Source organism: Hymenobacter monticola (genome assembly GCF_022811645.1).
Taxonomy (GTDB): domain Bacteria; phylum Bacteroidota; class Bacteroidia; order Cytophagales; family Hymenobacteraceae; genus Hymenobacter; species Hymenobacter monticola.
Genome location: NZ_CP094534.1, coordinates 1658825 through 1716495 on the forward strand (window position 1 = coordinate 1658825; position 57671 = coordinate 1716495).

Here is a 57671-nt window from a genome sequence, read left to right on the forward strand (position 1 = left end):
GAACACTGCTTACAACTACGAAGACAACTTCCAGAACGCGGGCTACGCGGGCTTCGTGAAAAACCTGTCCATTGCCCCCAGCCTGCAGTTCAGCCCTTCGGAGCGGCTGACCATCAACCTCGACGCGGAAGTGTACCGGGGCAGCAACGTGGGCAAGCAGCTCATCTACTTCGACTACCGCGAAAATACCAAGTACCTGGGTTTTTCGCGGGCCGACGAGGCGCCGCTCGATTACCGGCAGTCGTACCAGGGCCCGGGTCTGACGCAGGATTCGCGCAGCACCAACCTGTTTGCGCAGGTGCGCTACCGCATTTCGCCCAGCTTCACTTCCACCACCTACCTCACCTCCAGCCGCAGCTACTCGCAGGGCAAAGGGCCGTACTTCTACCTGGTGTCGAACACGGTGGTAGCGTTGGACTCCCTTGGTCTTTTCGCAGCTCCTGCGGGCTTTGCGCGCCGCGCAGGTGTGGGGGCATTGTATCGGGCCGACCAGTCGACGCAGAACAGCCACAGCCAGACCTACGAGGCGCAGCAGCTCTTCAACGGCGACTTTCAGCTGGGCCGCCTGCGCAACCGCGTGGTGTTCGGGCTTGATTTCCTGCGTATTGACTCCGGGCTGGACTTCCTGGGTGGCCGCATTGATGCCATCCCCGTGAACGTGCCGGGCTACGACTACCGCACGTTCAATGGGCGGGCTGTGGACGCTGCTTACGCCGCCACGCCGCCGCCTCACTACCTGGTGACGACCAAGGTGAACACCTACAGCGCTTTCGCTTCGGACGTGCTCAGCCTCACCGACCAGCTCAGCGTGCTGGCCGCCGTGCGGGTAGACCGCTACCACAACTCCGGCGGCATTTATTACAGCGCGACGGAGGGCTACAATCAAACCGCGGTTTCGCCGAAGTTCGGCTTGGTGTACCAGCCAGTGAAGGACCGGGTGGCGCTGTTTGCCAACTACCAGAACAGCTTCCGGAACCAGAATGCCAGCTACCGCGATGCGGACAACCAACCCCGCACCACCAAGCTCGAGCACGCCAACCAGCTGGAAGGCGGGGTGAAGCTGGACGCGGCCGGGGGCCGGGTGAGCCTCACGGCCAGCTACTACGACATTCGGGTGCAAAACCTGCTGCGTACCCTCACCGCCACCACCCAAGCCCAGGATGGCAACCAGGTGAGCCGGGGCGCGGAGCTGAATGTGGTGGCCAACCCGGTGCGCGGCCTGAACGTGGTGGGCGGCTTCGCCTACAACCATTCGGAGTTCATTGACACCAACCCCGATTTGAACGGCCGCCGGCCCAACACGGCCTCCTCGCCCTACCTGGCCAACGCCTGGGTGAGCTACCGCCAGCCCGAAGGCACGCTAAAAGGCCTGGGCGCGGGTTTCGGTGGCAACTACGCCAGCGACAACAAAATTGTGAACAGCGTGTCGCAGGGCGTGTTCTCGCTGCCGGCCTACACGGTGCTCAACGCCAGCGTGTTCTATGACCAGCCGAAATTCCGCCTCTCGGCGAAGGTCGATAACCTGACCAATCAGAAGTACTGGACCGGCTACACCACCATGAATGCGCAGAAGCTGCGCAGCATCGTGGGCTCGGTGGCGTATAAGTTCTAGCTGGTTGTCAGTGCCAAAAGAAAGGTTGGGCTGAGCGCAGCCGAAGCATCTCGCTTGCAATAGTGAACCCATTCGCTGCAACGAATGACTGTTGTATGGCTTCGTTATCAGGCTAGGTGAGAGCTTGGTAATGAAGCGTCGGAAATGCTTAGACTGTGCTCGGCTCGACGTTCTTCCTTTATCATCACGTTTCCTCGCAACTCCATGACTCTCAAGCAAGCCATCGGCAAGGTGCACCTCTGGCTAGGGCTGGCCTCGGGGCTGGTGGTGTTCATTGTGAGCCTGACGGGCGCCATTTTCACGTTTCAGGACGAAATCCGGGACTTGACGGAGCCCTGGCGCAAAGTGGAAGCCTCGGCCATTGCCCCACTACTGCCGTCGCAACTCCAGGCGGCCGCGCTGGCCAAGCACCCGGGCGTGAAGAGGGAGACGACGTGGGTAACCTACTTCGGCCCCGAACGCTCGGCCACGGTGTTTTTCACCAATCCAGCCGGGGTGCCCACGCAGGTGTACCTAAACCCTCACACGGGCCAGGTACTAAAGGAGCAGGACTTGCGCTGGCATTTTTTCAGCATCGTGCAGGCTATTCACATGACTCTGCTGCTGCCGGAAGCCATAGCCAAGTGGGTGGTGGGCGGCAGCGTCGTCATTTTCCTGCTGATGCTGGGCACGGGGCTGGTGCTGTGGTGGCCCAAGCGCAAGCAGGAACGCAAGCAGCGCTTCACCATCAAGTGGGGCGCCCGCTGGCGGCGCGTCAACTACGACCTGCACAACGTGCTGGGCTTCTACGCGGCCAGCGTGGCCGGGCTGCTGGCCCTCACAGGCTTGTTCATGGTTTTCCCAGTGCTGCTCGATTCGGCCATGCTGGTGGCAAACGGTGGGCAGACGTATCCGGCAGAAAAAGCGGAGGCCAAAGTCGACACTTTGCAGGCGGTGACGGCTGCCGCCCAGCAGCTGCCGGATGTGGTGTATGAAGCCGTGCGTCGCCATTCGCCGGGTGCGGAGATGATGATAATCGGGCCGATTGGCGATGGCAAAGCGCCCGCGCAGTGCTGGGCTTACCAGAAGGCTCTGCACTACTACCACCGCGACGAGTACGCGTTTCATCCGAAGTCGGGACAGCTGCTGCAGGCCCGAATGCACGCCGGCCTGAGCAACGGCGGCAAGCTCTCCGAGATGAACTACGACCTGCACACCGGCCAGATTCTGGGCATAGGCGGCAAAATCGTCGCCTTTCTGGCCAGCCTGATTGCGGCCAGCCTGCCCGTAACGGGCACCGTGCTGTGGTGGGGCCGCCGGCATAAGAACAAGAAGCCGAAACCGCAGAGCCGCGTAACGGTGGGCGCTCGGTAACTTTTGGTGCGGCTGAACAACGTAGGGGCAGGCCATGCCTCGCCCGGCCAGGTCTGGCCTTGTGCCGAGTGTCCGTTTAAAGACAAGGTGTTCAGAAATGGACACCTTTTTTGATGCGCCTGCCTGTGTGTTTGCTAATAATTGCCTGAAAAACAGTGCGTAATAAAAATGGCACGCGGCTTGAATTTCTGTGCAGGAACCCTCCTGATTTCTGCACAAAAATGGACAGAGCTATTGCCGCCTCTACGCAAACCCAACGCAAACGCCGCCGCTGGCTGCTGGTAGCCGGCGTGCTGGTGCTGGGCTTGGGGGCAATACTAGCCTTCCGCACCGTGCTGAAGCCCAGCCTGCGCCGCGGCGACGTGCTGACGGCTACCGTAGAAACCGGCAATGTGGAAGCCGCGATCACGGCCGCCGGCACCATCATCCCGGGCCGGGAAGCGGTGATTACCAGTCCCATTCAGAGCACCATCCGGCGGGTGGCGGTGGCGGTGGGCGCGCCGGTGAAGCCCGGCGAAACCATTCTGGAGCTGGACAAGGAATTGGCCAATTCGGCCCTGGCCAAGCTCGACGATGAGCAGCTGCGCAACCAGAACAAGAACTCCCAGCTCCAGCTCAACCTAGAGCGCAGCCTCAACGACCTGCGCGTGCAGGCCCAGGTGCAGGCCGTGAAGGTGCGCAGCCTGCAGTCGGCCCTGCGCGACGAGCAGCAGCTCTTGAAAATAGGTGGCGGCACCGCCGAAAACGTGCGCCAGGCCGAGCTGAACCTCACCGTGGCCCAGCTGGAAGCCCAGCGCCTGGCCCGCCAGATTCAGACGCAGCAGCGCTCCAACGCGGCCGACGTGCGCGAGCTGGGCTACACGGTGTCGATGCAGCAGCGCAGCATTTCGGAGCTGGCCACCAAGCTGCGGCAGGCCAACATCAGCAGCCAGCAGCCGGGCGTGCTGACCTGGGTGAACGACAACCTGGGCACCACCGTGCAGGCCGGCGACGCCCTGGCCCGCGTGGCCGACCTGAGCAGCTTCCGCGTCCGGGCCACCATTTCGGACTCGTATGCCGACCAGCTGCACCCCGGCGACTCGGTGGTGGTGCGCATCAACGACACCGACCTGCGCGGTACGGTGGGCAGCATCAGCCCGGCCGTGGAAAAAGGCGTAGTGACCTTTTATGCGCAGTTGAACAACCCGCACCACCCGGCGCTACGGCCCAACCTGCGGGCCGACGTGTTTGTGGTGACGCGCGCCCACCACGGCGTGCTGCGCGTGAAAAACGGCCCCTACTACGCGGGCGGCAAGGAGCAGCCGGTGTTTGTGCTCGTCGATGGAAAGGCGGTGCGCCGCACGGTGCGCTTCGGCGACAGCAACTTCGACTACGTGCAGATTGTGGGCGGGCTGCGGGCAGGGGAGGAGATTGTGGTGTCGGACATGAAGGACCACCTCGACACGCCGGAGCTAACCCTTCACGACTAACGCAGCCCGACGATGAAACTCCGCTACTTCTCGTTGTTGCCGTTGTTGCTGTGGGGGCAGCGCGTAGCCGCTCAGGCGCCGGCTCTCACCCTGGACGAGGTGATTGCGCAGGCCATCAACCACTCCGCCACCGGCCAGCAGGCCGTGACCACCCGCGAAACCAGCTACTGGGCCTGGCGCGGCTACCAGGCCAACTACCGCCCGCAGCTGGGCCTGACCGGCACGGTGCCCAACTTCAACCGCGTGATTACGCCCGTGGTGCAGCCCGACGGCACCACCAGCTTCGAGTCGGTGCGCATCAACAACTCGGATTTGGGATTGACCCTGAGCCAGAACATCGGCCTGACCGGTGGGCAGGTGTACGTGGGCTCGGTGGTGCAGCGCTTCGATGACTTCAACGGCGGGCTGCGGCGCTACAACAACCAGCCGTTTACCATTGGCATAACGCAGCCGCTGGGCCAGTTCAACGGCCTGCGGTGGGCGCGAGCCATCGAGCCGCTACGCTACCAGGAAAGCCAGCGCCAATACGTGGAGGAGCGCGAAACCATTGCCCAGCGCGTCACGGAGCTGTATTTCGACGTGCTGCTGCAACAGGTGAACGCCGCCGTGGCCCGCCAAAACGCCCAGGCCACGGCCGAGCTGCTGCGCATCGGCCAGGAGCGGTTCCGGCTGGGCCGGCTGTCGCAAAGCGACCTGCTGCAGCTGGAGCTGAACGTGCTCGACGCTCGCCAGGCCCAGACCCAGGCCCAACTCGACGCCCAGAACGCCGCCGTGGATTTGCAGGCCTACACCGGCCTGCCCGGCACCGAGGCGCCCGCCCTGGCCGTGCCCGCACCGGCCCCGCAGCCGGCCGTGCAGCCCGCGCTGGCCCTGGAGCAGGCCCGCCAAAACCGCAGCACCACGCTGGCCTTCCGCCGCCGGCTGCTGGAGGCCGAGCGCACCGTGGCGCAAGCCCACGGCACCACCGGCTTCCAGGCGGCGCTCACGGCCAACCTGGGCTACGTGAACCAGGGGGCGACGCTGGGCAACACCTACCTCAACCTGCAAAACCAGCAGCAGGTGCGCCTGGCCTTCAGCCTGCCGCTGGTGGACTGGGGCCGCCGCCAATCCATCATCAAAACCGCGGAGCTGACCCGCGACCAGACCCAGCACAACGTGGCGCAGGAAGAGCGCAGTTTCGAGCAAACCGTGCTGACGCAGGCCAGCCAGGCGGTGGCCCTGCGCGAGCAGCTACGCCTGGCCGGCCGGGCCGATTCGCTGGCCCAGCGCCGCTACGACATTGCCCGCGCCACCTACCTGCTGGGACGCATCAGCCTCACGGATTTGACCCTGGCCTCGGCGGCGAAGGACGGCGCCCGGCGCGGCTACATTTTCGCGCTGCGCGCCGGCTGGGTGGCTTTCTACCGCCTGCGGGCGCTGACGCTGTATGACTTTGAAAAACAGGCGCCCATTTTCGTCGCCAACCGCTAACTGTTGCTTCACTACACGCTTTTCTCACCTTTTTTCTCATGGAAAACCTGCTCGCCAACTCCCCCGAAACCCGCACGCCGCCCGTGGCGCCGCCGAGCAGCGCCGTGCCGGTGCTGAAGCTCACCAACATTGAGAAGGTGTACCAAACCAAAACCATCGAAACGGTGGCGCTGAACCAGGTGAACCTGACCATCAACCGCGGGGAGTTTGTGTCCATCATGGGGCCGAGCGGCTGCGGCAAATCGACCTTGCTCAGCTTAATGGGCTTGCTCGATGAGCCCAGCAGCGGCACCATTGAGGTGGATGGCCGGCCCGTGACGGCATACACCGACAAGGAGCTGGCCAGCCTACGCAACCTGAAAATCGGCTTCGTTTTCCAGAGCTACCACCTAATAAACGACCTCTCGGTGGTGGACAACGTGGAGGTGCCGCTGCTCTACCGCAAGGGCATGAGCGGCAAGGAGCGCCGCCAGCGCGCGCTAGAAGCGCTGGATAAAGTAGGGCTGAGCGCCCGCACGGCACACTTTCCCGGCCAGCTCTCGGGCGGGCAGCGGCAGCGGGTGGCCATTGCGCGGGCCCTGGCCGGTGGCCCGGAAATCATCTTGGCCGACGAACCCACCGGCAACCTCGACTCGGTGATGGGGGAGGAGATTATGGAGCTGCTGATGGACCTGAACCGCCGCGATGGTGTGACCGTGGTGATGGTGACCCACGACGAACAGCAGGCCCTGAAAACCGAGCGTGTTATCCGCTTTTTCGACGGCAGTCAGGTGAGCTAACCCCTTGAATTTGATGAATACACAACGCTGGACCTGGGGCCTGGTGCTGGCCGCTTTGGGCGCGGTGCTGGCCCACCGGCCGGCGGCGCCGCTTAGGCCGCGGGCCGTGCCTGGCCGGCCTACCTACTTTTTTCTGCAATTCCACCCTTCGCCTGCTTCACCATGCTCCGTTCTTACCTGAAAATTGCCTGGAAGGTGCTCATGCGCCGCAAGTTCTTCACCTTCATCAGCCTGTTTGGCGTGAGCTTCACGCTGATGATTTTGCTGGTAGTGATGGCCATTTTCGACCACGCGGTGGGGGCCGCCGCGCCGTTGAAGCGCGTGGACCGGATGCTGTTTGTGAACACCATGCGCCACCAGATGGCCGACGGGCATGGCTGGATGAGTAATCCCGTGAGCGCGCACTTCGTGGACGACTACGTGCGCAAGATGAAAACGCCCGAGAAGGTGGGCGTCACCACGGTGTCGTCCAATGCCACGGCTTTCACCAAGAGCAAGCTGCTGCCGCTCGACCTGGCTTACACCGACGGTGACTTCTGGCAAATCATGGACTATGAATTTCTGGGCGGGCGGGCATTCACCGGGGCCGAAGTGACGCAGGCCCAGCACGTGTGCGTCATCAACGAGGCCACGGCCCGCGCCTACTTCGGCACCACCGACGTGGTGGGCCGCGCCATCGAAATCGACCTGAAGCGTTATCGCGTGGCCGGCGTGGTGCGCAACGTGTCGGCCGCCCAGATATACGCCTACGCCGACGTGTGGGTGCCCTACACGCTGAACCCGCAGTACACCAAAGACAGCCGCCTGAATGGCGAATTTCTGGTGGTGCTGCTGGCGCCCTCCGTGGCGGCCGTGCCGGCCGTGAGTGCCGAATACCAGCAGATGATGAAGCGGGTACCGATTCCGCAGCCCAAAGAGGTGAAGGCCATTTATTCCTACGCCGACCCGATTGTGCCGGGTGTCACGCGAGCCGTGTTCAGCACTAACGACCCCAGCCTGCACAACGACAACCTTACCAAATTTTACGCGCTGGTGGGTGGCCTGGCCCTGCTGTTTATGCTGCTGCCGGTGCTGAATCTGGTGAACCTGAACGTGACGCGCATCCTGGAGCGCTCGGGCGAGATTGGGGTGCGCAAGGCCTTCGGTGCGGCCGGCTCCGACCTGGTGGGGCAGTTTCTGGTCGAGAACCTGGTGCTGGCTTTGGTGGGCGGGCTGCTGGGCCTGGGCCTGGCCGCCGGCGCCCTGGCCCTTGTGAACGAGGCACACCCCGTGGCTTACGCTCACTTTTCGCTGAGCTGGAGCGTGTTTGGCTGGGGCATGGTGCTCACGTTGGTTTTCGGCCTGATGAGCGGCGTGTACCCGGCCTGGAAAATGTCGCGCCTCAACCCTGTGGCTGCCCTGCGCGGCAGCGGAGAGCAGAAGTAATTAACGGTTAGTGTTTAGTGGTAAGTGGTTAGTTTTTCAACCGATTGCCAGCAGAACATCACTAACCACTAACCGCTAATCATTAATCACTAAAAATCATGCTTCGCCATCTCTTTACCCTCATCTGGAACCGCAAGCGGGCCAATCTGCTGCTGATTTCCGAAGTCTTTTTTTCGTTTGTGGTGCTGTTTGGGGTGGGGGCGGTGCTCATCACCGTGGGCAAAAACTACCTGGCCCCGCGCGGCTTCGAGTCGACGCAGGTGTGGCGGCTGCTGGTGCGCGCCGGCCAGAACCAAAAGATGCCCCGCGCCGAGCTCGACGACGTGTTGCGCCAGGTGAAAGCCCTGCCCGGCGTGCAAACCGTGGCCCTTACGAGCGGCAACCTGCCCTTCACCTTCAATACTAACAACTCGGATTTCGTCTATAAGGGCCGGAAAACGCCGTTCTACGCCAACACCTACGACGCCGACGACCGCTACGGTGAGGCCATGCGCCTGCACCTGCGCGAGGGGCGCTGGTTTCAGCCCGTCGATGATGGCACCCATCACCGTCCCGTGGTCATCAGCCAGGACCTGCGCGAGTTCCTGTTCGGCGACGAGCCAGCGCTGGGCAAAATCTTTACTTACGCCGGGGCCGGCAAAGAAACCAAACCCGAAGACGAGTTCCAAGTGGTGGGCGTGGCCGACAACGTGCGGATGGAAAGCGACTTCTCGGCCGCCATTCCCTCGGTGTGGAAGCGCCTAGTTCCCTACGACACCACCCACTGGGAAACGGCTGCCGTGCTAGTGCGCGTGGCTCCCGGCCAGGGCGGCGCGCTGCAGGAGAAAATAGCCCGCACCGTGGCCGGCGTCACGCGGCAGTGGACCACCGAGGTGCGCGTGATGGAAGACGACCGCCTGCACCGCCGCCTGTTTACGCTGGTGCCGGTGGTGGGGCTGTGCCTCATGGGCTTGTTCCTGATTATCAACGTGGCGCTGGGCTTGTTTGGGGTGCTGTGGTACAACATCAGCCAGCGCCGGGCCGAGATAGGGCTGCGGCGGGCCATGGGGGCCACGGGCGCGGGCATCGGTGCGCAGTTTTTGGGCGAAATGATGGTGGTGACGACGTTTGGCGTGGTGCTGGGCGGGCTGCTGGCGGCGCAGTTTCCGCTGCTCCACGCCTTCGACCTGCCCGCCCAGCCCTACCTGCTGGCCATTGCGGCAGCGGCCGGCGCGGTGTACTTCATCACGGCGCTGTGCGCGTGGCAGCCCAGCCGGCTGGCGGCGGCCATTCAGCCGGCGGTGGCGCTGCGGGAGGAGTAGCAGAACGAGTGCCCCGAAGCTCCTGCTTCGGCCCGTTGAACAATTCAAACGCAGGCCGAAGCGGAGCTTCGGGGCACTGGTGCTACCTTCCGGGCAACCCCGGCCGTCCCTGGCGCATCTACCCACCGAACCCAGTTGCTTTTCTCACCTTTTTCTGTACTTGTTATGAAAAACTTTCTTTTCTCTGCCCTTCTCTGGGTGCTGGCCTTCGCGCCCGCCCTGGCTCAAACCGCGCCGGAAGTGCGCATGGTGGGTGCCTTTCGCGCCCTCAAAGTGTCCGATGGCATACAGGTAACGCTCGTTTCGGGCAGCACGCAGCGCGTGGAAGCCAGCGCCGATAACGCGGAATTTCTCAACCGCCTCAAGACTGACGTGACCGACGGCGTGCTCCGCGTGAGCTTCGACCACAAGCTGAGCGAAACCTGGGGCAAGGACAACCGCCCGAAAAACCTGCGCGTGAGCATCGTAGCGGCGCCGCTCACGGGCATTGAGGCCAGCAGCGGCTCGCGCGTGGACGTGAAAAACGCCTACGCCGCCGGCGAATTCAACCTGCAAGCCTCGTCGGGCGCCGTCGTCTCCGCTCCTGCTTTTACCGCCAACAGCGTGCAGGCCACGATGAGCAGTGGTGCCGTGGTCACCCTCGGCGGCAAGGTGCAAAACCTGAACGTGCACGCCTCCAGCGGCGCCGTGTTCAAGGGCCAGGACGTGCAAGCCGCCACTTGCGACGCCTCGGCTAGCAGCGGCGGCACCGTGGCCGTGGCCGTGCAAGACAAGCTGGTGGCCCACGCCAGCAGCGGTGGCGACGTGCGCTACAGCGGCTCGCCGCAGGTGACCAAGCGCACCAGCAGCGGCGGCAGCGTGAAGAACCGCTAGGCTTCATATCGTATTGGCTGCCGCTAAAGCACCTTGCTTGTTTCGGTGTTCGGTGTTCGGTGTTGGGTGTTGGGTATTTGGTGTCAGGTATTATTCATTCTCAACACCGAACACCGAACACCGAACACCGAACACCGAACACCCAACACCCAACACCCAACACCGAACACCGAACACCGAACACCGAACACCGAACACCCAACACCCAACACCGAAATCCTTTGGGTTAATTATCTCCTTTCTGCAAAACATGATACTTATTATCGACGACGACCTGGCCATCCGCACGTCGCTCAAGCTGCTGCTGAAGCAGGCTGGCTACCCCGCGCAGGCCGTGGCGGGCCCGGCCGAGGCGTTGGCCGCGGTGCGCGAAACGCCGCCCCGGCTCATGCTGATGGACATGAACTACTCGCTCGATACCACCGGGGCCGACGGCCTGGCCCTGCTGCGCCAGATGAAGGCGCTGGCTCCGCAGGTGCCCGTCATCCTCATCACCGGCTGGGGCAGCATTGCGTTAGCGGTGGAGGGCATGAAGGCGGGCGCGGCCGAGTTTATCACCAAGCCCTGGCATAACGAGGCCCTGCTCCAAACCATCCGGACGGTGCTGGCCGTGCAGGAAAGCGCCGCCGAAAGCGACTTCGCCGAAGCCCCAGCCCGCCAGCGCCGCCAGCTCGACCAGCAGTTCGCCTTCCGCGACATCATCGGCCAGGATGCGCAGCTGCTGCACGTGCTGCGCCAGGTGGGCCAGGTGGCCGCCACCGACGCCGCCGTGCTCATCGAAGGCGAAAGCGGCACCGGCAAAGAACTCATCGCCGAAGCTATTCACCGCAACAGCCAGCGCCGCAACCAGCCGTTCGTAAAGGTGAACCTGGGTGGCATCTCGTCGTCGTTGTTTGAAAGCGAGATGTTCGGCCACCGCCGCGGCGCCTTCACCGACGCCAAAACCGACCGCGTGGGCCGCTTCGAGCTGGCCAACGGCGGCACCATTTTTCTGGATGAAATAGGGGAGCTGGAGCTGGCCAGCCAGGTGAAGCTGCTACGCGTGCTGCAAGACCGCACCTACGAAGTGCTGGGCGACTCCAAGCCGCGCCGCCTCGACATCCGCGTCATTGCCGCCACCAACCGTAACCTGGCCGAGATGGTGCAGCAGGGGCGCTTCCGCGAAGACCTGTTCTACCGCATCAACCTGATTTCGGTGCGTCTGCCCGCCCTGCGCGAGCGCGCGGCCGACATTCCGCTCCTCACCCAGCACTTCGTGGATAAGCTGCGCGCCACCTACCAGCGCCCGGCCCTGAACGTGAGCACCCGCGCCCTGCACTGGCTGCGCGAGCAAGCCCTGCCCGGCAACATCCGCGAGCTGAAAAACCTGGTGGAACGGGCCGTGCTCGTGAGCGGCAAGGAAGAGCTGGGGCCCGATGATTTCCAGGCCAACGCCCAGCGCCTGCCCGCCCACCAGCCCCAGCCCGGCGAGCTGCCCACCCCCGGCACCATGACCCTGGATGAGCTGGAGGCCCAGATGATTCGACAGTCGCTGACGCATTACGAGGGCAACATTAGCCGCGTGGCCAAGGCCCTGGGGCTGAGTCGGGGCGCCCTGTACCGACGGTTTGAGAAGCACGGCATTCCCTACGACGAATAGGGGCAGGGCCCCCGGTAAGAACAAATCCAGGCACGTCATGCTGAGCGAAGTCGACGCATCTCAACCGCGCAAGTAACCTATTCGATTAGGTTTGCTACTGCGGTAGAGATGCGTCGACTTCGCTCAGCATGACGTTCTTTTATCATCGTCGACTTCTCCACTCCATGTCCCTCCGCGTTCAATTCCTCCTGTTCGCCACCCTCACTCACGCCGTGCTTATCGCGCTGGCTTGGCGGCTGCGTGTTACTACTCCCCCGTTTTTCCTTGCAGCCGAGATGGCGCTGCTGCTCAGCCTCGTGCTTGCGGCGCGGCTGTACCAGAACTTTGTGCGGCCGTTTGAGTTGATTGCGGCGGGCACGGCCGCCATTCAGGCCAAGGATTTCAGCATGAAGTTCGTGCCCGTGGGCCAGCGCGAGATGGACCAGCTCATCGGCGTGTACAACGACATGATTGACGCCCTGCGCCGCGAGCGCGTGAGCCAGCACGAAAAAAGCTTTCTGCTCGAACGCCTCATCCAGGCCTCGCCCGCTGGCATCCTCATTCTCGACTTCGACGGCCGCATCGAGGGCGTCAACCCGGCGGCCGAGCGCATCTTGGCCCAACCAAGCGCCGAGTTGCTGGGCCGCGAGCCGGCGGCGCTGCCCGGCGCCTGGGGCCCGGCCCTGGCCGACCTGGCCGAAGACCAGCCGCAGGCCCTGCGTCTTTCGGGCCTGGCCACCTACCGCGCTCAGGTCACGCACTTCCTCGACCGGGGATTCCAGCGCCGCTTCATTCTGCTAGAAGAATTGACCCAGGAGCTGATGCAGCAGGAAAAGCAGGCTTATGGCAAGCTGATTCGGATGATGTCGCACGAAATCAACAATTCCATCGGCGCCATCAACTCCATCTTGCACAGCTTTGCGCACTACGCCCCCCAGCTGGCTGCCGACGACCAGCCCGACTTCACCCAGGCGCTCGACGTGAGCATTGCCCGCAATACTCAGTTGGCCAACTTCATTGCCAACTTCGCTCACCTCGTGCGCCTGCCACCGCCCACGCCCCAGCCCACCGACCTGCACGCGCTGCTGCGCGGCATCTGCCGCCTGCTTCAGCCCCAGAGCGAGGAGCGCCGCGTGAGATGGCACCTGGAGCTAGACCCCACCCCGCTGGTGCTGCAGCTTGACGCCCAGCAACTGGAGCAAGCCCTGCTGAACGTGGCCAAGAATGCCCTCGAAGCCATTGGGCACGACGGCAACATTTGGGTGCGCACCACCAGCCAGCCGCCCACGCTCAGCATCGAGAACGACGGTGCCCCCCTCACGCCCGAAGTCAGTCAGAAGTTATTCACCCCCTTTTTCAGCACTAAGCGCGACGGGCAGGGCATTGGCCTCACGCTGGTGCGCGACGTGCTACTGGCCCATGGCTTCCAATTTCAGTTGGCTTCCACTACGGAAAGGCATACGGTTTTTAAAGTAGATTTTACAAAATAATGGGGTTGAAAAAATAGGGTGGTTTCCTTTCGAGTAATGCACTTTTGTCTGATATACCCCAACTGTGAATAGGGTATTTAGAAAAAAGTAGATTAATTTAGCGGGGGTGCCCTAATTTTACAGCCATCATGACCCGTAAACAATACTTAGCTACCGCTTGCCTGGGCCTTATCCTGTTATCGGCTGGCCTTGCGGCTTTTCTGCCCCAGAACCATCCCGAAGCCAGGCCCGACGCGTTCAATCCTGCCGACCTGGCATGGATGCTTTCTGCTTCCGGCCTTGTGCTGCTGATGACGCCCGGCCTGGCCTTTTTCTACGGCGGCATGGTGAGCAAGCGCAACGTCATTTCGACCATGTTGCAGAGCTTCATCGCGCTGGGTGTGATATCGATGCTGTGGTACGTGGTGGGCTTCTCGCTGGCGTTTGGCGACAGCATTGGCGGCGTCATTGGCAATCCGCTCACGTTTTTCATGTTCAACAACGTGGGCACCGCGCCCCACGCCCGGCTGGCCACCAACCTGCCGCTGGTGCTCTTCGCGGCGTTCCAGCTGAAGTTTGCCATCATCACGCCGGCCCTCATCAGCGGCGCTTTTGCTGAGCGGATTCGCTTCTGGGGCTACCTGCTGTTCATGTGCCTGTTCAGTCTGCTCATCTACTGCCCGCTGGCGCACTGGACCTGGCATCCCGACGGCTTCCTGTTCAAATGGGGTGTGCTCGATTTTGCGGGCGGCACGGTGGTGCACATCTCGGCCGGCTTCGCGGCGCTGGCGGGCGCGCTGGCCCTGGGCCGCCGCCACACCCACCTCGAAGGCCACACCCACGTGCCGCCCAACGTGCCGTTCATCCTCATCGGCACGGGTTTGCTGTGGTTTGGCTGGTTCGGCTTTAATGCGGGTTCGGCTTTAGCGGCCAATGCCACCGCGGTGCAGGCCTTCATGACTACGCACCTGGCCTCGGCCGCCGCCATGCTCACCTGGATGATGATTGAAGCCGTGCGCGGGCAGCGGCCCTCGGCGGCCGGCGCGGCCATCGGCGCGGTGGTGGGGCTGGTGGCCATCACCCCGGCGGCGGGCTACATCAGCTACGGACCGGCCCTGTTTATTGGGGTGGTAGCGGCGGCCATCAGCGCGGGTGCGGTCGATTTGAAGAACAAAACCACGCTCGACGATACCCTCGATGTATTCCCCTGCCACGGCGTGGGCGGCATTGTGGGCATGATTCTGACGGCCGTTTTCGCCAAAGACGGCGGCTTGGCTACTACCGGCGACTGGACGCTGTTGCTGAAGCACGTCGGTGCCCTGGCCTTCATCTCCGTCTTCACCTTCGGCGGCTCCTACCTGCTCTACAAGCTTACCAACCTGCTCATTCCCATCCGGGTGAATGCACTGCACGAAGCCGACGGCCTCGACCTGAGCCAGCACGGCGAAACGGTGCTGCCCGCCCCCGATGAGCACCTGCCGGTGAGTGAGCCCCGGTTTGTGGTTCGGGCCTCGTAGCACGAGTACCCCGAAGCTCCCGCTTCGGCTCGCGTCAGAACCAATCGTTCAAGGCGGGCCGAAGCGGGAGCTTCGGGGTACTCGTGCTATACGCCCAGCACAAACACCGTCGGAATCCTGTGCAGCTCCGGCGCCGGCCGCTTGCGCCAGTCGGCCACCGTCAGGGTTTTGATGAACTCGCCCGCACCCGTCACATCAGCCGCCACGCACAGACGGGTGCCGGGCTGCAGGTGCGCCAACAAATCAGCGAACAAGGCGCCGTTGCGGTAAGGCGTTTCGATAAACAGCTGCGACTGTTGCCGCTGTTGGGCCTCTTTTTCTAAAGCCTTGATGGCCGCGGCGCGCGGCGCTTTCTCGATGGGCAGATACCCGTGGAAGGCAAACTGCTGCCCGTTCAGCCCCGAGGCCATGAGCGCCAGCAGCAACGACGACGGCCCCACCAACGGCACTACACGCACGCCCTGCCGGTGAGCTTCGCGCGCCAGCGCCGCACCTGGGTCGGCAATGCCTGGGCAGCCGGCTTCGCTGAGAATGCCCGCATCGATACCTTCTTTTTGCAAGGGCGCAAGGGCGGCGCGCACTTCAGCTTCCGAGCTGTCTTTGTCGATGACGACGAAGCGGATTTCCTCAATCACGCGGTGCGGGGCCACGCTTTTTACGAAGCGGCGGGCCGTGCGAAGGTTTTCGACCAGGAAATAGGGGAGGGCCGTCACGGCACTTACCACTTGCGGCGGCAGCACCTGCGGGGCCGTGTCGTCGGCCAACGGCGTGGGAATGAGGAAGAGGGTATTCATCAACTCAGCGCAAACGCCTTCACCAATTCGAAAACCTCCTCTGGCTTCTCAGCATGTACCCAATGGCCGGCGTCGACCACAGTGGCCACCTGCGAGTTCGGAAACAGCGCCGGAATACCGGTCAGTTTGTCCTCCGCCGTAATGTAGTCCGACTTGCCGCCCCGAATAAAGAGCGCCGGCTTTAGAAACGGCGCTTTGCTGATGGTTTCCTCCCCAATGGCCGCCAACTGGGCCGCCAGCACGGGCAGGTTGATGCGCCAAGCGAAAGTGTTGTCTTCCCGACGGTAAAGATTTTTCAATAAAAACTGCCGCACGCCCACGCTGCGGATGTGCTTGGCCAGGGCGGCGTCGGCCTCCTGCCGGTTGGTGCAGGTGCTGAAATCGACGGCCTGCAGGCCAGCCACGATGTCGTCCTGGTGCTCCATGTTGGAGAAGCGCGGCGCGATGTCGACCACAATCAGCTTGGCCAGCCGCTCGGGATTATCCAGCGCCAGGCGCATGGCCACTTTGCCGCCCATGCTGTGGCCCATCAGTACGGTGTCGGGGCCGAGCTGCAGGTAGTCGAACAACTCCAGCACGTCCTGCGCCATGAGGTCGTAGGTGTGCTCATTGGAGTGAAAAGAGCGGCCGTGGTTGCGCAAATCGACGCTGACCACGCGCATCCCGGCCTCGGTGGCCCAGCGGCGAGCCAGGCTCTGCCAATTGTCGAGGGTGCCGAATAGGCCGTGGAGGATGACCAGCGGGCGCCCCTGGCCCTGGTCGAGGTGGTGAAGCAAAGGCATGGCGCAAAAGTAGGGCGCGGGGTGGGGAAAGCGGGGCGACCCCACAAAACGCACGTCCTGCCGGGCATAGCCGAGGCAGGACGTGCGTTTTGAAAATCAATACTCCTTACGCCGTCGCAGCCTTAAATGCCGGCGCAAACACCGTTTGGGCAAATTCTTCGAGCGTGGTGGGCGTGGTGCTGGCGGCGTCGCGCGGGCCATTGGCCATCGACTGGCCTTCGTTGATGTTGCGCGTCATCTCGTCGTAGAGGTCGGCCTGGTTCTCGCTGAGGCCGGCGCCCACCATGCCTTTCTTGGCGTCTTCGTAGGAGAAGGGCACGTAGGGCAGCTCCGGCCGACCAATGGCTTGGGCAATGGCAGCCGTGGCTTCGGGTAGGGTGTAGTTGCGGGGGCCCAACAGGTACTGCACGGCGCGGTGGGGCAGCGCCGGGCCGGCCAGCAGCTCGGCAGCCTTGGCGGCAATGTCGCGGGTGGCTACCATCGGGAAGGCCGCGTCGGGCCGCGTGGCCGAGCCCGTGATGCCCATGTGCTGAATCATACCAATGTTAGCCAGCAGGTTTTCCATGAAGTAAGCCGGGCGCAGGTGCACTACGCTCAGGTTTTCAACTGCGTTCAGGCGGGCTTCCTGGCGATGCAGGCCCACTACGGGGCCGGTGCCGGCGGCTTCGTCGGCCCCGATGCTGCTCAGGTGCACGGCTTGCTTCAGGCCCGCGGCCTGCACGGCCTGGGCGGTGGCTTCGCCGATTTGGTCCATAAAGCCCAGCACGTCGGGCGAGGTCACGTTCGGCGGAATCATCAGGAAGGCGGCGTCGGCCCCGCGCAGGGCCTCGGTGAGGAAGGCCGCGTCGTGAGCGTCGCCGGCTTTGGTGGTGGCGCCGGCCTGGGCCAGGGCGTCGAGGCGGGCGCTGGCACGCGACACAGCCGTGACCTGGTGGCCTTGTTGCAGCAGCGTGTGCACGAGGGCGGTACCAATGTTGCCGGTGGCGCCGAGGACGGTGATTTTCTTAGACATAGAGGCAAAAGCGTAAGCCGGGGGCATCGTTGCGCGGCGGCAATGCAAAGGTGAAGGCGTAACTTCGCTTTTCGCAAGTACCTACGAAAAAGTAAGGTACTTACTGAAAAGTAAAAATCGTTGACAATCAAATTAATAATTTTATGTCGAAACTCACCAAGCAGCAAACGGCCGAAGCCTACTGGTCGTCGGCCGATGCCGAGCGCAACCTGACGTGCCCCGTGCGCACCACCCTCAACGTACTGGGCGGCAAGTGGAAGCTGCTCATCCTGTCTTACCTGCTCGACGAGCCCCGGCGCTACGGCGAGCTGCGCCGGCTAATGCCCGAAATCACGGAGAAGATGCTGATTCAGGAGCTGCGCGAGCTGGAACTCGATGGCATCGTGGCCCGCACCGTGCACCAAACCGTGCCGCCGCGCGTCGACTACGCCCTGACCGAGCAGGGGCAGCGCGTGCAGCCGCTGTTCGGTGAGCTGGTGGGCTGGGGCAAACAGTACCTTGACCGCACGGGCGGCTGCGGGCTGCCGGCCCGGCCCGCCTCAACGGTGAAAATGGGGTAAGCTTCACGGTTTCAACATCTGCGCGGCGGCAGTTTTCGGGCTGATTTTATTCGCTTCTAAGCTTTTCAGTTCTGAAACCCTATTCCTCTCTGCTGGCCGGGGCGCTGCTGCTCGGCGCCGGTCCCGCGCTGGCCCAGATTACTCCGGCGGGCTCCACCACGCCGCCCACGCCACCCAATGCCGCTTCCGCTCAAGAGCCATTGCGCCGGCCGGCCGAAGAGGCGCACAACTGGAGCCTGCACTTCCAGCAAACCTTCATCGACCAGTGGCATAATGATTTGACGACGCCCTACACCGGCGACTTCAGCTTGGCCGACCGCGAATCGGCCAAGCTGTCGATGACCAGCACCTTCTTCATTGGGCGGCGGCTGTGGAAGAACGCAGCGGTGTATTTCAACCCCGAGGTGGCCGGCGGCAGCGGCCTGAGCAGCGCCCGCGGCATTGCGGGCTTTCCCAATGGCGAAACCTTTCGCATTGGCGTGGCCGACCCGGTGCTGTACCTGGCCCGCCTCTACGTGCGCCAGGTGTTTGCCCTGAGCCCGGAAACCGACGAGGACGTGGACGACCTCAACCAGGTGGCCGGCCCCACACCCCGCCATTACATTTCGGTGAATGTGGGCAAGCTGTGCCTGGCCGATTTCTTCGACCAAAATAGCTATTCGCACGACCCGCGCACCCAGTTCATGAACTGGAGTCTGATGAGCGCCGGCGCCTGGGACTATGCCGCCAACACCCGCGGCTACACCGTGGGCGGCGTGCTCGAATACGTGACGCCCACCTTCAGCGCCCGCTTCGCCTCGGCGCAGCTGCCCACCTATGCCAACGGCCCCACCCTGGACGGCCGCTACGGCCAGGTGCACGCCGAAACCCTGGAACTGACGCATACCTACCACTTGGCGCACCACCAGGGCACGGTGCGCCTGCTGGGCTTCCGCAACGTGGCGCCCATGGCCACCTACCGCACGGCCACGGCGCTGGGCCAGGCCACCGGCCAGCAACCCGACCTGGAGCTGGTGCGCCGCGACGGCCACACCAAAGTGGGCTTCGGCCTGAACGCAGAGCAGGAAATCAGCAAGAATGTAGGCCTGTTTGCCCGCGTGAGCTACAACGACGGCCGCAACGAAACCTGGGCTTTCACCGAAATCGACCACAGTGCCAGCCTGGGCGTGGTGAGCACCGGCGCCCGCTGGCGCCGGCCCGACGACCGCCTCGGCGTGGCCGTGGTGGCCAACGGCATCAGCGCCGAGCACCAGGCCTACCTAGCGGCCGGCGGCTACGGCTTCATCGTGGGCGATGGGGCACTGAACTACGGGCTGGAAAAGATTGGCGAGGCGTACTACAGCATCGACCTGCACCGCTACCACGCCGCCATCAGCCCCGATTACCAGTTCATTCTGAACCCGGCTTACAACCGCGACCGCAGCGGCCCGGTGCACGTGGTGGCCGTGCGCTTGCATGTGGAGTTTTAGCGGGGTGTAGGTAAAAAAGCAGAAAGAAATACCTTCGGGCAACCGCAGTAACCTCGGCCGCATCATGGCAGTTACCGGCGTTAGTCACTCACCCTTTTCCTTTTTTCGCATGAAAGATTTCCGGATTACCTCGATAGCTGCCAGCCTGATGCTGTTGGCCGTGGGCGCGCTGTCGTCCTTCACCGCTAGCCATGCGCTGCCCGACCGCGAAACCCGTTCGGTGGGCGCATTTACCGAAGTCAGCCTCGGCGGCTCGTCGCGGGTGGTGGTGAAGCAGGGCAGCCCCCAGAGCGTGGCGGTGGAAGGCAGCAAGGATGACCTGGCTGATTTTGAAACCGAAGTGCAGGGCGGGCAGCTGCGCCTGAAGTTCCGCAACCAGGAGGGGCGGGAGTTCAACAATAAAAAACACGGCCCCGTGACGGTGTACGTGACCGCGCCTACCCTGAAGGCCCTGCGCGTGGGCGGCTCGGGCAAGCTCGAAGTGAGCGGCCCCCTGCAAGCCGATGGCATGACGCTGAGCCTGAGCGGCTCGGGCGACTTGCTGGTGCCCCAGCTGCAGGCCAGTAAGCTGGAAACCGCCGTGTCGGGTTCGGGCTCGATAATGGTAGGCGGCACCGCCACCAGCAACGACATCCGCATCAGCGGCTCGGGCCAGGTGAAGGCCCATGACCTGAAAACCGAAACCAGCCGCGCCCGCATCAGCGGCTCGGGCGATGCCCACGTGTACGCCAGCCGCACGGCCGAAGGCTCCACCTCGGGCTCGGGCAGCATGTACGTGGCCGGGGGAGCCCAGCTCAGCAGCAACACCCACGGCAGCGGCCGGGTGGTGAAGGAATAATCATTTCATAATCCTCAAAAAGCCCTGGCCGCCAAGCGCCGCCGGGGCTTTTTTGTGGGCCGTCATGGGCTGTTGGGTGTAAAATTCGGGCATCTGCCTGGTGCGGGCCGACCGTCGCGGGGGCGGGGCCGTACCTTTGCCGCGCCGCACCGCGGCTTTGCGTTCCACCCAATACGACCTCGTGTACCTTCACCATGTGGCGTCCTACCTCCCGGAGGCCGTCGTTACCAATGCTCACTTCACGCGCCTCAATGGCCTGGCCAACGAGTGGATAATTGAGCGAACCGGCATTCAGGAGCGCCGCAAAGCGGGCCCCGGCGAAAATGCGAATACCATGGCCATTGCCGCCACCCGTGCGGCGTTTGAGGCCGCCCCGGCTTTTGCGTCGGAAAGTGTTGATTTGATTGTGGTGGGCACCTACACCCCGCACGACACCATTTTCACAGCGGCCCACGCCGTGCAGCGCGACCTGGGCGTGAACGAAATTCCGACGGTGAGCATCTCGTCGGCCTGCTCGTCGCTGCTCAACGCGGTGGAGATTGTGGAGGGCTACTTCGCCATGGGCAAAGCCCGTCGCGCCGTGGTCGTTGTCACGGAGCATAACACCGCTTACAACAACGAAGAAGACACCATGGCCGGCCACCTGTGGGGCGACGGCGCGGCGGCCCTGCTCATCAGCAAAGAGCGCCTCAGCGACGATGACCTGCACATCCGCGAAGTCGTCACGGGTGGGGCCGCGCCTGTGAGCAAGGCCGACGAGTCGGTGACGCTGAAACCGGTAGAAAAAGGCATTGTGATGCCCTTCGGCCGCGACGTGTTTCAGCAAGCCTGCATCTACATGGCCAAGGTGACGCAGCAACTGCTCACGAAGCACCACATTCCCACCGAGGAGCTGACCTACCTCATTCCGCATCAGGCCAACCTGCGCATCTCTAACAACGTGGTGAAGCAGCTTGGCCTCGACCCGGCCCGCGCCGTGAACAACATCCAGCGCCTGGGCAACACCGGCTGCGCCGGCGCCGCCATCGGCCTGGCCGAGGTGTGGGACACGCTGAAGGCCGGCGACAAGGTCATCATCACGGTGTTCGGTGGTGGGTACTCCTATGGGGCGATGCTCTTAAATAAGTAGCGTAGCGTGGACTCTGCGAGTCCGCGCCTGCCCGACGGAGCCAACCTGATAATACGCGGACTCGCAGAGTCCACGCTACTTTCGCCCCATGCTGCCTCCCGCCACCGCCTTCCTGCCCGAAATCACCTTCCAAACCAGCCGGGCCAGCGGGCCGGGCGGACAGAACGTGAACAAGGTGGAATCGCGCGTGGAGCTGCGCTTTCCGTTGCGGGAATCGCAGGTGCTGACCGAGGAACAGAAGACGCTGATACTGGAGAAGTTGGGCAACCAACTCACGGCTGAGGGCCTGCTGCTCATTGCCGTGCAGGACGACCGCAGCCAGCTGCGTAACAAGGAAATTGCCCTGGCCCGCTTCCACGCCCTGCTGCTGAAAAGCCTGCGCCGCCCCAAGCCCCGCAAGGCCACCAAGCCCAGCAAAGCCGCCGTGCGCAAACGCTTGGATAGCAAAAAGATTCAGGGTGAGAAGAAGGCCAGCCGGCGCAAGCTGGAATAGGATGCCAAGCAAGCCGGGCTGCTGAGTCAGATTGCTGAGCGAGTGGGGTATTAACTGGCCGCTTCTGTGCGTTTCTTTGCTAAGCGCCACGTTTCGCAACCCGCCTTCATGCCTTGGTCGACCAACTTCCGCCGTTATTGGTGGCTACTGCCGGTGTGCGCCGGGCTGATAGGAATTCTGCTTTTGCTGACCAAAGGACCTGACCCGCAGCCGACTTCGGCTCCGGCCCGGAGGACAGTGCGCGCCAAACCCACTCCGCGCGTGCCCGGCGTCGTGAGCTCGCCCCTCGGCTCGGAAGAGCACATGGTGGCCATGGCCGACTTCAACGGCGACGGCCACCTGGACCTGGCCCATGCCAACGAGAACTACGGCGAGTTCAATTTCGACCCGCAAGGCACCGTGACCGTCTGGTACGGCGACGGCCGCGGGGGCCTGCGCCACGGGCCGGTGCTGCGCGACGCGGACGTGGTGGTGCTGGCGGGCCTCGACGCCGACGCGGACGGCGACGCCGACCTGCTGACGGGCGGCAGCATCTACCAGCAAGCGGGCGGCCCCTTGCTGCTGTGGCGCAACGAGGGCCGGGGCCGGCTGGTGCCGCAGCCTGTTCCTGTACTCCCCGATTGGGGCGATGTGGACGACCTGAACGTGGGCGATGTGGACGGCGACGGCGACCCCGACGTGGTGCTGGCCGCCGGCGCCCAGCTGGCGGTGGGGCTGAACGACGGGCATGGCCGCTGGCAATTCCGGAAAGTGGCCCAAAAGCACGGTTTCTACAACGAGCCTTACAAGCGCGTGGCCCTGGCCGACGTGGACGGCGACCACGACCTGGATATCCTCTCGCCCGGCGAGCGGGGCAACATGCTCCTCAACGACGGCCAAGGCCACTTTGGCCACGAGCAAATTCTGCCGAAATGCAGCGGCTACAGCGTGGCTATTGGCGACCTCAACGGCGACGCGCGGCCCGACCTGGTGATGGAACTGGGCGACATTGGCGAAGGCCAGTTGGGCGTGTTTCTGAACGACGGCCGCGGGCATTTCGGCCGGCCGGACCTAACGGATACGCTGGCGCACGACGGCCAAAGCCTGGTGGCGCTGGGCGACGTAGACCACGACGGCGACCTCGACTTGGTTATCGGTAATGGGACGGTAGGGGTGCGCCTCAACCAGGGCCGGGGCACGTTTGAACCCCTCTACCGAGTGCCTGCGCCGTCGTCGCACATCCAAGAGCTTCACCTGGCTGACATCAACCACGACGGGCAACTCGACATGCTGGTGCCGAGCGATGTGACGCGGGCCCACCCCCGGCAGCCGCGGCGCGCTACCCTGGCCACTTTGGCCCCGCCCACGGGCCAGGAGTGTTACGAAGAAGTTGACCAACTGCCCATGGCTGTGGGGGGCGGGCCGGTGCATCTCGTGGTAGAGGCCGCCATGCTGGCCCGCCTCGTGCTGCCCGCCGGGTATAGCATCGGCCTGGCCTCCTTGCCGTACCGGATGGAGCTGGTGGTGGGCCAAAGCGGGGCGGTGGAGCACGTCCGGCTGGGTGGGCAGATTGCGCCCGCCGTCGACTCGGCCATGCTGGACACGCTGCGGCAACTGCGCCTGGCGCCCGGCCGGCTGCACGGCCGGGCGGTGCGCATGCTGCTGCCCCTGCAGCCCCGGCTGGCGGCGCAGGGCCCCCCGCGCACCTTGCTTACCGCCGAGCCCGGCGAGGCCCCGGTATACGCCCACGCCGACCGCCTGCCGACCGGGCCGGGCGGCGGGCCGCTGGTGCCGTATCTGCGAGAGCAGGTGTTGAACCATTTCCTGCTGCCCGATACCGTGCGCGTGCCCCCGCACGGCCGTGTGGTGCTGGGCGGGGTGGTGGAGAAAGACGGGACCGTGACCAGCCGCCGGGGGCTAGACGAACTGCGGTCGGATATTGCCGAAACCTTGATTCCGGGCCTGGGCAGCGAGCAGCGGGTGGTGCCCGGCCGCCAGCACGGCCGGCGCGTGCGGGTGGCCGTGCGGGTGCCCATCGAGCTCACCGGGCCGCATGCGCCCCTGCGTTACTCCGAAGCCCAGCGCCTCGAAGACCAGACCCGGCAGCGGGGCTGGGCCCGCCGGCGCCCCGATGAAACCGACGACCAGTTTGTGCGCCGGGTGCTGCCCATCTCGCTGGCGGAGGGTGGCTACGGCCGCGTGGTAGCCCACGCGTGGCGGCCCGGCGCGTTTGGCCGGCAACTGTTCCTCAGTGTCAGCCCCGGGCAGGGTGACAACCCGCACGGCACCGACCTGCTGGTGCTCGACCCCTATCGCCCTAACCGGTATGCCCTGAGCATATTGCCGGTGCGGGAGCTGGATGATGGTATTTCCCTGGAAGACTTCTTCTTTGCCGACGTGAACCGCGACGGACGCGAGGAATTGCTGGCCCTGAAGCGGTGCGACCTGCGCGGCACCCTGCTCACGCGCCACGGCCGCTACACCTATTCCGGCTCCGAGCCGCGCTACGCCACCGACGTTTTCTTCTTGGCTGGCACCAGCCGCGCCGGTCGCCCGCGCTACCGCCCCGACACGGCCGAACGTTTCTACCTCGACGACCTGCCCACCGTGGCGGCCGTGCGCCGCGCCCTGGCCCGGCACTGGGCCGGGGCTGGCCGGCGCAAGCGGGAGTAGCAGCGACATACTTCCCGCAACCACCGGCACCCGTGCCCACAAGGGAAAGCACAGTAGGTAGGTGGCCCGGCACTAGTGCCGGTGGCTATGGGAAGTATGCTGATGCCTGCTGGCACCGGTGCCAGTACCCTTCGGCACACCTTCCACATGGCCCGGCACCAGTGCCAATAGGCATTGGCACACTGGCTACATAGCCCGCCACATGTGGCGGCAGGCATCAACACACCTCCCGCATGGCCCGCCACGCGTGGCGGTGGGCTTCGGCACACTGCCCACATGGACCGCCACGTGTGGCGGTGGTTGTGGGCAATGAAACCAGCCCGTGCTAATTCAAATCGAGGCCGAACAGGACGCCGAACCAGGGCTTGTGCTGGTACACCCAATGCTCCGCGTCGGGGCCCAGCAACTGGTCGAGGCCGGCGGCGAGGCCGATGTTGAAAGCCCGGGCATCGTAGATGGCGGCCAGGCCGCCGTGCAACACCACGCCCTCGTAGTCGGCGGCGGTGGGGCGGGCGGCGGCCGTCACGTCGTCGGTGATGAAGGTGGAGCCTGCCCCAATGAAGGCCCCGTAGCCCAGCCCTGTGGCCCGGATGTGCGGCGTGGGCCCAAACGGGGTGGTGCGTTTGGTGCGCAAGGAGTAGAAATCGAGCCGCCGGCCCACGTAAAGGGCGGCGTTGAAATTGGTGTTGAGCTGCACCGGCACCCCGCCCTGCGGCGGCCGCACCTTGAAGGGAATGGTGAACACGTCGAGGTCGAGCCGGCGGCGCAGCAGCCACAGCCGCTGGGTGGGCAGCAGGGCGTAGCGGTAGGTGCGGGGCCGGCCGGCGGGCGCGTCGGGCGTCAGCAGCAGGGTATCGGCCCGCTGCTGCACATAAAGCGGCTGGTTGGAGGCCAGCGCCGCCAGCGTGTCGCCCGCCGGGCGGTGCACCACGCGGTAGTAGCCGTCGTCGAGCTGCGTCACGTTGCCCAGCACCGCGCAGCCGCCCAGTGCCAGCGCGGCCGCGGGCAGCAGCAAGGAGGAGCGGTAGCGGGGCATGGAGGGCGGATTTGAGGTTTCTTAAAACGTCATGCAGAGCGACAGCAAAGCATCTTTACCGCGCAGCGCAATCAATTACTGCTGCAGTAAAGAGGTTTTGCTGACGTTCTGCATGACATTCAACTTACTGAAAATCCTGTTACAGCAGCGTGCCGCGCAAAAGCAGCAGGGCCACGGTGAAATAGATAATCAGCCCCGTTACGTCTACCAGCGTGGCTACAAAGGGCGCCGACGAAGTGGCCGGGTCCAGCCCCAGCTTCTTGAGCAGCAGCGGCAGCATGGAGCCCGCCAACGAGCCCCACAGCACAATGCCCACCAGCGCCACGCCCACCGTGAGGGCCACCAGCACCCAATGCTCGCCGTAGATGGGCGTGATGCTTTGCCAGATGGCAATGCGCCCGAAGCCCACCAGCCCCAGAATCAAACCCAGGGCCAGGCCCGTGATGATTTCGCGCCGCAGCACCCGCCACCACTCGCCCAGCGTGAACTCGCCCAGCGCCATGGCCCGGATGATGAGCGAGGTGGCCTGCGAGCCCGAGTTGCCCCCGGAGCTGATGATGAGCGGCACGAACTGCATGAGCACGATGGCCTTTTGCAGCTCGCCCTCGAAGAACTGCATGGCCGAAGCCGTGAGCAGTTCGCCCAGAAACAGCACCACCAGCCAGCCGGCCCGCTTCTGCACCAGCCGCATGAGCGGCATGGTGAGGTAAGGCTCGTCCAGTGCCTCGGAGCCGCCCAGCTTCTGAATGTCCTCGGTGTCTTCTTCCTCGCGAATGCTGAGGATGTCGTCCTGCGTCACGATGCCAAGCAGAATGCCCGAATCTGACACCACGGGCAGGGCAATGCGGTCGTTGCGCCGGAAAATATCAATGGCTTCCTCCTGGTCCTGGGCGGCGTTCAGGCTCACGTAGCGGCGGTCCATGAGGTCGCGCACCCGGGCGGCGGGCGCCGAGAGCAGAAACTCCCGAATGCGGATGTCGTCGATGAGCACGCCGTGGGCATCGGTCACGTAGAGCATGCTCAGCGTTTCGGACTGCCCGCCGTGCTGGCGGATGTAGTCGAGCACCTGCTGCACCGTCCAGTTCTCGCGGATGGCGATGTAGTCGGGCGTCATCAGCCGGCCCACCGAGTATTCGGGGTAGCCCAGCAGTTGCAGCGTCACCTTGCGTTCTTCCTCGCTCAGGCTTTGCACCAGCTCGGCCACGAAGTTGGCGGGCAGAAACTCCAGCAGGGCCGTGCGGTCGTCGGGCGACATCTCGTTGAGGATGTCGGCCATCTTGTCCTGGGCCAGGTTGGCCAGGAAGTGCCGTTGCACCTCCAAATCGAGGTATTCGAACACCTCGGTGGCCAGCTTGAGCGGCAGCAGCCGAAAGATGATGAGCTGTTCCCGGTCCTCTTCGGCCTCAATGAGCGCCACCAGCTCCGAGGGCTGGAAATCGCGAAGCAGCTGCTTTAACTTAAAAAATTCGCCCTCCTGAATCAGGGACGTGATGGTTTCCACGGTCTGCGGCTGCATGAAAAAGAGAGGAGGGGAGATGCTTCGCTAGGCAAGCGGGGTTGATGGAGAAAATAAGCCCCACAAAAGTAGGGCGAACTGGGCGGTAAATGGGTGTTGGGTGAGGAGAAAAGAAGTGGCTGGGCTGTCATCCTAGGCTCCGCGAAGGACCTTCTCCCGTCTTCGCCGTAAGAGAGGCACTGCAAATGCGTGCAGCCGCGAGAAGGTCCTCCGTGGCGCGGACGGCTGATAAAGCGTGGCACCACCTTTCCATCCCCGTCCGCTGAGTGTCATTCAAGCCCCAACTTGCCGTCCCAACCGCTTCCCAAGCTATGCCCACTGAAACTTCTGCCGCCGCGCCCCTCGGCACTCTCGTCATGCTGGGCGGCGGCGACGACGACCCCATGCTGGCCCTGCTGGCCCGCCTGCTGCCCGACCGCCACGCCCCCATCGAAATCCTCACCACCGCCAGCCGCCGCCAGCCCGCCCGCACCGCCGCTGCCTACGCCCACGCCCTGCACCAGCAAGGCTGCCCCCACGTGCGCCACCTGCAAGTGTGCGAAGACTATCCCGCCGACGCCCCCGAAACGCTCCAGCGCCTGCGCGACGCCGCCTTGGTGTTCATGAGCGGCGGCGACCAGGAGCGCATCACCGAATTTCTGCTGGGCACCGAGTTCCTGAACATCCTCCGCCATAAGTATGCAACCGAGCGTCAGTTCTTTGTGGCCGGCACCAGCGCCGGTGCCAGCGCCATGGCCGAGGTGATGCTGGTGCACGGCCACGGCTGGCGCAGCCTGCTCGGCGGCCAGATTGAGGTGAAGCCCGGCCTGGGCTTGCTGCCGGGCGTGCTGCTCGACCAGCACTTTGCCGAGCGCGGCCGTTACCCGCGCCTCATGCACGCCGTGCTGGCCCGGCCCGCGCTGCTCGGCATCGGCCTGAGCGAAGAAACCGGCCTCATCGTGCGCGCCGGCCAGCCCGCCGAGGTATTTGGCGAGGAAGCCGTGGTGGTGGTGGATGCCGCCGACGCGACCCACAACAACCTGCCCACCCTGGCCGCGGACGAGGTCATCAGCGGCCACAACCTGCGGCTGCACCTGCTGGTGGCCGGCCAACACTTGGATTTGGCCACGCGGGCGGTGAAGTAGGGCAGGAGGGTATGGGGGTAAGAGGGTAGGAGGTATTTGCGCACCTCTTACCCTCTTACCCCCATACCCTCCTGCCCTGGAATAAGAACCCGGGCACCAAAGCGCGCTACATTTGCGTTAGGGCCGCGGTATTATTGTTGGCTATTTTCAATTCATGGGTATCTCTCGTTTGGGGCCACGGCCGCTGCGTTTTTTGGGGGGAATGATGCTGGCGCTATTCACGGTGCTGCCGTGGGCGTGCACCCGCAAAACGGTGTCGTTCAAAAGCACGCCCGACGAACCCTTGGCAATGGTGTCGGACACGCTGACCACGACCGGTGACACGCTCAACGGCAAGCCCTCGCTGAGCACGGCCCGCAAGGCGGTGCTCACCAAGGAGCAAGAAAAGGCCGCCAAGGACGCGGAGAAGGACGCCCAGCGAAAGTCGAAAAAGAAGAAGAAAAACGTCTTCCTGGGCGAGAAGATGAAGAAGGCCTTCGTGAAGACCGGCCCGAAAGGCCGCAATCAGAAAATCACCATCTTCTACTACCTGAAGTACCCCAAACCGCTTAATGCCTACGCGCCGGCCTATTACTACTACGACACCAAGAAGCGGAAGATTCTGAAGCTGGCGGCGGTGGAGGAAGACGCCGCGCAACTCAAAATCATGCACGGCCCCTACAAGGTAATGCAGAACAACAAGGTGCTAGAAACCGGTTACTACGCCCTCGGCACCCGGCACCTGCGCTGGGAAACCTTCAACCAAAACGGCGTGCTGCTCACCAAGACGCACTACGAAATGGGCTTCCCGCGCGACGCCAACGTGAGCTACTACGGCGAAGACCGGAGCAAAATCAACGAAATTGTGCCCTATGTGAACGGCAAGCTTGAGGGCGACTACGCCAAGTTCTTCCAGAACGGCCAGCCCGAATGGCGCGGCCAGTTCGAGAACGGCAAGCGCGTGGGCATCTGGACCAAGTACTGGGGCTTCCGCAGCCGCCGCCGCTACGAGTACCAGTACGGCGAGTCGGGCTACGACCCCGAGGTGGCCGAACCCGAGCTCATCCGCGAGTACAGCCGCGAGGCCAAGCTCGTCTTCGACAAAGAAAAGAGCCTCGACACGCGCAACGAGCCCCAGGCCGACCCCAACCCGGCCCGCCGCCCCGGCTACACCCCCCGCACCGTTCCCAAAGCCGCACCTAAGGTGGCGCCGAAGCGGCGGTAGAGGGAATACAGGGGAGTAGGGAAGGTGGGGAAATAGGCAGGAGGCAAATATGCCTGTCTCTCATCTTCCCTTCTCCCTCTTCTCCACTAATAAAACGCGTCTTCAAAGTGCTCGATGCGGAAGCCCTGGCTGAGCTGTGTCAGAGCCACGATGTCGAAGCGAATGTCGCCGCGCCAGTCCAGCTCTTCCTGCAGATGCGTGGCCGCGAGGCGAAACAGTTCTTTTTTGCGGGCCGAGACAAAGGTTTCCGGCGTGCCGTACTGGCCCGAGGAGCGGGTTTTCACTTCCGCAAAAACCAGCAGGGCCTGGCCCTGGCGCAGCACTAGGTCCACTTCGGCACGGCCATGACGGTAGCCGAGTGCCAGCACTTCGTAGCCGCGGGTTTCAAAATACGCGGCGGCGGCGGCTTCGCCGGCTTGTCCTAATTCGTGGGGCGCGTGGGCCATGAGCAACAGTAGGGGAGGGAAAGCACGGGACAAGGCCTGCGCCAGCCGCAAAACCGTGCAAGCTAACCGCCGAAGCGCGCAAGCCAAAGCCTACGGCGGTTTGTACCTTTGCACTCCGTTTCATCAACTCTCGCCCATGGCTTCTTCCGTCGAACCGCTTTCAGCGCTGCCGTCCGCTGCCGTCCTGCCCGCCGGTGCTGGCCCTGGTCCCAACCGGACGCTGCAAGTCCAGCGCCTCGGCCTGGTGGAGTACGTGCCCACTTGGGAGCTGCAGGAAGAGCTGATGGCGGCCACGCTGGCCATTAAAACCCACAACCGCCAGGCCGAAGCCACCGGCGATGCCCCGTTGCCCACGCCCAACCACCTGGTGCTCTGCGAGCACCCGCACACCTACACGCTGGGCAAAAGCGGCAAGCCCGAGCATTTGCTGCTTGACGAGGAAGCCCTGACGGCGCACCACGCCAGCTTCCACCGCATCAACCGCGGCGGCGACATCACCTATCACGGCCCCGGCCAGCTGGTGGGCTACCCCATCCTCGACCTCGACAACTTCCGCAACGACATCCACTGGTACCTGCGCACGCTGGAGGAGGCCGTCATCCGCACCCTGGCCGAATACGGCCTGCGTGCCGGCCGCATTGCTGGCCTCACCGGCGTGTGGCTCGACTGGGAAGAGGGCGCGCCCAACCCGCGCAAAATCTGCGCTCTGGGCGTGAAGTGCAGCCGCTGGGTCACGCTGCACGGCTTGGCCCTGAACGTGAACCCCGATTTGTCGTATTTCGGCCACATCGTGCCCTGCGGCATCACCGACAAAGCCGTCACGTCTCTTGCCCAGGAGTTAGGAACCTCACCCGCCCCTACGGTGGCCGAGGTGCAGGAGCGCCTGCTGCGCCACCTGACGGAACTATTGGCGGCGGCCGAACCGTCTGCCTCACCAAATTCACCTACATCCAGCGCCAACGCCCCCTCGTGAAACAAGATATCAAGTTCGACCCCGTGGAAGGCGTCTCGGTAGCCGTCATTCCCAGCGAGCAAAGCCTGACGCCCGAAGGCCAACCATTCTGGCAAGTCTACTTGCTCAATCACAATGACTTTTCGCTCGAGAACGTCATCATAAACGCCAACGGCTACGGCCAGCAGCCCGACGGCGAAAAGGTGCGCACCACCACCTTGCGCTACCTTTTTGAGGAGGTGCCGCCCCACGCCGCCGTGCCCGTCGAGTCCATCGACCCGGCCGTGTTTCACCTCAACAACCAGTATTGGGTGAGCTACTACCGCGGCGCGCAAATCTTCGACAAGAAGTTCGTCTTCGTGCCCGATTCCATCGTGCCCGACAACCTCATCCACATTGCCCTGCTCGACCGTCAGGGCGTATTGCACAGCTAGCCATTCGCACCGCGGCGTTGCATTCGCCGCCTTTGCTTCGGCCCTAATTCGTTGTCTATGAATCAAATTAATATTCCTCTGGGCTTGTCCTGGATGTGGGCGCTGCTGGTGTCACTGTTCGCGGTGCCTTCCATCATCTACATCGCCCACCTCAAAAACATGCTCGACACGCCCAACGGGCGCACCGTGCACCAGTCGCTCACCCCGCGGCTCGGGGGCGTGGCCGTGTTTGCCGGGTTTATGTCGGCCCTCACCATTTTCGCGCCGCTCCGCAACGGGGTGCAGGAAATGCTGGCCGGCTGCATCATCCTGTTTTTTGTGGGACTGAAAGATGACCTGGTGGGCATGTCGGTGTCCAAGAAGTTCGTGGGCCAGCTCCTGGCTACCGGCATCGTGATGATAATGGCCGATGTGCGCCTGACCAGCTTCCAGGGCATTCTGGGCATCGGCACCCTGCCGGTGGGCATCAGCTACGCCTTCACCTTCTTCGTAATCGTGGGCATCACCAACGCCATCAACCTCATCGACGGGCTCGATGGCCTGGCCGGTACCATCGTGTCCATCATCTGCTGCACGTTTGGCTACTACTTCTACGCGTACGGCGGCTCCGGCTACGGCAACTATGTGTACGTGGCCGTGTGCCTGGTGGGCGGCCTGTTTGGCTTTTTGCGCTACAACTTTCACCGCGCCCCCATCTTCATGGGCGACACCGGTTCCTTGGTTTGCGGCTTCATTGTGTCGGTGCTGGCCATTCAGTTTATTGAGATGGGCCTGCACGTGGGCCAACCTTTCGGCTCGGCCGCACCTTCGGTAGCCGTAGGTATCTTGTTCGTGCCCTTATTCGATACGCTGCGGGTGTTCTCGTTGCGCATGCTAGCCGGCAAGTCGCCCTTCTCGCCCGACAAAAACCACATCCACCACCGCATCCTGGCCATGGGCTTCCAGCAAATCAGCACCGTGCTGCTGCTGGGCCTGCTCAACATCTTGGTGATTCTGTTTGTCATCCGCTTCGCCTACCTCGGCAACACCGTTCTCATTGTGGCATTGGCCGTGTTCTCGGCCTTGCTCAGCATATTCTTTGGGGTTTATCAAAGCCGAATTTCCCGCCGGCAGCTTTTAGCCGCCGAAAACGGCAACTAACACTGCATGGCCACGCGCGGTGCTCTTCAATGGGGTTGGCTGCTACTGTGCAGCCTCTGGCTGGCGCTGCCCGGCAGCTGGCACCCGGCCCGGGCCAGCGAATACAAGCAATTGCCCCCCGCCTCGCCCACGTCGCTATCAACCGATTGGCTGATTCACGACGCCGCGCGCAACCGCCTCATCTTCTACCTGCCGGGCTATCACCAGCCCGCTCACGCCTACTACCAGTGGGTGCGCCTCAGCCGCGGCCAGTCGTTCCCGCTGTCCTTTGCCGCGCAGCCCGGCCTGAGCTTGTTCATCGATAACCAGCTTGTTTTCACGGCACGCACCGCCACCACCTACTCGCTCGACCTCGCGCACCTCCTGCCTGCGCAGCTACCGGCCGGCTCGCACCTGCTCGCGGTGTGGCAGCCCGACGGCTACCCGGCCTTGTCGTCCTTTTCCGGCGTCAGCACCCCTAACTCCGCCGCTGGCCCGGCCGCTTCGAAGCTTGTGCAGGCGGCGCAGCCCCGCTTGCCCGGCCCCCAGGGCCAGAACGTGTACCTGAGCTTTCTGCTAGTGCTGGGGTTGTGCTACGGCGCTGTGCGCACCACCTACCAGCCGGGCCTGGCCCGCATTTTTCAGGTAGAGGAGCTGTTCGGCAACGGCAGCGACCAGCAGGCTTTCCTGGCCAAGCCGGCCTTTTCGCTGCTCAACCTGCTGCTGGTGCTGCTGTTCGCGCTGTCGTTTGCACTGCTGCTCACCGCCATTCACACCGACCTGCAAAACCTGCCCCTGCTACGGCAGTTCTTCAACGTGCCCGAAACCGCCATCGTCGCGCGGGTGCTGCTTTACACCGCCATCATCACGGCCTTCGTATTCGGCAAGTACGTTTACGTCGGCATTCTGGGCTACACGTTTGGCTTACAGCCCTTGGTCGATGTGCAGTACCGCGAGTTTCTGCGCACCACGCTGCTCGCAGGCTTGGTGCTGCCGCTCGTGCTGCTGCTGTACCTTGGCCTCAACACGGGGCATCCGCGCACCGTGGCCTGGGCGGCCAGCGCCGCCATCGCCTTGGTTCTGGTGGGCTCGGTCATCCGGGTGGGGCACACCCTGCACCAGCACGCTTCGTTGATGAATCTACATTTGTTTGCCTACCTTTGTGCCACTGAAGTACTGCCCTTACTAGTTTTACTTAAACTTATCGTTTTTACGTACTGATTGGCGCCGCCTTGCGGTCTGCCCTTTTTACATTTCTCTCCTCTTATTGTCCTAGTACTACTCTTTTTCTTCCTGTATGGCCGAGAGTGCAGAACAGCCGGGTACCGGCCGGCATGCTAAGCGCATCAGCAGCATCCTGGTTACCCAGCCCAAACCCACCAACGACGTTTCTCCCTATTTCGCCATTGCGGAGAAGTACGGCATCAAAGTGGATTTCCGCGAGTTTATCGAGGTGCAGCCGGTGTCTTATAAAGACTTCCGGCGCGAAAAAATCAATATTCTGGAATTCACGGCCGTCATCTTCACGAGCCGCAACGCCGTCGACCATTTCTTCCGCATCTGCCAGGAGGCCAAGCTGGAAATGCCCGCAGAAATGAAATATTTCTGTATTTCCGAGCAGACAGCCAACTACTTGCAGAAATACATCGTGTTGCGCAAACGCAAGCTGTTTGTGGGCGAGCGCACGGCGGCCGATTTGTTCGACGTCATCAAAAAGCACAAAGGCGAGAAGTTTTTATACCCCTGCTCCGACATTCGCAAGGAAGACCTGCCGGTGTTCATGCGGGCCAACAACATCAAGTTCACGGAGGCCGTTATCTACCGCACGGTGGCCAGCGACCTATCCGACCTGGCCGAGGTGAAGTACGACTGCATTGCGTTTTTCAGCCCCTCCGGCATCAGTTCGCTCTTCATCAACTTCCCCGATTTCGTGCAGGATGGCACCCGCATTGCCGCTTTTGGCCCCACCACGGCCAAAGCCGTGCTCGATGCCGGCCTCATCCTCGACATCGAGGCACCACACCCCAATGCCCCGTCCATGACAGGGGCCATCGAGGCCTACATTCGCCGCCATGCCCAGCCCGACGTGGGCAAGGCCAGCGCTAAAAATACCAAACCCGACGCCTGATTCAGGTAAGGGGTTGAAAACCGGAGCAAGGCCCTTGCCCCGGTTTTTTTTGGTTGAATTTTTTGGAGACGGTTTTTGCCTTACATTTGGAAGCTATTCTTCCAATCGCAGCCACCCACCACCCCCACCTCTCTTCTTCACCCGTTACCACCACACCTGTCCTATGAAAGGAACGTTACTCGCGACCCTGCTTTTCGCGGCCGCGGCCGGTTCGGCGTATGCCCAACAGCAGCCCCAGTTCACCCACTACGGTTTTAATGGCATGGCTTTGAACCCGGCTTACGCTGGCATCAAAGGACAAGGTGAGGTGAACCTCATCGGCCGTTACCAGTATTTCAACTATGGTAACTACGGCGATGCCAACGGTTCGCCCCGCACCGGCCTCATTTCGGCCTCGCTGCCCATCTTGGCCACCGGCGGTGGTGTGGGCGCCGTGGTTTACTACGACCAGGTAGGCCAGTCGAAGATGACCAATGCGTCGCTTTCGTACTCGCAGCACATCAAGATGGGTTCGGGCAAACTGGGCATCGGCATCCAAGGCATTTACACCTACCTGAGCAAAGGCACCTACATCGCCCTCGACCCATACGACGTGAACGTGCCCAGCGGCGCTTCCGATAGCAAGTTCGACGCAGGTGTAGGCTTGTGGTACGAGTCGCCCAAATTCTACGCGGGTCTAAGCATGAACAACCTGCTCCGCTCGAAATACACGTTTCAGAGCGCCGGTATCGCAAACCCGCAAACCGGTAAGATAGAGGGCACTCCCCAGCAGTACATCGCCGAAAACCATGCTTATTTCACGGCCGGCTACAATATCGATGCCTCGTCGTCCGTTGTAGTGACGCCAACGGTGTTGGTGAAATCCGTTCTGCCGGGTGACTTCTCCAGCAGCAACAAATTCAGTAATTCTAAGAACTACTCCTTTGAGGGCGGTGTTCGCGCTACTATCGACGACAAATACTGGATTGGTGCCAACTACCGGACCGAGGAATCCGTTTCGGGCCTGTTAGGCATCAGCTTCGCCAAAGACAATGCCGTGCGCTTGGGCTATGCCTTCGACTTCATTGCCTTCAACCAAGACGCCCGTGCGTTCAGCTCGCACGAAATTATGCTCTCCTACCGCTTGCCCAAGCCGTCGCCCAATATCCGCCCGGCTATCCGCACGCCCCGTTACAGCTTCTAATTTTCCTATTCCTCGTTCGATACCCTGAATGAGCATTATCCTAATCCAGTTAGGATAAATTTTAGGCGGCTCCGCAAAATATAATAAGGATTAACCGAGTTATTTGCGCTATCCAGCGTGTTTACCCCGAATTTGGTCGTGTGCAGCGAATACTAGGTATTGCACCGCATCCTAATTTAGTGTAGATTTGCCAGCCCATCTAAATGGACTTTAGCGGTATCAGCAATTACTAACAGAATTCTAACCCCTCATGAACAAGTTTCTAGCATTATCCCTTTTTGCTATCTCCGGTACATTATTGGGTGGGTGTTTTGGCAAAGGGCCGACCGGTGACCTGGTTGGTTCCGAAGACCGGCCCTTCTTTATCCCCCAGGAAGTGCCTTACGGCATGGTACCTTGCCCCGGCGGTACATTCCACATGGGCCAGACCGACCAAGACATCTCCGCCTCGATGGTGAACATGAACAAGCAGGTGACCATCGCCGGCTTCTACATGGACGAAACGGAGATTACCAACAACGAGTACCGCCAGTTTATGGACAACATCAAGCAGGACTCGCTTGATGTATTGGGCGAAGAATATGTGATGACGGAGCTGTATCCCGACACCACGGTGTGGGTACGCGACTTCACCTACCACATGGGCGACCCCCTGCTCGAATACTACTACACTCACCCCGCCTTCGACGATTATCCGGTAGTGGGCGTGGATTGGTTTGCCGCCAAGTATTTCTGCAACTGGCGCACCAAGTTCCGCAACGCTGCCCGCGAGGAATCGGGCTACGCCAACGACCCCAACTTCCGCCTGCCTTCCGAGGCTGAGTGGGAATACGCCGCCCGCGGCGGCCGCGACCTCGCCACGTATCCTTGGGGTGGCCCGTACCTGCGCAACACCAAGGGCTGCATGCTGGCCAACTTCAAGCCCGGCCGTGGCGACTACGCTTCGGATGGCTTTGCTTACACTTCGGAAGTAGGCTCGTTCTTCCCCAACGACTTCGGCCTGTACGACATGGCCGGCAACGTGTCGGAGTGGTGCGATGATGCTTACATGGAAGCCTCGGTACCGGTAGTGTGGGACTTGAACCCCACCAACCCGGATGATAACGAACCCCGCAAAGTGGTGCGCGGTGGCTCTTGGAAAGATATTGCTTACTTCCTCGAAACCGGCACGCGCAACTTCGAATACCAGGATTCGGCCCGCTCTTACATCGGCTTCCGTTGCTCGATGATTCAGATTGGCATGGGCACCAACAGCTCGCTCAACTAATATTCAATACAACCCAAACCAGCGGGAAGACATTATTTTAACCACCCTCCCCTTCTTACACCTTCTTCAACCCCCTTTCAAGTTAAATCCTCATGGCAGCTAAAGAAAGTTTCCTCTATGACAAGCTGATGCCCAAAATCTACGGCATCGGTGCAGCAGTTGTAATTGTTGGTGCTCTTTTCAAAATTGAACACTGGGCAGGTGCCGACTTGATGCTCATCGTAGGCCTGGGTACCGAAGCCGTTATCTTCTTCCTGAGCGCCTTTCAACCCGTTGATAAAGGCCATGACTGGTCGCTGGTGTATCCCGAACTGAGCGAAGGCTACGACCCCTCAACCGGCGACAACCGTCTCAACGCACCCGATAGCTCGTCGAAAGGCTTGACGATGAAGCTGGACGACATGCTGAAAAATGCCAACGTGACCCCCGAAGCTATTTCGAACCTGGGCCAAGGCCTGAACCGCCTCAGCACCACCACCTCGCAGCTGTCGCAGCTGGGCGAAGCTACCAACGTAACCGACGAGTACACCAAGAAAGTACGCACGGCTGCTGACTCGCTCGAAAAAATCAACGTGGCTTACTCCAACACCGTGGACGCTATTTCGGCCATGTCGAACGCTACTTCGGACGCCAAAGAGTACCACATGCAGGTGCAGAACGTGACCAAGAACCTGGGCGCACTGAACGCCGTGTACGAGATGGAACTGCAGGATGCCAACACGCACCTCAAGTCCATGAACCAATTCTACGGCACGCTCAGCAAGGCTATGGACAACATGACCCAGGCTGGCAAAGACACTGAGCAATTCCAGAAGCAAGTAGCCGACCTCACCGGCAACCTGACCTCGCTCAACCGCGTGTACGGCAACATGCTGAACGCCATGCGTGCCGGCGCTCAAGCCTAAGCGCTTCTTCCCATTCCTTCCACCAAATTTTTAGCGGAACCAGATAATGGCAGGCGGTAATGAAACCCCGCGGCAGAAGATGATTGGCATGATGTATCTCGTGCTAACCGCTCTTCTGGCGCTCCAAGTGAACTCAGCAATTCTGCTGAAGTTCAAGTTCATCGATGACAGCCTTTTAGGTGTCAACGATAAGACTTCGCTCGGGGCAGACGGTACTGTAAAAGGTATCCAAGCTGCCGTTCAGAAGAACAACAACCAGCCTCAGGACTTGGCCGTGCTCAAGCAAAGCGAAGAAATTCGTGCCAAGACGAAAGAACTGGTGTCTTACCTGCGCGACGTGCGTCAGAAGCTGATGGTTGCCACCGAGAACAAAAACGGTGAAATGACCAATCTCAGCGGTGAAGACAAAGTGGCCATAACGATGTTGGGTGGCAAGCGCAACGGTTTGGCTTACACTGGCCTAAAGCCTAAGCTGAACGAGTATTCGACTTATATTCAGCGGTTTGTTCCGAGCGCGCAGCCGTTGGCTATCGACGCCAAGAACGACCCGCGCGTGACGGAAAAGGCCCAGAAGACCAAAAACTTCGAAGAGCTCAACTTCGAGAACACGCCGGTAGTAGCTGCTCTGGCTACCATCTCGCAGAAGGAAACCGAAGTGCTGAAGTACGAAGCTGATGCCCTGTCGGCTCTGGCTCAGAAAGTAGGTGCCAAAACGATTGTGTTTGACAAGATTGGTGCTTTCGCCAGCGCCGAGTCCAATACGGTAGCTGCTGGTACCAAGTACAAAGCCGACTGTTCCTGACCGCTTCGGCGTCGACCATCAGCCCGAAAATGACCTTGAACGGCTCGCCAATCTCGGTAGGTCCGGATGGCCACGGCAAAGTTGAGTTCACGGCTCGCCCGGGCGCTTTCAACTCGGAAGGTGTAGCTAAGGCTTCTTGGACGGGCACGATTCGCTTCAACCAGAACGGCCGCGACACCACTTTCGTGAAGAAAGTAGAGTACAACATCACCAAGCCGGTGATGCAGATTCAGTCGGCTTCGGTGCAGGCGCTATACTTCAAGTGCGGCAACAAGCTGAACGTATCGGTGCCGGCCCTCGGCGCTCAGTACAAGCCCAGCTTCTCGGCTTCGGGTGCTTCGGCCATCCAAGGTGCCAAAGTGGGTGACGTGACCCTGATTCCGAACTCGAGAGAGGTGACTCTGAACGTGAGCAGCGGTGGCAACGCCATCGGCTCGCAGACTTTCCAGGTTCGTCCGATTCCCAAGCCCACCATTCAGTGCTTCGTAGGCGGCCGTGAGGCCAACGAGAAGCAAGGTACGCCTGGCACGGCTGTGCGTTCGATGACTCTGAAAGCTGTGCCGGATGCTGGCTTCGCCACCTTCCTGCCGGATGACGCCAAGTTCCGTGTGACGCGTTACGAGGTGACGCTGGTGCGTGGCCGTCGCCCCGCTTTGGCTCCCAAAACCATTAGCGGCCCGCAGGCTGACCTGAGCGATGTGGTGAATGCCTACCGCGACGGCGACCGCCTGTACGTGGAAGTGAAGGAAGTGCAGCGCATGAACTTCCAAGGCAACACCGAGCCGGTAAGCATTCAGAAACAATTTAATATTCCCCTGCTGTAATATCCGGTGGCTTGGCCACGTTAGCGAACTATCCTACCATTAATTAGCTTTTGCCCGATATGAAATCCATTCACACCTTGGCCGCTGTGGCGGCGGGCTTGTCGCTGTCGCTGACGGCTTCGGCCCAGGAGCAAGCCACTACGGCGAGCAGCACCGGTTCGCACCGGCCCATTCCCCCGTCTGACCAAATGTTCCGCAAGAGCATCTGGCGGCAGGTGGACCTGCGCGAGAAGCAAAACAAGCCGATGTTTTCCGAAGGCAAGGAAATCAGCCGGGTTATCCTCGAGGCCGTGAAGCGCGGCGAACTGACGGCTTATAAGAACGACTCGCTGACGTCGACCTTCACGCCCCAGGAAGTACGCACCAACTCGTCTTATGTGGACGAGGCAGTAAAACTGAGCGACGAGGAAAAAGCAGCTGGTTTTAGCGAGAAGGACCTTGGCGGTGGCTCTGATGACGGCTGGGGCACGCCCGCGCCGAAGAAAAGCGGCGGCGGCAGCACGGCTACTACCAAGCGTCAGCCCAAGCTGGGCGCCAACGGCAAGCCGCTGAAGGATAAGAAAGGCAAAATCATTTACGAGACTGTAGCCGTAGCTCCGCCACCTCCCCCCGCGCCGGTGGGCAACGAGTACCGTCCGAAGGATTTGTATGAGATGGAAGTGAAAGAGGATATGATTTTCGACAAGAAGCGGTCGAGAATGTATCACGACATCAAATCCATCACGCTGCTGGTTCCCTCCACGCTGCCGACCAACATCTCGGGTATCGAGAAGCCAATTGGCACATTCAAGTACAGCGACCTGGTGAAGGTGTTCCGCGCCAACCCGCAAAACGCCATCTGGTTCAATGCCGAGAACGATGCGCAACACAAGAACCTTGCTGATGCCTTCGAGCTGTGGTTGTTCAACTCCTACATCACCAAGGTGTCGAATGCCGGCGACAGCCGTCTGGATGACATCTACGGTGGTGCTCAGCAAGGTATCCTGGCTGCTCAACAGACGGCCGCTGACCTGGTAGAATACGAGTACAACCTGTGGAGCTTCTAGACCGCAGATTATGCAGATTTAACGGATTGGACAGATTCTGAATTTGCTTGATAAACAAAAAGGCCCTCGCAGCGATGCGAGGGCCTTTTTGTTTGATGGGTATTAGTTGCTGGCTGGAAGCTGCTGGGGCGGCACGGGGTGGGATGGAGCTTCGTTTTCGGCAAAGTAGTTCTGCAGGACTTTGGCTTTGGCTTTGCCGACTTCAGCAATTAGCTCGGCATCGGAGAGCTCCCGGATTTTCTTAACGGACTTGAATTTGTTAAGAAGTTTCTCGGCGGTGATGGGGCCAAGGCCTTTAACGTCGGTTAGCTCGGTTTTGAGCGTCGCGGCGTCGCGGCGGGAGCGGTGGAAGGTGATGCCGAAGCGGTGCACTTCGTCGCGCATGCGCTGGAAAAGGCGCAGTGATTCGCTTTTCTTGTCGATGTAGAGGGGGAGTGGGTCGTTGGGAACGTAGATTTCTTCGAGGCGCTTGGCTATGCCAATGACCGGAATCTGACCCCAGAGGTTGAGGTCTTTCAGGGCCTTGACGGCCATGCTGAGCTGGCCTTTCCCGCCGTCGACGATGACCAACTGCGGGAGACTGGCGCCTTCGTCCACTAGACGGCGGTAGCGGCGGGTGACGACTTCGTACATGCTGTCGAAGTCGTTTGGGCCAATGACGGTTTTAATGTGGTAGTGGCGGTAGTCCTTTTTGCTGGGTTTGGCGTTGCGAAAGCAGACCATGGCAGCCACTGGGTTGTCGCCCTGAAAGTTGGAGTTGTCGAAGCACTCGATATGCTTGGGTAGCTCGGTGAGGCGCAGGTCCTTTTTGATGGTTTCCATGATGCGCACTTCGTTTACGTCCTTGCTGCGCTCGTTCATGCTTTCCTTCTCCTTGCGGGCGTAAAGCACGTTTTTCAGGGCCAGGTCGAGTAGCTTGCGCTTATCGCCGATTTGCGGTACCGTGAGCGTGATGCCGGGCAAAGGCAGCGCGACAGGCACGTTGGTCAGGATTTCCTTCGACTCGCTTTCGAACTCCTGGCGCATCTGCATGACAAGCGGGGCCAGGATTTCGGCATCTTCCTCGTCCAGCTTTTTCGTGACTTCGAGCGACTGGGTAAGGATGATGCTGCCGTTCATCACTTTGAGATAGGTGATAAAACCCGACTTTTCGTTGCTGGCAATGGCAAAAACGTCGATGTTGGTGAGCGACGCGTTCACGATGGTAGACTTGGCCTGGAAAGCTTCGAGCTTGTCGAGCTTGACTTTGAAGGCGTGCGCCAACTCGTACTGCATTTCCTGCGCCGCGGCGGTCATGCGCTCCTTGAAGTACTGCTTGGGAATGCGCAGGTCGCCGTTGAGAATCTGACGGATTTGCTGGATATAGCCGTTGTAGATGGCCTCATCTTCTTTGGCCACACAGGGGGCGTTGCAATTGCCGATTTGCAGCTCCAGGCAGGGCTTGAACTTGCCGGCGGCCACGTTTTCGGGCGTGAGGTTGTAGTTGCAGGTGCGCAACGGGTACAGGGCCCGGATGAGCTCCAGTAGCACGTTCAGGGCAGTGCCGTTGGCGTAGGGACCGTAGTAGCGCGAGCCGTCGTTAATCTTGTTACGCGTGGGAATAAGGCGCGGGAACCGCTCGTTGGTGAGGCAGAGGTAGGGGTAGGTTTTACCGTCTTTGAGCAGGATGTTGTATTTGGGCTGGTGCTGCTTGATGAGATTGTTTTCAAGCAAAAACGCATCGGATTCCGAATCCACAATGGTAAACTCCAGCCGCTTGATGTTGCGGACCAGCTGCTGCGTTTTCTTGTTGTGGTCTTGCTTGGTGAAGTAGCTGCTCACGCGCTTACGCAGGTCAATGGCCTTGCCCACGTAGATGATGCCCTCGTCGTCAAAGTACTTATACACGCCGGGCTTGTGGGGCAGGGCATTGATTTGGGCTTGCAGTTCAGGTTTGGCGGCCATAGGGAGGGCAGAGGTAATCGAATTAATTATAACGAAATATGGCTGACGAAAGTCGCCAGCCATATCAAAATTGTGAATGTTTCGAGCAAGGTGCAGAAATCCGTTAGGAGCTTTTCGCGTGCTCGGCAAGGGTTGTTCTAGATGTCCTTATCATCCAAATCTGAAGCATCGGGTGCTTGCATCTTTTGGTCGTAGGGAATGGTATCGCGCTGGCCGCCGTAGTACTTCGAGCAATCAATCTCAATGCTGAGCGGGGCGGCAGGTTTGGGGAAGGGCTGCGTGTTCAAGCCAATGTTCTTGTCCTTGTACACTTTCTGCATGAAGAGACCGTAAAGCGGCAGGGCCGCGCGGGCGCCCTGGCCATAGGCGCCGCTGCGGAAGTGAATGCTGCGGTCTTCGCCGCCCACCCACATGCCGCACACCAGGTCCGGGGTGATGCCCATGAACCAGGCGTCGGAATAGTTGGAGGTGGTGCCGGTTTTGGCCCCGATTTCAAACGGGAACTTGAAGCCCGTATGCAGGATGGTGCTGGTGCCGCCGGGCTCGGTAGTGCTGGCCTGCAGCATGTTGGTCATGATGTAGGCGGTTTCTTCGTTGAGTACCTCCTTGGTCTGAGGCACGAATTCACGCAGTACGTTGCCGTTCTTGTCCTCAATGCGCGTCACCATGATGGGCGAGGTCCAGACGCCCTTGTTTACGAAGGTGGCGTACACCCCGCACAACTCGTAAATGCTACAATCGGAAGTGCCAAAACCCATCGATGGCACCGCATCGACCGGCGAGGTAATGCCCAGCTTTTTGGCGTATTCAGCAATGGTTTCGGGGCCTAGCTTCATCACCAGCCAAGCCGTGATGGAGTTCATGGAGCGGGCCAGGGCCTGCCGTAGCGTGAACGTGCGACCCGAGAAGTTTCCCTCGAAGTTTTTGGGCGTGTAGGGTGCGCGGCCCGCCACGGCGGGGAAGGTGGTGGCCACATCGGGGCGGGGGAAGCAGGGCGAATAGCCTTGCTCGATGGCGGCTGTGTATACGATGGGTTTGAACGTGGAGCCGGGCTGGCGCTTGCCCTGCCGCACGTGGTCAAACTTGAAAAACTTGTAATTGGGGCCACCCACCCAGGCTTTCACCTGGCCGTTGAGCGGGTTCATGGCCATGAAGCCGGCGCGCAGGTAGCGCTTGTAGTACGCCAGCGAGTCGAGCGGCGACATCAACATTTCTTTCTCGCCCTGCCAGGTGAATACCGGCATCTTGTACTTCTTGCGCAGGTAGTAGTTCACCGAGTCGCGGTTGCCCTCAAACTGGTTCATCAGCGACTTGTAGCGCTGGGTGCGGCGCATGGCAATGTTGAGAAAGTCGGGGATGACCTTGCCGTTCTCGTCGCGCCAGGGCAGCTGGCCTTTCCATTGCGCACTAAACCACTTCTGCTGCAGGGCCAGGTGCTCGGCCAAGGACTTCTCGGCGTACTCCTGCATCCGCGAGTCGATGGTGGTGTAGATTTTCAGGCCGTCGGCGTAGAGGTCGTGGTCGGTTTCCTTGGCCCAGGCAATGAGCGACTTCACCACCTCGGCCCGGAAATAGGGGGCCAGGCCCTTGCTGGGATTTTCCACGGAGTAGTGCAGCACAATGGCCTTGGCCGTATCCTGCGCCAGTTCGGCGTCGGTGATGTAGTGCGACTTGGCCATCTGGCGCAGCACCCAGTTGCGGCGCTTGCGCGAACGGTCGGGGTGCACCACGGGGCTAAAGCGGCCGGGCGCGTTCACGATGCCCACCAGCGTGGCGGCCTCGGGCGTGGTCAGGTTTTTGGGCGACTTGTTGAAGAAGGTCTTGGCTGCCGTGTTGATGCCGAAAGAGTTCGAGCCGTACTCCACCGTGTTGAGGTACATGCGGATGATTTCGCGCTTGGTGTAGTTGCGCTCCAGCCGGATGGCCAGAATCCACTCCTTGGTTTTGGTGATGAGCATTCCGATTTTGCCACTGCCATTGAGGGCGCCATCATTCAGGTCCTGCCGGGTTTTGAACAGCACCTTGGCCACCTGCTGGGTGAGCGTGGAGCCGCCGCCATTGTGCGAGAAGGTGAGCACGCCGGTCACGGCCCGCAACACGCTCTTGGCATCAATGCCCGAGTGCTGCTCAAAGCGCACGTCCTCCGTGGCAATGAGGGCGTCAATCAGGTTCTGCGGCAAGTCTTTGAACTCAACGGGCGTGCGGTTTTCGCGGAAGTATTTGCCCAGCAGCACCCCATCAGCCGAGTAAATCTCGGAAGCCAGCTCGGAGCGCGGGTTTTCCAGCGTTTTCAGGTTGGGCATGCGTCCGAACAGGTTCAGGAAGTTGCCGCTCACGGCCAGCACAAACAGGCCCAGGCCCACCACGCCCGCGCCAAACAGCACCCACATGGTCCGGATGAAGGCCGTGAAGCGGCCGGGGCGCGCGGGTTTCAGCGGCTGGGGCTTGGCGCGGCGGGTAGGAGGGGAAGTGGGCATAAGAAACAAAACGGGAATAAGCAGGCAAAAATAAAGCCTCCGATGGTGGGCGGAGGCTTTATACGGTTCAGGGGCATTGGTCACCCATGCACGCGCAACAACTGACCTCGCCGGGTTATTTGTACACGCGCTGGAAGAAGGTTTGGTATCCGGCCAGGTCGCCCGAGGCTTGAAGCAGCGCCAAATTCTCTAGGCTGATAACCAACGTTTGGTACCCCTGGCCGCGCAGGCGGCCCAGCGGCGACTGCGGCCCGCGCAGCTTGGTGGCGTAGCTCTGGGCCACTTTGGCGCCGGGCAAGGTCCGCACCACTACCAGCATTTGGTCGGCGCCGAGGGCGGGCGTTTCCACCGTCAGGTTGTTAGCCTTGAAAAAGCGGCCGTTATAGGCACCCAGCTGCGTCGCTAAGTCGGCTGCTGGCGGCGTGGCTTTTGGGAACACCAGTACCACCGCGTGCGCGCCGCTGAGCTGGGTGGTGTAGGCCGTAGCGGGAGCGGCAGGGGCGTCGGCGGGCGCCGGGGTGGTAGCAGTGGCCGGAGCAGCGCCCGAGGCGGCAGGAACCGGCGCAGGAGTAGACGTAGCGGGCGGGGTTGGCGTGGGAGCAGCGGCTGAGGTAGCCGCTGCCTTCGTGACGGGAGTTGCTTTGCCGTTGCGGGTCTTTGCGATTGGCGACTTCGGGGAAGTGGCTTTTTCAGCTTCTGCTTTTTCTACAAGGTCTTTATCAGCCGCCTTAGCCGGCGCAGTCTTATCAGGGCTGGCTACTGGCGCGGGGCCGGCCGAACCGCTGGGGGCCGTAACGGCAGGCTTGAGGTCCGGCTTCGGCGTCGCGGGCTCAAGCGTCTTAGGCGCTTCCGGCGCGGCTCCGCTAGGATTCAGGGCCTTAGCGGGCGTCTCATTTTCACCGAAGAAAATGCGCATTCGGTTGTCCACTTCACCGGGGCGGAACAGCGACACCACCGGCTTTTCTGTCGAAGCCAATGCCCCGGCCAACTGGCCGCTGCCTTGCTTTTTGTAAGCTTCGGCCAGCGCCCGGGCTTGGGGAACAAGCGGACTATCGGGGTAATCCTTGTAAAACTTCTCCACCGATGAGCGCGCCGTAAGCGGGGCCTGGGTGCGCACCACCAGCAGCGTCTTCAGATAAGCCACCCGGTCGCTCAGGTCGCTCTTGGGGTATAGCTTCTCGGTGCGGGCCAGCACGGTGTTTGCCTTGGCAAACTGCTGGTTTTTGTAGTATGTGAAAGCAGAATCAACGCGGCTGGCCACTGCATTGTGCAAGGCCAGCTCGTGCTCGCGGTACAGCGGGTCGGCAATCAGCTTGGCGTAGATGGACGTGGGGAATTCCTTTTGCAGCGCCGCCGCGTACTGCGCCGTCTTGGCCGCGTCGGGCTTGTCTTTATAATAGAGGTAAAGCAGATAGTAGGCATCCGGCGCGTGCTCGCCGCGAGTATAGCGGGTCACCTGCTTTTCGTAGGTTTCAAAGCCTTTCTCCCGCTCTTTCAGCAGTTCCTTATAAATGCCGCCCAGTTCGTACATGGCCGCTTCAATTTGCTTGTCAGATGCCTGCAACTGGGCCGGCGTGGTGGGCAGCGCGCTGCGGTACTTGGCTACCAGCGCATTCTTCTCTGCGTTGGGGTCGGCCGCGGCGGCTTTGGTGGCCGAATCGGCCTGGGCGCTGTTCACGGCCGTGGTTGAGTTGCCGGTCATGGGCAGCGGCACGCCGCCGTTGGCCACGTTGTTGGGCGAGCTGCTGGCCTGGCTCACGGTGCGCCAGTTGTCCTGCAGCTGGCGGCCCTGCCACTTCCGCACAAACTCGGCCCGTGCTGTGCCCAGCGCCGCCGGGTTGTCGAAATACCACTTTGCCCCTCCGGCCACCGCTGTGGGGTCGAATGACATCGGGTCCGCTGCAGTAGCGCCAGGTGCGCCCGGAATACTGCTCGGCGCCAGGCCGGAACCAATGCCGCTACTACCGCTTTGCTGGCGGCTGGCGAATTCGGCTGCTTTGGCGTCGGCCTTCTGTTTGGCGGCAAGGCGGGCTTCCTCCTTCCTTTTTTCTGTGATTTCAGCATCAGCGTACTGATTCAGCTGCTGGCCCAGCGCCTCGGGCGAGAGCTTGGCCAAAGCCTGCAGGCTGTCCTGCGTTTCGATGATGGTGTATTGCTTGGCAAAATCCCGCAGAATGTCGCTGCGCTCCTTGATGGCGGCGTAGGTCTTGGCTTCCTTGTTCAGGTTTTGCACCGTGCTGTCGTAGTAAGCCGCGGCCAGCCGATACTTCTGCAGGTTCTCGTAGTAAATGCGGCCCGCCAGCAGGTAGGTGTAGCTTTTCTGGGTCTTGTTGGTGGTCGTCGCCGCAATGGACTGCCGCAGCAGCTTCAGCGCCTCGGGGTAGTTCTTTTCGCGGTAGTTGAGCCGCGCCATCTCGTAATAAATCTTGTCGCGGTAGTCTTTGTTCTTGGGGTCTTTCAGCAGGCCCGCAAAGTTCTTATTCAGCCGCTCCCGGTCCTGCGCACTCAGGTCCGAAACCTGCGCCAGCAGCAGCTTGGCCTGAAAATCCAGCTCATAAGGCGGGTTCCGGCTCAAAATCTGGTCGAGCTGGTCGTAGGCCTTCTTGTTCTCGCCCTGCTCCTGGTAGAGCTGCGCCAGGATATAGCGCGTGCGCGACTGTTCGTTCTTGAATTCAATTAGCGGAATGGCTTTCTCCAACTGCGGAATGGCCTTGGCCGGCTCCTCGGTGCGGATGTAATAGTCGGCCCGCGTCAGGAACAGTTGGCGGGCATCCTGCGGCAAGCCCTGCTCCTTATCGAGCAAATCCGACACCGCCTTGGCGCTTTCCATCTCGCCCTGCGCCACGAAAGTGCGCATCAGCCCAATCAGGGCCTCGTGCTTGGCGTTGGCATCCTTGCTGGTCGAGTTGACATACTTAAACGTCAGCGCCGCGTCATCAAACTGCATCTGATAGAAGCGGGCCCAGCCCACCACGATGTAGGCATCGTCGGTCCAGTCCGAACCCGGCCGGTTCTGAATGGGCATTGAGGCTTTCTTGATAACATCGTTCAAGTCGGCCCGGCTGGCGCGCACCGTGCCACTGTCGAGGCTGGGGAACAGCGGCAGCGTCTGGTTGTAGTCGTTGATGCGACCGGCGTAGAGCTTGTCCTCGGTGAGCAACAGCTTCTGGCGGGCCAGAAAATAGGCGTTGTCCCGCGCCGCCACGTTGTTGAAGGCGTGGGCCACCAGGTTTTTATCCGACGCGCAGCCCGCCACGGTCACCCCAATCAGGAAGACCAAAAGCGCCGCCCAGCGGTATGTCAGCGAATTATGTGTCAAAATCAAAGCAGTGGAAGGGACGAGCCAGAGCCGCCAAAACGCGTAAAGCTCCCGGAAATGTTCGATAACTCCGCACGTTAACGAAGCCGCACGGGTAAAATTACGTTTTTCCGCGGGCAAACGCGGCCCGGCCTGCGCCGTAACTTTGTTCACCGCCTTTCCATTCCCGCCCATGCCCACGCCATCAGACCCCCAGCCCGCCGGCAACAGCCGCCTGCAGGCCGTGATGAAATACTCCGGCCTCGCTTTCCAAATGCTGGCCATCATCGGCGGCAGCGCCTGGCTCGGCTACTGGCTCGATGGCAAATTCAATACCGGGCCCTGGCTCACTATCGTGTTACTCCTGCTGGGCGTGTTCGCGGCCGTGTTCCAGGTCATCCGCAGTTTGACCAAAGAGTCGCTATAAATCTGCGAATACAAAATCACCATCATGCATCGACTGGCTCCCCTCTCCTGTGGGAGAGGGGCTGGGGGTGAGGCCCCACGTTAGGGCGAGCTGCCTTGGCTGCGCTCGGCATGACGTTCTATTAGCGTCTATAATCAATCCATGTCCCGATTCCTGCGTCAGTTCCTTGTCTTCGCCGCCGCGCTGGGCCTGCCCATCTACGTGCTGCACCGCGTGTACGGGACGGCCGTGGTGCACCCGCGCACGGGACTCCTTTTTGTGGTGATGGCGGCGCTCACTTACTTCGCCTATAGCCTCACCGCACGCCTTGTAGCCCGCGACCCGAACAGCTTAGCCATGGGCTACCTCATTGGCATGACGGTGCGTTTGTTGGTCTCGCTGGGCCTCGTGACGTGGCTGCTAGCGGGCGGAATTGCCCGCGAACCAAGAGGGGTTTGGACCTTCCTCGGAGCCTTCTTCATCCTGTACTTTTCGTGGGCCGGGTTTGAAATCTGGGCTACTTTGAGTAACTTGCGGCCGATTTCAGAAAAGCAAGTCACGCAATGATAATGCGTTAGCCTGAAATTTGTCATTAATTAACTTTGGATGAAGCGTTTACTGTCGATTCTTCTTTGTTTCGTTTCCCTGTCCGTTTTTGCTAACGAGCCCGCCAGCGAGGGCGCCAAGGCCGAAGGCTTCAATCCCGGCGAAATGATTTTGCACCACATCGGCGATTCGCACGAGTGGCACTGGCTGGCTACCGACAACGGCAATTTCACCACCTACCTACCCATCATCGCCTACCGCCCCAATAAAGGCGTTTCGGTGTTCTCCTCTGAGAAGATTTCGAACAGCGAAGCCGAAGGTGCCGCCAAAGAATACGATGGTCTGAAGCTGGAGCACGAACACCTCGTGAGCACCGATGGCAGCAAAGTCTACGACTTCTCTATTACCAAGAACATTGCCGCACTCATCGGCAGCGCCGTGCTGATGCTCGTGGTGTTTACTCTGGTAGCCAGCGGCTATAAGAAGAACCACGGCCGCGCCCCCAAAGGCATCCAGTCGTTCTTCGAGCCCATCATCGTCTTCATCCGCGACGAAGTAGCCAAGAAAAACATCGGCCCGAAGTACGAGCGCTACATGCCGTACCTGCTCACGGTGTTTTTCTTCATCTGGTTCAACAACCTGCTGGGCCTCACGCCCGGCGCGGCCAACCTGAGCGGCAACATCGCCGTGACCATGGTGCTGGCCGTGCTCACCCTGATTATCACGCTGGCTTCGAGCAACAAGTACTACTGGGCCCACATCTTCGCCACCCCCGGCGTGCCCAAGCCCTTGTTGCCCATCATGATTATCGTAGAAGTAATTGGCATCTTCACCAAGCCCTTCTCGCTCATGATTCGTCTGTTCGCCAACATCACGGCGGGCCACATCGTGGTGCTGAGCTTCATCAGCCTGGTGTTTATCTTCAAATCGTGGGCCGTAGCACCGGTGACCTTGGCTTTCGGCCTGTTCATCAACGTGCTTGAACTGCTGGTGGCCTTGCTGCAGGCCTTCATCTTCACGCTGCTCACCTCGATGTACATCGGTGGCGCAGTAGAAGAGCACCACGACGCCGACCTGCAAATCGGCTACAACGAGGACGGCACGCCCCTGCACGCCGCCCACCACTAATCTGACTTAATCGGTCGGGCGCCCGCCGCCCGCCAACTGGCTGTTTCGGCCAGACCGTGGCAATCCCCCCCCCCCGCTGCGGGACTGACGAACTTTTTCTTTTCCCCTTTTTCCATTTTTTATGTTGCTCTCTTTGTTGTTGCAAGTGGCCGCTATGGCTGCTAACTACGGTCCTGGTTTGGCTGTAATGGGTGCCGGTATCGGTGCAGGTCTGGTGGCTCTGGGCGTAGGCCTGGGCATTGGCCGCATCGGCGGCAGCGCCATGGATGCTATCGGCCGTCAGCCGGAAGCTTCGGGCAAAATCCAGACGGCTATGATTATCGCCGCCGCTCTGATTGAAGGCCTGGGCCTGTTCGCAGTCGTAGTCTGCGTGCTCATCTGGACCAAGCTCGTTTAAGGCAGTCGGCCGGGCCTGCGAGGGCTCGGAAGTAGTAAGGAAGCCCGCCGCCCGCTGCTGCACATGCAGGTGGCGCGGCGGGCTTACCTGCTCCTACTATCAGTAATTGTTGAGGCCGGTTTTCACAGGCCAGCTTCCCATTCCAATACTCATTATGCCAGCTTTCTTATCCCCCGAACTCGGCCTGATTTTCTGGCAACTGGTTATCTTCCTGCTGGTACTGTTCCTGCTGGCGAAGTTTGCCTGGAAGCCGATTCTGCTCGCCCTCAAAGAGCGCGAAGACAGCATCGAAGGTGCCCTGCGCATGGCCGACCAGGCCAAGCTTGAAATGCAGCAGCTGAAAGCCGGCAACGAAAAGTTGCTGAGCGACGCCCGCCTCGAGCGCGACCGCATGATGCAGGAAGCCACCCAAATGGCCAACCAGCACCGCGAAGCCGAAAAGGCCCGCGCCACCGCCGAAGCCAACACCATCATCCAGCAAGCCCGCGAAGCCATCCAGACGGAGAAAAACGCAGCCCTGGCCGAAGTAAAAAACACCGCCGCCAAGCTGTCGCTCGACATTGCCGAGCGCATCTTGCGCCGCGAACTGACCGACCCCGCCGCTCAAACGCAGCTGGTCGATTCTTACCTGAAAGACGTTAAGCTTAACTAGTTGCTTGTTGTTCGTTGTCGGTTATTAGTTTGAGCTAATGGCTGATAACCGGCCTGACAACTAACAACCAACAACTGACAACCAAACCATTATGGCTGACCAACGAGTAGCGGCCCGCTACGCCAAGTCGCTCCTCGACTTGGGCAAGGAGATGGGCACCCTGAGCGCAGTGAAAGACGACATGGACCTGCTGAGCAAGACCATGGCCGAAAGCCGCGAGCTGCGCTTGCTGCTGCGCAACCCGATTGTGAAGCACGACAAGAAGCTGGCCATCCTGAACGCCATCTTCGGCGGCAAGGTGTCGGACATGACGCTGCGCTTCTTCACCATCCTCACCGAGAAAAACCGCGAGTCGGCCATCGAAGGCATCGGACCCGAGTTCCTGGCGCAGTACAACGCCATGCAGGGTATCCAGTCGGCGGAAGTGACGTCGGCCGCGCCGCTCACGGCCGTTGCCCGTCTGGAAATCCGCAAGCTGGTGACCCAGCAAACCGGCCTCACCGACGTGCAACTCACCGAGAAGGTGGACCCCGAACTCATCGGCGGCTTCGTGCTGCGGGTGGGCGACAATCAGATTGACGATTCTGTGCGCACCAGCCTCCGCCGGATGCGCACTTCGCTGCAAGAAAATTCATATCAAAGCAAACTGTAGGGTTTTAAGTATTAAGTATCAGGTAATAAGTAGTTAGCTTGCGCTACGCTTTCCTCTGGATACCAACTACTTGCTACTAGCTACTTACTACTAACTACTACTTAATTCCCCATACAATGGCAGAAGTACGTCCGGATGAAGTCTCCGCAATCCTGCGGCAGCAACTGTCCAATTTCAAGTCGGAAGCCGAGCTGGAAGAAGTCGGCACCGTGTTGCAGGTCGGCGACGGCGTGGCCCGCATCTACGGTCTGAGCAAAGCCCAGGCCGGCGAACTGATTGAATTCGAGAACGGCCTGCAAGGCCTCGTGCTCAACCTGGAAGAAGACAACGTGGGTGCCGTAATGCTCGGCGACTACTCGGAAATCCGGGAAGGCGCCACGGTGAAGCGCACCAACAAAATCGCCTCCATCAAGGTGGGTGAGGGCATTGTGGGCCGCGTGGTGAACACGCTGGGCCAGCCCATCGACGGCCGCGGCCCCATCGCCGGCCAGGTATACGACATGCCGCTGGAGCGCAAAGCCCCCGGTGTAATCTACCGTCAGCCCGTGACGGAGCCCATGCAAACCGGCATCAAGTCGATTGACGCCATGATTCCGATTGGCCGGGGCCAGCGCGAACTGATTATCGGTGACCGCCAGACCGGCAAGTCGGCTGTGGCCATCGACACTATCATCAACCAGCGCGAGTTCTTCGAAGCTGGCAACCCGGTGTTCTGCATTTACGTGGCCGTGGGCCAGAAGGCCTCGACCGTGGCCCAGGTGGTAAACGCTCTGACCAAGGGCGGTGCCATGGACTATACGGTGGTGGTGTCGGCTTCGGCTTCGGACCCGGCTCCGCTGCAGTTCTACGCTCCCTTCACCGGGGCTGCTATCGGCGAGTACTTCCGCGACACGGGCCGTCCGGCTCTCGTGGTGTATGACGACTTGTCGAAGCAGGCTGTGGCTTACCGCGAGGTGTCGCTGCTGCTCCGTCGTCCTCCCGGACGTGAGGCTTATCCCGGCGACGTATTCTACCTGCACAGCCGCCTGTTGGAGCGTGCCGCTAAAATCAATGCCTCGGACGAAATCGCCCGCGACATGAATGACCTGCCCGACAGCATCAAGCACCTGGTGAAAGGCGGCGGTTCGCTGACGGCTCTACCCCTGATTGAGACGCAGGCTGGTGACGTATCGGCTTACATCCCGACCAACGTGATTTCGATTACGGACGGCCAGATTTTCCTCGAGACCAACCTGTTCAACTCGGGTGTTCGCCCGGCCATTAACGTAGGTATCTCGGTATCGCGCGTGGGTGGTAACGCGCAGATTAAGTCGATGAAGAAAGTGGCAGGTACGCTGAAGCTCGACCAGGCCCAGTTCCGCGAGCTGGAAGCCTTTGCCAAATTCGGCTCCGACCTCGACGCCTCGACCAAGCTCACCATCGAGCGCGGCCGTCGCAACCTCGAAATTCTGAAGCAGCCCCAGTACTCGCCTGTGAAGGTGGAGGACCAGGTGGCCATCATCTACGCCGCCACCAACGGTCTCCTCGACAACGTGCCCGTGAACCGCGTGCGTGAGTTCGAGAAGGAGTTCGGCCAGACGATGAACTCGCGTTACCCCGACGTGCTGAAGGCCCTGAAAGCCGGCAAGCTGGAGGACGCTGGCACCAAGGCCATCCGCGAGGTAGCCAAGGACGTTTCGGCGAACTACGCGGCCAAGTAAGTTGTCAGTAATGGGTTGTCAGTTGTTAGCTCCTGCTAATTACTGACGGCCTTCTGATGACTGACAACCAACAACCGATATCAAGTTTAAATGGCAAGCTTAAAAGAAGTCCGCAACCGCATTCAGTCGGTGACCAGCACGCAGCAGATTACCAAAGCCATGAAAATGGTGGCGGCTGCCAAGCTACGCCGGGCCCAGGACAACATCGTGCGGATGCGTCCCTACGCGCAGCGCCTGAATGCCATCCTGAGCAACCTGACCCGCAAGGCTGACTCCGACATCGTGAGCGACTACGGCGTGGCCCGCGAGGTGCGCCGCGTGCTGGTCATTGCCATCACCTCGGACCGTGGTCTGGCGGGTGCCTTCAACACCAACGTGTTTAAGGGCGTGAATGCGGCCATTGCTTCGCGCTACGCCAACCTGCCGGCGGCCAACATCTCGATGATGGCCATTGGCAAGAAGGCGCACGACTACTACGGCCGCCGCGGCCAGACCGTGGGCGACTATACCCACGTCTTCGCTAAACTGTCGTTCGAAACCGTGCGCGAGGCTGCCGAGGTAGCCATGCAAGGCTTCCGCGACGGGCAGTACGACGAGGTGGTGATGGTATACAACGAGTTCCGCAACGTGGCCACGCAGATTATCCGCACCCAGCAGCTGCTGCCGCTGGTGCAGGAAGAAGCGCCCGCTACGGCTACGCCAGAGTCGAACGTGGACTACCTGTTCGAGCCCTCGAAGGAGGACATCGTGCAGACGCTGATTCCGCAGTCCATCAAAATACAGCTTTACAAGGCAGTGCTGGAAAGCAACGCTTCGGAGCACGGCGCCCGCATGACGGCCATGGACAAAGCCACCGACAACGCCGGTGAACTCCTTAAGGCCCTTAAGCTGACCTACAACCGGACGCGTCAGGCGGCCATCACGACCGAGATTCTCGAAATCGTGGGCGGTGCCGAGGCACTGGCGGCGGGGTAAATGCTGCAAGCAATGCACAATTTGAGAGGCCCGCTTCCGTTGGAAGCGGGCCTTTTCTATGTTATTGTGGCAACCTGTGCTTCGGCTATGAAGTACGGTGGAGCCTATAGAGAAGAACTATACGATGCGTTGCTATTCCACCTTATTCTTCCCGATTTGCTATGCTAATGGCTGTGTTGTCGCCCCGCGTGGGCTTGCTATTGGGTTTGCCCATTCTTTCTCTGACGTGCGCTGAGGCCCGGGGCCAAGCTTTGGCTTCGCTCGACAGCGTGAGTGTTTACCCCAACCCGGCCCACATTCGGGCCACAGTGCTGGTGCCGACTGTGCCTGGGGCCACACGAATCACCGTCACGCTGTTGGATGCGCAGGGCGCGGTGGTATTTGAGCAGCCGGTGAGCCTGCTGAGGGGCGAAGGCGGTACGGCCGAGGTGCCGCTGCTGGGGCGGCAGCCGGGCCTGTACAGGGTGCAAGTGCGAACTAGCGACCAGCGTGTAGTCCGCCCGCTGAAAGTAGAATAGGGGGCTAGGGTTAGGTTTGAGGCCGTGGCAGCTGCCGCTCGCATAAGCTGCTCGCCCGATAGCAGCTTTGAAGCCGCCTTCTGATAACCAATGCTAAACCTGACGCGTACTTCTGTTTATTTGAACATTGCGGGCGCGCTTCCGGCCGGTTCGGGCGGTAGCCTGATACTGTACTCCTTGCGCCACAATCCCACCCGCACCGATGACCGAAACCGAAATTTTCGCTGAGTCCTACGGCCGCGTTTGGGTCGACGAAACCGTGCCGGGCGTAGTGATTCAATGGCTGGCGTTTGCCAACCGCACCGAGTTCATTGCCCTGCAGGAAACCGCCCTGCGCTACATCGAAGACCACGCCACGCCTGCCCGGCCCTGGGGCATGGTGGCCGATGTGCGCCGGATGGGCGCCATCCCCACCGAGGCCCAGCTGTGGCTGGTGCACGAGTTCAACCCTCGCGCCTACGCCGCCGGGCTGCGCGAGGTGAGCGTGGTGCCGGCCAACAACGTGTTTGGCCAGCTTGCCACCCAGCGCTACATGCGCGAAAGCGAGCAGGAAGCGGAAGCGCCCCTGCACACGGTGCTTTACCCAACAATGGAAGAGGCTTACGCAGGGGCCCGCTCCGCTTTGCAAGCCGCCGGCCGCTAGCCCGCCGGGTACCCGTGCCGGGGCTCCCTGCCTGGCACTGCGCACTTCGAGGCCGTGCATAACGGCTCATGGGAGGCAGCGGGCAGGCCAGGCCGAGGCGGCCTTCAAGGACCTGAGTGCCTACGCCGCCGGCGCTACCCCTGCCCGCCCCGACCTGTGGGCAGCGGCCAACTTCCCCCTCACCAAATCCGAAACCGCCCCGCGCCAAACCAGCCTGCTTGTGAGCGACCTCGCCCTAGCCGACGGCGCCAGCCCCCGCACCCTGCTGGCCACCGTGGATGCCCAGGCCGACATGTACGCCTACGACTGGCGCATTTTCCCGCGCGACACGCCCGCTGAGGAACTGGCCGGCGGCTACTGCTACCGCTTCTGCCTCACCCGCGAGGCCAAGGCCACCATCGATGCCCTCGACAGCGGCACGGCCTACGGCGTGGAGTGCGCCGCCTGGAACAACACCGGCCCCCTGCAATGGAGCGCGCCGGTATTCCGCATCGTGCAATAGGCTCGGCCGGTGACGGTCAGGCCGTTTCGGGACCGGATGGCCGCCGCCCCTCCGCCGGGAGGGGCGGCGACTTTGGTGTTTCGAGCGGGGCCGGGCCGAGAGGAGCCCAATATGACATAAACATGTCATAGCGCCGCGTGGGTTTCGGGCGTAGCTTTACCAGATTATTACTTTTCAATGAATTTGTTGGCCGTCGTCCTGGAGGGGAAGGGGGTGGTTGTTGCCGTTCACCTTTTTCCCGAGTGTATGCGTCTTTTTACGAGCTGTTTCGATTACATGGCCCACGTCCTGCGCCACGCCCTGACAGGCCACGCGCTTACGTTGCTACTGCTGGCCGGGCTGCTGCCACTGGCCGCCCGCGCCCAAGCCCCCGTAGTGACTGTGACGCCCGCCGGCCCCCTCACCCTGTGCGCCGGCAGCACCCAGACCCTGACGGCCACGGCCAACGTGCCCGGCTTCAACGTGGCCGGCAGTGGCTTCAACGGCCTCGTGCAGGCGCTGGCGGTGCAGGCCGACGGCAAGGTGCTGGTGGGCGGCGACTTCACGGCCTACAACGGCAACGCCAACGCCCCGGACTACGTGCTGCGCCTCAACCCCGACGGCTTGCTCGACAACAGCTTCAACAACGGCGGGGCCGGGGCCAACGGCATCGTGCAGGCGCTGGCGGTGCAGGCCGACGGCAAGGTGCTGGTGGGGGGGGGCTTCACGGACTACAACGGCAACGCCGCCGCCCCGGACCGGGTGTTGCGCCTCAACCCCGACGGCAGCCTCAACAACGCGGCTACGGCGCCGGCCGGGCTGACCTACACCTGGAGCAACGGGGCCACCGGCCCCAGCATCACGGTGAGCCAGCCGGGCGACTACCAGGCCACGGCCACCACCACCGCCAACGGCACCGGCTACAGCAACGTGGTGCGCGTGAACGCCCCAGCGGCCGTCACCGTCAGCTTGAGCCCGGCCGGCCCGCTGGCCTTGCCGGCCGGCGGCAGCGCCACGCTCACGGCCACGGCCACCATGCCCGGCTTCAACGTGGCCGGCAGTGGAGTCAATGGCAATGTGAGTGTAATGGCGGTGCAGGCCGATGGCAAGGTGCTGGTAGGCGGGCAGTTCACGGCTTATAACGGCAACGCCGCTGCCCCGGATGGCCTGCTCCGCCTTAACGCCGATGGCACGTTGGACGCCAGCTTTAACCTCGGCGGCGCCGGGGTGGGCATCGGCTCCGTGTCGGCAAT

49 protein-coding genes and 1 pseudogene (2 of these 50 running past the window's edge) are annotated in these 57671 nt (G+C 61.6%); 41 read left to right on the top strand and 9 right to left on the bottom strand.

The window, feature by feature from the left end; genetic code table 11:
- The 11 genes from MTP16_RS06995 to MTP16_RS07045 form a co-directional block, all read left to right on the top strand.
- Window positions 1-1612, top strand: the 3' portion of a protein-coding gene (locus tag MTP16_RS06995) for a TonB-dependent receptor (protein ID WP_243517223.1). It extends 827 nt beyond the left edge of the window; the window shows 1612 of its 2439 coding nt (coding positions 828-2439); the start codon falls outside the window, past its left edge; the stop codon is at window positions 1610-1612.
- Between the two features lie 204 nt (window positions 1613-1816).
- Window positions 1817-2965, top strand: coding sequence for a PepSY-associated TM helix domain-containing protein (locus MTP16_RS07000; RefSeq protein ID WP_243517226.1), 1149 nt, complete (start codon window positions 1817-1819; stop codon window positions 2963-2965).
- A 221-nt stretch (window positions 2966-3186) separates the two neighbouring features.
- Window positions 3187-4434, top strand: a complete 1248-nt coding sequence (locus MTP16_RS07005; RefSeq protein WP_243517237.1) for an efflux RND transporter periplasmic adaptor subunit — start codon at window positions 3187-3189, stop codon at window positions 4432-4434.
- Between the two features lie 12 nt (window positions 4435-4446).
- The gene (locus MTP16_RS07010) at window positions 4447-5904 is read left to right on the top strand and encodes a TolC family protein (RefSeq protein WP_243517239.1); all 1458 of its coding nucleotides are present in this window, start codon (window positions 4447-4449) and stop codon (window positions 5902-5904) included.
- A 110-nt stretch (window positions 5905-6014) separates the two neighbouring features.
- On the top strand, window positions 6015-6683 hold the full coding sequence (locus MTP16_RS07015) for an ABC transporter ATP-binding protein (protein WP_243519997.1): 669 nt from the start codon (window positions 6015-6017) through the stop codon (window positions 6681-6683).
- Window positions 6684-6845: 162 nt separating this feature from the next.
- The gene (locus MTP16_RS07020; protein WP_243517241.1) at window positions 6846-8108 is read left to right on the top strand and encodes an ABC transporter permease; all 1263 of its coding nucleotides are present in this window, start codon (window positions 6846-6848) and stop codon (window positions 8106-8108) included.
- A gap of 98 nt (window positions 8109-8206) precedes the next feature.
- Window positions 8207-9409 carry an ABC transporter permease gene (locus tag MTP16_RS07025; RefSeq protein ID WP_243517244.1) on the top strand — a complete coding sequence of 401 codons (1203 nt, stop codon included), beginning with the start codon at window positions 8207-8209 and terminating at the stop codon, window positions 9407-9409.
- Between the two features lie 165 nt (window positions 9410-9574).
- On the top strand, window positions 9575-10282 hold the full coding sequence (locus MTP16_RS07030; RefSeq protein ID WP_243517247.1) for a head GIN domain-containing protein: 708 nt from the start codon (window positions 9575-9577) through the stop codon (window positions 10280-10282).
- A 250-nt stretch (window positions 10283-10532) separates the two neighbouring features.
- Window positions 10533-11921: a sigma-54-dependent transcriptional regulator gene (locus MTP16_RS07035; protein ID WP_243517250.1), complete on the top strand. Its 1389-nt coding sequence runs from the start codon at window positions 10533-10535 to the stop codon at window positions 11919-11921.
- Window positions 11922-12085: 164 nt separating this feature from the next.
- A complete protein-coding gene (locus MTP16_RS07040) occupies window positions 12086-13390 on the top strand; it encodes a sensor histidine kinase (RefSeq protein WP_243517252.1) in 1305 nt (434 codons plus the stop codon).
- Between the two features lie 128 nt (window positions 13391-13518).
- Complete coding sequence (locus MTP16_RS07045; RefSeq protein WP_243517255.1) at window positions 13519-14886, top strand: ammonium transporter; 1368 nt, start codon at window positions 13519-13521, stop codon at window positions 14884-14886.
- An 86-nt stretch (window positions 14887-14972) separates the two neighbouring features.
- Here MTP16_RS07045 and MTP16_RS07050 read toward each other — a convergent pair whose 3' ends face one another.
- The 3 genes from MTP16_RS07050 to MTP16_RS07060 form a co-directional block, all read right to left on the bottom strand.
- Window positions 14973-15680 (bottom strand): SAM-dependent methyltransferase, encoded by a 708-nt coding sequence (locus MTP16_RS07050; protein WP_243517258.1) that lies wholly within the window; start codon window positions 15678-15680, stop codon window positions 14973-14975.
- The gene (locus MTP16_RS07055; RefSeq protein ID WP_243517261.1) at window positions 15680-16462 is read right to left on the bottom strand and encodes an alpha/beta fold hydrolase; all 783 of its coding nucleotides are present in this window, start codon (window positions 16460-16462) and stop codon (window positions 15680-15682) included. Before MTP16_RS07055 ends, MTP16_RS07050 begins: the two co-directional genes overlap by 1 nt.
- A 106-nt stretch (window positions 16463-16568) precedes the next feature.
- Window positions 16569-17474 carry an NmrA family NAD(P)-binding protein gene (locus MTP16_RS07060; protein ID WP_243517267.1) on the bottom strand — a complete coding sequence of 302 codons (906 nt, stop codon included), beginning with the start codon at window positions 17472-17474 and terminating at the stop codon, window positions 16569-16571.
- 143 nt (window positions 17475-17617) lie between these two features.
- Between MTP16_RS07060 and MTP16_RS07065 the strand changes: the two genes are divergently transcribed.
- From MTP16_RS07065 to MTP16_RS07090, 6 genes are all read left to right on the top strand, one after another.
- Window positions 17618-18034: a winged helix-turn-helix transcriptional regulator gene (locus MTP16_RS07065; protein ID WP_243517270.1), complete on the top strand. Its 417-nt coding sequence runs from the start codon at window positions 17618-17620 to the stop codon at window positions 18032-18034.
- 200 nt (window positions 18035-18234) lie between these two features.
- Window positions 18235-19503, top strand: coding sequence for a carbohydrate porin (locus tag MTP16_RS07070; RefSeq protein WP_243517273.1), 1269 nt, complete (start codon window positions 18235-18237; stop codon window positions 19501-19503).
- Window positions 19504-19612: 109 nt separating this feature from the next.
- The gene (locus MTP16_RS07075; protein WP_243517283.1) at window positions 19613-20341 is read left to right on the top strand and encodes a head GIN domain-containing protein; all 729 of its coding nucleotides are present in this window, start codon (window positions 19613-19615) and stop codon (window positions 20339-20341) included.
- A gap of 181 nt (window positions 20342-20522) precedes the next feature.
- Window positions 20523-21470 (top strand): 3-oxoacyl-ACP synthase III family protein, encoded by a 948-nt coding sequence (locus tag MTP16_RS07080; RefSeq protein WP_243519999.1) that lies wholly within the window; start codon window positions 20523-20525, stop codon window positions 21468-21470.
- Between the two features lie 88 nt (window positions 21471-21558).
- Entirely contained in the window at window positions 21559-21963 is a 405-nt protein-coding gene (gene arfB, locus MTP16_RS07085; protein ID WP_243517286.1) for an alternative ribosome rescue aminoacyl-tRNA hydrolase ArfB, read from the top strand.
- 66 nt (window positions 21964-22029) lie between these two features.
- Window positions 22030-24615: an FG-GAP repeat domain-containing protein gene (locus tag MTP16_RS07090; RefSeq protein WP_243517289.1), complete on the top strand. Its 2586-nt coding sequence runs from the start codon at window positions 22030-22032 to the stop codon at window positions 24613-24615.
- A 325-nt stretch (window positions 24616-24940) separates the two neighbouring features.
- Here the strand turns inward: MTP16_RS07090 and MTP16_RS07095 are convergent, their stop codons facing one another.
- Together MTP16_RS07095 and mgtE are read right to left on the bottom strand one after the other, a co-directional pair.
- A complete protein-coding gene (locus tag MTP16_RS07095; RefSeq protein WP_243517292.1) occupies window positions 24941-25651 on the bottom strand; it encodes a hypothetical protein in 711 nt (236 codons plus the stop codon).
- Between the two features lie 139 nt (window positions 25652-25790).
- Window positions 25791-27167: a magnesium transporter gene (mgtE, locus tag MTP16_RS07100; RefSeq protein ID WP_243517297.1), complete on the bottom strand. Its 1377-nt coding sequence runs from the start codon at window positions 27165-27167 to the stop codon at window positions 25791-25793.
- Between the two features lie 311 nt (window positions 27168-27478).
- On the opposite strand from mgtE, the gene MTP16_RS07105 reads away from it, so the two are divergent.
- Together MTP16_RS07105 and MTP16_RS07110 are read left to right on the top strand one after the other, a co-directional pair.
- Window positions 27479-28291 carry a cyanophycinase gene (locus MTP16_RS07105; protein WP_243517300.1) on the top strand — a complete coding sequence of 271 codons (813 nt, stop codon included), beginning with the start codon at window positions 27479-27481 and terminating at the stop codon, window positions 28289-28291.
- A gap of 202 nt (window positions 28292-28493) precedes the next feature.
- On the top strand, window positions 28494-29495 hold the full coding sequence (locus MTP16_RS07110; RefSeq protein WP_243517301.1) for a toxin-antitoxin system YwqK family antitoxin: 1002 nt from the start codon (window positions 28494-28496) through the stop codon (window positions 29493-29495).
- Between the two features lie 86 nt (window positions 29496-29581).
- Here the strand turns inward: MTP16_RS07110 and MTP16_RS07115 are convergent, their stop codons facing one another.
- The gene (locus MTP16_RS07115) at window positions 29582-29941 is read right to left on the bottom strand and encodes a YraN family protein (protein WP_243517303.1); all 360 of its coding nucleotides are present in this window, start codon (window positions 29939-29941) and stop codon (window positions 29582-29584) included.
- A 136-nt stretch (window positions 29942-30077) separates the two neighbouring features.
- Between MTP16_RS07115 and lipB the strand changes: the two genes are divergently transcribed.
- The 10 genes and pseudogenes from lipB (at window position 30078) to porN (ending at window position 40601) form a co-directional block, all read left to right on the top strand.
- A complete protein-coding gene (gene lipB / locus MTP16_RS07120; protein WP_243517305.1) occupies window positions 30078-30914 on the top strand; it encodes a lipoyl(octanoyl) transferase LipB in 837 nt (278 codons plus the stop codon).
- Window positions 30911-31327 carry a hypothetical protein gene (locus tag MTP16_RS07125; RefSeq protein ID WP_243517306.1) on the top strand — a complete coding sequence of 139 codons (417 nt, stop codon included), beginning with the start codon at window positions 30911-30913 and terminating at the stop codon, window positions 31325-31327. Before lipB ends, MTP16_RS07125 begins: the two co-directional genes overlap by 4 nt.
- A 57-nt stretch (window positions 31328-31384) precedes the next feature.
- Window positions 31385-32467 carry an MraY family glycosyltransferase gene (locus MTP16_RS07130; protein ID WP_243517308.1) on the top strand — a complete coding sequence of 361 codons (1083 nt, stop codon included), beginning with the start codon at window positions 31385-31387 and terminating at the stop codon, window positions 32465-32467.
- Window positions 32468-32473: 6 nt separating this feature from the next.
- Complete coding sequence (locus MTP16_RS07135; protein ID WP_243517310.1) at window positions 32474-33667, top strand: DUF4271 domain-containing protein; 1194 nt, start codon at window positions 32474-32476, stop codon at window positions 33665-33667.
- Window positions 33668-33743: 76 nt separating this feature from the next.
- Window positions 33744-34574 carry a uroporphyrinogen-III synthase gene (locus MTP16_RS07140; protein ID WP_243517312.1) on the top strand — a complete coding sequence of 277 codons (831 nt, stop codon included), beginning with the start codon at window positions 33744-33746 and terminating at the stop codon, window positions 34572-34574.
- Between the two features lie 163 nt (window positions 34575-34737).
- A complete protein-coding gene (locus tag MTP16_RS07145; protein ID WP_243517315.1) occupies window positions 34738-35757 on the top strand; it encodes a PorP/SprF family type IX secretion system membrane protein in 1020 nt (339 codons plus the stop codon).
- A 250-nt stretch (window positions 35758-36007) separates the two neighbouring features.
- Window positions 36008-37024, top strand: coding sequence for a T9SS ring complex lipoprotein PorK/GldK (gene porK, locus MTP16_RS07150; RefSeq protein ID WP_243517333.1), 1017 nt, complete (start codon window positions 36008-36010; stop codon window positions 37022-37024).
- A 92-nt stretch (window positions 37025-37116) separates the two neighbouring features.
- A complete protein-coding gene (gene porL, locus MTP16_RS07155; protein WP_243517337.1) occupies window positions 37117-37929 on the top strand; it encodes a type IX secretion system motor protein PorL/GldL in 813 nt (270 codons plus the stop codon).
- A 91-nt stretch (window positions 37930-38020) separates the two neighbouring features.
- A pseudogene (gene porM / locus MTP16_RS26150) lies at window positions 38021-39555 on the top strand (type IX secretion system motor protein PorM/GldM).
- Between the two features lie 59 nt (window positions 39556-39614).
- The gene (porN, locus tag MTP16_RS07170) at window positions 39615-40601 is read left to right on the top strand and encodes a type IX secretion system ring subunit PorN/GldN (protein WP_243517354.1); all 987 of its coding nucleotides are present in this window, start codon (window positions 39615-39617) and stop codon (window positions 40599-40601) included.
- A 102-nt stretch (window positions 40602-40703) separates the two neighbouring features.
- Here the strand turns inward: porN and uvrC are convergent, their stop codons facing one another.
- From uvrC to porW, 3 genes are all read right to left on the bottom strand, one after another.
- Complete coding sequence (uvrC, locus tag MTP16_RS07175) at window positions 40704-42545, bottom strand: excinuclease ABC subunit UvrC (protein ID WP_243517356.1); 1842 nt, start codon at window positions 42543-42545, stop codon at window positions 40704-40706.
- 137 nt (window positions 42546-42682) lie between these two features.
- A complete protein-coding gene (locus tag MTP16_RS07180) occupies window positions 42683-45022 on the bottom strand; it encodes a penicillin-binding protein 1A (RefSeq protein ID WP_243517368.1) in 2340 nt (779 codons plus the stop codon).
- Window positions 45023-45137: 115 nt separating this feature from the next.
- On the bottom strand, window positions 45138-48341 hold the full coding sequence (gene porW / locus MTP16_RS07185; protein WP_243517371.1) for a type IX secretion system periplasmic lipoprotein PorW/SprE: 3204 nt from the start codon (window positions 48339-48341) through the stop codon (window positions 45138-45140).
- A 172-nt stretch (window positions 48342-48513) separates the two neighbouring features.
- Between porW and MTP16_RS07190 the strand changes: the two genes are divergently transcribed.
- The 12 genes from MTP16_RS07190 to MTP16_RS25870 form a co-directional block, all read left to right on the top strand.
- Complete coding sequence (locus tag MTP16_RS07190; RefSeq protein WP_243517374.1) at window positions 48514-48747, top strand: AtpZ/AtpI family protein; 234 nt, start codon at window positions 48514-48516, stop codon at window positions 48745-48747.
- Between the two features lie 141 nt (window positions 48748-48888).
- The gene (locus MTP16_RS07195; protein ID WP_243517379.1) at window positions 48889-49293 is read left to right on the top strand and encodes a hypothetical protein; all 405 of its coding nucleotides are present in this window, start codon (window positions 48889-48891) and stop codon (window positions 49291-49293) included.
- 39 nt (window positions 49294-49332) lie between these two features.
- Window positions 49333-50400, top strand: a complete 1068-nt coding sequence (gene atpB / locus MTP16_RS07200) for a F0F1 ATP synthase subunit A (protein WP_243517382.1) — start codon at window positions 49333-49335, stop codon at window positions 50398-50400.
- A 121-nt stretch (window positions 50401-50521) separates the two neighbouring features.
- Window positions 50522-50797, top strand: coding sequence for an ATP synthase F0 subunit C (gene atpE, locus MTP16_RS07205; protein ID WP_196287135.1), 276 nt, complete (start codon window positions 50522-50524; stop codon window positions 50795-50797).
- A gap of 154 nt (window positions 50798-50951) precedes the next feature.
- Window positions 50952-51449 carry a F0F1 ATP synthase subunit B gene (locus tag MTP16_RS07210; RefSeq protein ID WP_243517385.1) on the top strand — a complete coding sequence of 166 codons (498 nt, stop codon included), beginning with the start codon at window positions 50952-50954 and terminating at the stop codon, window positions 51447-51449.
- A gap of 91 nt (window positions 51450-51540) precedes the next feature.
- A complete protein-coding gene (gene atpH / locus MTP16_RS07215) occupies window positions 51541-52101 on the top strand; it encodes an ATP synthase F1 subunit delta (RefSeq protein WP_243517387.1) in 561 nt (186 codons plus the stop codon).
- 116 nt (window positions 52102-52217) lie between these two features.
- Window positions 52218-53801, top strand: coding sequence for a F0F1 ATP synthase subunit alpha (gene atpA, locus MTP16_RS07220; RefSeq protein WP_243517389.1), 1584 nt, complete (start codon window positions 52218-52220; stop codon window positions 53799-53801).
- 90 nt (window positions 53802-53891) lie between these two features.
- Entirely contained in the window at window positions 53892-54776 is an 885-nt protein-coding gene (gene atpG / locus MTP16_RS07225; protein WP_243517392.1) for an ATP synthase F1 subunit gamma, read from the top strand.
- A gap of 161 nt (window positions 54777-54937) precedes the next feature.
- A complete protein-coding gene (locus MTP16_RS07230) occupies window positions 54938-55294 on the top strand; it encodes a T9SS type A sorting domain-containing protein (protein ID WP_243517395.1) in 357 nt (118 codons plus the stop codon).
- 202 nt (window positions 55295-55496) lie between these two features.
- Window positions 55497-55937: a hypothetical protein gene (locus MTP16_RS07235; RefSeq protein ID WP_243517397.1), complete on the top strand. Its 441-nt coding sequence runs from the start codon at window positions 55497-55499 to the stop codon at window positions 55935-55937.
- Window positions 55938-56157: 220 nt separating this feature from the next.
- A complete protein-coding gene (locus MTP16_RS07240; protein ID WP_243517399.1) occupies window positions 56158-56439 on the top strand; it encodes a hypothetical protein in 282 nt (93 codons plus the stop codon).
- Window positions 56440-56685: 246 nt separating this feature from the next.
- Window positions 56686-57671, top strand: partial view of a beta strand repeat-containing protein gene (locus tag MTP16_RS25870; protein ID WP_262922664.1) — the beginning only. It continues 1603 nt past the right edge of the window; 986 of the gene's 2589 nt are visible here — the first part of the coding sequence; it begins with the start codon at window positions 56686-56688; its stop codon lies off the right edge, out of view.

What these genes read in the sequence shown, in the direction of transcription:
- porL (WP_243517337.1), top strand. Translation starts at nt 37,117, where the DNA reads ATGGCAGCTAAAGAAAGTTTCCTCTATGACAAGCTGATGCCCAAAATC.
- lipB (WP_243517305.1), top strand. Translation starts at nt 30,078, where the DNA reads ATGGCTTCTTCCGTCGAACCGCTTTCAGCGCTGCCGTCCGCTGCCGTC.
- atpH (WP_243517387.1), top strand. Translation starts at nt 51,541, where the DNA reads ATGGCTGACCAACGAGTAGCGGCCCGCTACGCCAAGTCGCTCCTCGAC.
- MTP16_RS07005 (WP_243517237.1), top strand. Translation starts at nt 3,187, where the DNA reads ATGGACAGAGCTATTGCCGCCTCTACGCAAACCCAACGCAAACGCCGC.
- MTP16_RS07110 (WP_243517301.1), top strand. Translation starts at nt 28,494, where the DNA reads ATGATGCTGGCGCTATTCACGGTGCTGCCGTGGGCGTGCACCCGCAAA.
- MTP16_RS07050 (WP_243517258.1), bottom strand. Translation starts at nt 15,680, where the DNA reads ATGAATACCCTCTTCCTCATTCCCACGCCGTTGGCCGACGACACGGCC.
- atpA (WP_243517389.1), top strand. Translation starts at nt 52,218, where the DNA reads ATGGCAGAAGTACGTCCGGATGAAGTCTCCGCAATCCTGCGGCAGCAA.
- MTP16_RS07025 (WP_243517244.1), top strand. Translation starts at nt 8,207, where the DNA reads ATGCTTCGCCATCTCTTTACCCTCATCTGGAACCGCAAGCGGGCCAAT.
- uvrC (WP_243517356.1), bottom strand. Translation starts at nt 42,545, where the DNA reads ATGGCCGCCAAACCTGAACTGCAAGCCCAAATCAATGCCCTGCCCCAC.
- MTP16_RS07055 (WP_243517261.1), bottom strand. Translation starts at nt 16,462, where the DNA reads ATGCCTTTGCTTCACCACCTCGACCAGGGCCAGGGGCGCCCGCTGGTC.
- MTP16_RS07060 (WP_243517267.1), bottom strand. Translation starts at nt 17,474, where the DNA reads ATGTCTAAGAAAATCACCGTCCTCGGCGCCACCGGCAACATTGGTACC.
- MTP16_RS07130 (WP_243517308.1), top strand. Translation starts at nt 31,385, where the DNA reads ATGAATCAAATTAATATTCCTCTGGGCTTGTCCTGGATGTGGGCGCTG.
- MTP16_RS07095 (WP_243517292.1), bottom strand. Translation starts at nt 25,651, where the DNA reads ATGCCCCGCTACCGCTCCTCCTTGCTGCTGCCCGCGGCCGCGCTGGCA.
- MTP16_RS07040 (WP_243517252.1), top strand. Translation starts at nt 12,086, where the DNA reads ATGTCCCTCCGCGTTCAATTCCTCCTGTTCGCCACCCTCACTCACGCC.
- atpG (WP_243517392.1), top strand. Translation starts at nt 53,892, where the DNA reads ATGGCAAGCTTAAAAGAAGTCCGCAACCGCATTCAGTCGGTGACCAGC.
- atpE (WP_196287135.1), top strand. Translation starts at nt 50,522, where the DNA reads ATGTTGCTCTCTTTGTTGTTGCAAGTGGCCGCTATGGCTGCTAACTAC.
- MTP16_RS07045 (WP_243517255.1), top strand. Translation starts at nt 13,519, where the DNA reads ATGACCCGTAAACAATACTTAGCTACCGCTTGCCTGGGCCTTATCCTG.
- MTP16_RS07140 (WP_243517312.1), top strand. Translation starts at nt 33,744, where the DNA reads ATGGCCGAGAGTGCAGAACAGCCGGGTACCGGCCGGCATGCTAAGCGC.
- mgtE (WP_243517297.1), bottom strand. Translation starts at nt 27,167, where the DNA reads ATGCAGCCGCAGACCGTGGAAACCATCACGTCCCTGATTCAGGAGGGC.
- MTP16_RS07210 (WP_243517385.1), top strand. Translation starts at nt 50,952, where the DNA reads ATGCCAGCTTTCTTATCCCCCGAACTCGGCCTGATTTTCTGGCAACTG.
- MTP16_RS07010 (WP_243517239.1), top strand. Translation starts at nt 4,447, where the DNA reads ATGAAACTCCGCTACTTCTCGTTGTTGCCGTTGTTGCTGTGGGGGCAG.
- MTP16_RS07230 (WP_243517395.1), top strand. Translation starts at nt 54,938, where the DNA reads ATGCTAATGGCTGTGTTGTCGCCCCGCGTGGGCTTGCTATTGGGTTTG.
- MTP16_RS07075 (WP_243517283.1), top strand. Translation starts at nt 19,613, where the DNA reads ATGAAAGATTTCCGGATTACCTCGATAGCTGCCAGCCTGATGCTGTTG.
- MTP16_RS07020 (WP_243517241.1), top strand. Translation starts at nt 6,846, where the DNA reads ATGCTCCGTTCTTACCTGAAAATTGCCTGGAAGGTGCTCATGCGCCGC.
- MTP16_RS07035 (WP_243517250.1), top strand. Translation starts at nt 10,533, where the DNA reads ATGATACTTATTATCGACGACGACCTGGCCATCCGCACGTCGCTCAAG.
- MTP16_RS07105 (WP_243517300.1), top strand. Translation starts at nt 27,479, where the DNA reads ATGCCCACTGAAACTTCTGCCGCCGCGCCCCTCGGCACTCTCGTCATG.
- MTP16_RS07000 (WP_243517226.1), top strand. Translation starts at nt 1,817, where the DNA reads ATGACTCTCAAGCAAGCCATCGGCAAGGTGCACCTCTGGCTAGGGCTG.
- arfB (WP_243517286.1), top strand. Translation starts at nt 21,559, where the DNA reads ATGCTGCCTCCCGCCACCGCCTTCCTGCCCGAAATCACCTTCCAAACC.
- MTP16_RS07235 (WP_243517397.1), top strand. Translation starts at nt 55,497, where the DNA reads ATGACCGAAACCGAAATTTTCGCTGAGTCCTACGGCCGCGTTTGGGTC.
- porK (WP_243517333.1), top strand. Translation starts at nt 36,008, where the DNA reads ATGAACAAGTTTCTAGCATTATCCCTTTTTGCTATCTCCGGTACATTA.
- MTP16_RS07030 (WP_243517247.1), top strand. Translation starts at nt 9,575, where the DNA reads ATGAAAAACTTTCTTTTCTCTGCCCTTCTCTGGGTGCTGGCCTTCGCG.
- MTP16_RS07195 (WP_243517379.1), top strand. Translation starts at nt 48,889, where the DNA reads ATGTCCCGATTCCTGCGTCAGTTCCTTGTCTTCGCCGCCGCGCTGGGC.
- atpB (WP_243517382.1), top strand. Translation starts at nt 49,333, where the DNA reads ATGAAGCGTTTACTGTCGATTCTTCTTTGTTTCGTTTCCCTGTCCGTT.
- MTP16_RS07180 (WP_243517368.1), bottom strand. Translation starts at nt 45,022, where the DNA reads ATGCCCACTTCCCCTCCTACCCGCCGCGCCAAGCCCCAGCCGCTGAAA.
- MTP16_RS07190 (WP_243517374.1), top strand. Translation starts at nt 48,514, where the DNA reads ATGCCCACGCCATCAGACCCCCAGCCCGCCGGCAACAGCCGCCTGCAG.
- MTP16_RS07135 (WP_243517310.1), top strand. Translation starts at nt 32,474, where the DNA reads ATGGCCACGCGCGGTGCTCTTCAATGGGGTTGGCTGCTACTGTGCAGC.
- MTP16_RS07115 (WP_243517303.1), bottom strand. Translation starts at nt 29,941, where the DNA reads ATGGCCCACGCGCCCCACGAATTAGGACAAGCCGGCGAAGCCGCCGCC.
- MTP16_RS07145 (WP_243517315.1), top strand. Translation starts at nt 34,738, where the DNA reads ATGAAAGGAACGTTACTCGCGACCCTGCTTTTCGCGGCCGCGGCCGGT.
- porN (WP_243517354.1), top strand. Translation starts at nt 39,615, where the DNA reads ATGAAATCCATTCACACCTTGGCCGCTGTGGCGGCGGGCTTGTCGCTG.
- MTP16_RS07065 (WP_243517270.1), top strand. Translation starts at nt 17,618, where the DNA reads ATGTCGAAACTCACCAAGCAGCAAACGGCCGAAGCCTACTGGTCGTCG.